Below are 40,922 nucleotides of genomic sequence, written 5' to 3'. Positions count from 1 at the left end.
CAGACGTCCGTACAGCCTTTTACACGACCAACGCCATTGAGAGCCTGAATTCCTCATATCGCCGTCTGAACAGCCAGCGAAGTGTTTTCCCCAGCCAGCAGGCATTGCTGAAGGCATTGTATCTGGCAACGTTTGAGGCTACCAAGAAATGGACTATGCCAATTCGGAACTGGGGTAAGGTAAGGGGCGAGTTGACCATTATGTACCCTGACAGATTACAACCGTAAAATACATAAATGCTAAAGTCATAGAAGACCTATTTACAGACTTTTATTCACACCCTCGGTATACAATAAAAACTGTCAGCTTATACCAAAACGCTCTTGTGCTTCGTCTGCCAGTTTGGCATAGAGTTCCATGGTTTCGCCATGATGCTCCTTGATGTACTGCAGGTTATCCGCCTTTTCTTCCTCCGGCCCGTCACAGTAGGCGTGGCCTGCCATTTCCAATGCTTTGGCGGCTTCGGAGAGTTTTATGCCGCCGATGGAGAGCGCCGTGGATTTGAGGGCGTGGACGTGGGTGGTATAGTCGGCGATGTTGTCGGCGGTCAGGTCTTTTTCCAGCAGTTTTGTGACAGCTTCGCGGCGGGCGACGAACATGCTCAGGAATTTTTTCTGCATCTCCTCGTCGTTGCCGCAGTACTGCATGGCGGTGGTCAGGTCAATTTGTTGGTCAGCGGGGGTGGTGGAGGGATTTTCGCCTGCTGCCTCGATTTTTTCGGGGGGCAGGTATTTTTGTACCATGTGCTCCAAGGTTTTGCCATCCACGGGTTTTGCTAGGTAGTCGTTAAAGCCTTTGGCCAGGAACATTTCTTTTACCCCTGCCACGGCATTGGCGGTCAGGGCGATAAAGGGCGTATGCTGGCAGGGACTGTCGGTCATGGTTTTGGCGCGTTGCAGGGTTTCGATGCCGTCCATTTCCGGCATCATATGGTCCAGGAACACGATGTCGTAGTGGTTTTGGGCAATCAGCTGCAGACATTCCTTGCCGGAAGTGGCTGTATGGATATGGACGCGGGTTTTCTCCAGCAGGCTTTCTACGACGGTGAGGTTCATGTCGTTGTCGTCAACCACCAGAATATGGGCCTGCGGGGCGGTGAAGCTTTCCTGATAGTGTTCTTCTTCCCGCAGCGCCGCTTCAATGCGGGTGTTGAAATCCCCGATGGGGTCATATTTTTCGACTTGCTGGGGAATGCGAATGGTGAAGGTGCTGCCTTCGCCGTAAATGCTGTCCACGCTGATACTGCCCTGCATCATTTCCGTCAGTTTCACGGTGATGGCCAGCCCCAGTCCGGTGCCTTCGATATTGCGGTTTTTCTCGATGTCCAGCCGCTGGAATTTGGCGAAGAGTTTTTCCTTGTCCTCCTCGCGGATGCCAATGCCCGTGTCCTGCGTGATGAATTCCAGTTCTAGCGTATCGTTTTCTGCTGTCCCCTGTGATTTGACGGTAAAGGTCACGGAGCCTTTGGGGGTGTATTTGACGGCGTTGTTGAGGATGTTTACGACCACCTGCCGCAGGCGTACTTCGTCGCCAATCAGGGCGTCGGGGATGTCCGGGGCAACGTTCATATGGAACGCCAGCCCCTTTTGCCCGGCTTTGTAGTGCACCATGTTGTAGACGTCGTTGAGTACGGAGCTAAGACTGTAGCTTACCGGCACAATTTCCATCTTGCCGGATTCGATTTTGGAAAAGTCCAGAATGTCGTTGATGATGGAGAGCAGAGTTTCTCCCGCACTTTTGATATTGAAGGCGTATTTTTTGAGCTTGCCGCTGGCCTCCCGCATAATCATCTCGTTCATGCCCAAGATGGCGTTGAGGGGCGTACGGATTTCGTGGCTCATATGGGCGAGAAAATCGCTCTTGGCCTGATTGGCGCGCAGGGCCTCGTCCCGGGCTTCCCGCAGGGCGGTGCTTTCCTCGGCGGCTACCTGATTAGTGAAGGCGTAGAGGATAAAGACGCAGAACAGCACGACCAAAAGGCCGAATACCCAGAGCACAATCAGATGGATATTGGTGATGCCGGTAATGACCGAGCGCCATTCCCGGTAGCCGATGGCGATGAAATTCGTATCGGGAATTGGGGAGGCATAGAGCACGTAATCTGCGTTGATTTTCGGGTCAAAGATGGCGGCTTCCTGGGCATTGTCCAATTTGGATAGCAGTTGGTCAAGGCCCAGGGGACTGTCCTTGTCTGCATCGTAGAAGGGACTGCTTGTGTAGTTTTCAAAGGGCACTACTACCTGCTGGGTGCGGGTGTCGTAGAGCAGGATGTTTTCCTCGTCCTTTTTGTCTGCAAACTGGAAGGGGGAGGATTTATCCCGGAGGGATGAGTCCGTGTGGAGTTTGCAGAGTACATAGCGAACGGTGGTTCCCTGATAGACCGGCACCATGACCACCAGTCCTACATCTTTGTAGTAGCGCCAGCTGGGTTCACCCTGCAGGGTGCGGGCGCATTGCAGTTTGGCCTCGGCAGGCAGGGCTACGCCCCAGATACTCTGGCCATTGATGTCCAACAGGCCGCCCAGTTGTCCCTTGTCGCTGATGGACTGGACGCCGTTGGCCGGGGTGATTTTTTCGGCGGCAATCAGGGTGGCGGTTTTGCTCAGCTCGGTGATTTTCGTCTGCAGCAGATTATGGTAGACGAAGGCGAGCATTTCCCCCTGATGGGTGCTGAATTTCTCCACTTCCCGGTTCAGGGAGTCGTTCATCTTGCTCTGCAGGGCAAAGCCTATCAGCAGCAGGATGGCGAAGAAAATCATAAAACGTCCCAGCAGGTGCAGGGTGAATGTGAGTATGCGTTTATCTTGTTTCAATGATTTCCACTCCCTTCACCAGCCAGTCCATTTTTTCCCGCAGGCTGTTGTTGGCGATGACTTCGCCCTCCTGACAGCGCACATGGCCGTCCCTGTCCACGATATTGCCGGAGAATACGGGATAGCCCTGCAAAAGTTCCTGCCGGGCCCGCAGTACCAGCGCTTCTTCACGGGGACTGAGATTCGGGGCCAGCCGCAGGGTAATCACATCATCCAGTATGCCCTGCCAGTAGACTTTGTTGGCAGTTTTATGGCCGTTGATGTGGAGCAGTTTGCCATAGACCTGCTGCCAGTTCGTTTCGATAGAGGCAAGGCAGTGCGGGGGTGTTTTCAGCCCCGCACCGTGGAAGTCGATGTAGTCGAGCCCCAAGGCGGCAGCTTCCTGCGCCGGATGCTGGGAGGCAGCAAAATAGGTAATCACATCGGCCCCTTCGTGTTTCAGGATATAGAGAGCCTTATTTTCCTTTTCGGGGGAAATCCACTGTCCCGTCCATTGGACGAGAATCCGGGCCTCCGGGCGCACCTTCAGCACGCCTAAGGCAAAGGCGTTGACATCCTGGCGGGTTTCCAGCGCAGGGAAGGGGGCCAGATAACCCACAATACCTGTCTGGCTGTGGAGTCCTGCGAGCATTCCCGCCAGATAGCGCACCTCGTAGTAGCGCATGGAGTAGTTGAACATGCGGTCGGAAATGGTCTCGCCTACGGAGTTGGCGTAGAATTCCACCTGCGGATAGCGGCGGGCAATGGCTTCCAGATTGTGCTGGTAGCCGGGGTTGGCCAGAAAGATTTTTTTGACCCCTTTGTTGACGAGGTTTTCCGTTACCCGGGCCAGGCTGTTGTCGTCGCTGTTCACATTGTCTTCGATATAGAGGTTAAAACTCCGCTCGTTGCAGGCCTTTTGCAGCCCCTGTGCCATTTCTCTTGGCCAGCCCGGTGCATCTTTGGGGCTGGCAAGAATCAGGCCCACCGCATCGCGCTTCTCCCAGATGGCCGAGCCAAAGTAGTTGATGGAGAGGAAGATGGCCAGACACAGCAGGAAGGCCTGCAGCAGGGCAAAGGCTACAAAGCGGCGTTTCAGCATATCGTGACTACTAAGCTTCATGGGGTTGCGCCTCCTCCCGCCGGTCTTCTTCCTGCGTCAGCAGGTTGAAAATGATGACAAAGGGGGTGTAGACCACGATATCAAGGCTCAGCCAAACGAGCTGCAGCACGGCACCCATCACATCACCGGTGGCCAGCCAGCCCTGCAGCAGTACGGGGGCGGTGGATTCCACCGTATAGCGGAACAGGGGGACAATGCCCCAGTGAATGGCCAGCCAGCCCACCAATACATTGAGCATGGGCGCCAATAGATATGGCACGAGGAACATGGGATTGAGGACGATGGGCAGGGCAAAGAGGAAGGGCTCGTTGATGGAGAGCAGCATGAGGGGGGAGCAGTAGGCTGACAGCCGCCGCAGTTTTCTGCGGGAGGCAAAGACCCAGACGGAAATGGCCAGCCCCAAGAGGGAGATGGAGGTGGCGTCGAAGAATTCGGCGGTAAAGATGAATTTGCCGCCAGTAAGCTCGTTGGCCGTTTGGGCCGGTACATAGAAGGCTTCGCTCCAGAAACAGGTGAGGCTGTTGCCGTTGAGGCCCAGCCACCAGAGCAGGCGGCGGATGAGTTCGTAGCCGATGGCCAGAGCGGGGCTTTGGGCGATGTTTTCATGGATAGCATTGGCCAGCAGGGTGGGCAGGGACAGCAGGGCGCTTTCGATGGATATCCAGCCCAAAGCAGTGAACAAAGAGGCCAGCAGAGTGAAGCTCAGAGGCAGCAGAAGTTTCAGGGATACGGCCATTTCATGGGGCAGTCCGGGTACTACCGACAGCTGCCAGAATTTCAGCTGGGAGAGGCGGCTGAACATGAGCGTGCTGAAGGTCGCGATGAGCAGCGCTAGAAAAAAGCCACGCACGGCAAAGTACAGGGCGAGTTCATGGGAACTGCCCGGAAAGGCGGTGATTAAAAAGAGATAGGCCGATACGGTGCAGATAAGGGCAAGGTATTTATTCCCCTGCCAAAGGTCTGCCAGCTTCACCGTCAGCACCATGGCAAAGAGCAGGGAGTTCAGGATATTGGTGACTTCCAGATACTCTTTGATTTGGTTCCCCAATGCAAAGAAGGCGGATTCACGGTAGGCCTGGTCATGGAGTCCGCCGGTTAGGATACTGCCCAGCCCCAGCCAGTCTTCGCCCAGCAGGGGGCCGTTGGGATTGCAGAGCAGATAGCCGGTCATATGGATGAGCGTCAGCAGGATAATGACCGGCATCATCAGGCAGAAGGATTCCCGAATGGCCTTGAGGTATGCAATTTTGCGCAGGCGGCGGCTCAGGGGGATGATGATACCGTCCAAAAGACCGCCCCGCTGGCTATAATCTTGCTCGTTATGACCGCCCATAATTTACTCCTTAGAGTCCCAAGTTATCCAATGCCTTAAAGATATCGTTGACCTCCGGATTTTTGATGGGCGGGAAAATCTGCTTTTCCACCCGGGTGATGAGGTCGGCGGGGATAAAGGGTTTTTTTACATAGTCTGCGATTTTGAGCTGGCTGGCCTTGACGATGGTTTCTCTGTCGGCAGCAGCGGTGAGGAAGATAACCTTCATATCGGCGTAGTCGGGATTTTTCCGAATGACCGAGAGCGTCTGCAGACCATCCATGCCGGGCATGGCGATGTCGAGCAGGATTAAGTCAATGGCCCCCTGCCGCTTTTGCAGGATGTTCAGGCAGTCAGAGCCGCTGGTGGTGGTCAGAATTTCGGCCCGCACCTTCATTTCCAAGATGCTTTTGGCCATGGCGATATTCATTTCATCATCATCAACGACTAAAATAACGGGTAATTTACTCATGGTTGTTCCTCCTCATTATTCCAATGGTTTATCCCCAAAACGGGCAGGGGTTCCTTTTTCTCGGGCTTCCTGACAAGCCTGGGCAGCTATTGCTTCGGCCTGGGAGAGATTTTTTTCGGTCATGGGGCAGCAGCCTGCCTGCCATGCGTAATTCTCCTGCAGGGCGTTCAGGTCCGTAACAAATTCGGCAGCAAAGTTTAGCATCTGCCTGTTGTTTTGGGCGATACAGAGGCAGATAAGCTCGCCGCTGACTGTTCCGGCCGCAACGGACAGTACCCACTCCTTAGCCGCTAAGAGCCGGGCCGCTTCCTGCAGGGGCGGGGCCAAAAGATGGCGGCTGGCAGAGGCGTCCTTGGGGGTTATGGCAAAGAGCGCCAGATAGCAGGCGGGCTTTGCAGGGCCTGTGGGGATTTTTGTCATCAATTCTTCAAGGTGCTGCTCCAGATAGAGCATATTGGGGAGCTGACTGAATTTATCCCTGCAGGCCAGCTGCTCCATGGCCGCCAGCTGCTGACGGTGGTTTCGGGAACGGTAGTAGATAATGCCCATGATGATGGCCATGATGAGAAAAATCAGCAGGGCTGCCTGTTGGGGATAATGGTACAGGAGATACTGGGGGCTGAAGTGCCGGATGTGTTCATGGGTTCCCTGATTCAGGGTCGTAGTCAGCAGTCCGGGCGGCAGATGATTGATTTCCTTGTTGAGAATCTGCCAAAGCCGGCGGTCGGCATTCTGGGCAACTCCGAGGCTGATGGTGCTGGCAAAGACCTGCTCCGTATCTGCTGACAGATTGTAGGCCGAGGAAGATTCCAGCAGGGAGGGAACAGTAGCCCGGGGAATGTAGGTGATATCTGCCAGACCGTTGCTGACAGCCTGACAGCATTCCGCTAAACTCTTGCAGTAGAGAATCCGCTCCTCGGGATAGCTGGCCTTGACGAAGGTGACGGTTTCAAACAGTCCGTCCACGGCGGCAACTTTGGGCGATTCCGGCAGAACGGCGCCGTGCTTGGTGATGGGCACAAAGCCGATATCGAGATAGGGCTGGGTCGGGATAAGACCCAGCTCATCCAGCCAGCTGAAATCGCAGGGCACATCCGCGACCATATCCACCGTGCCACGCTTAAGCAAGCGGTGGATTTCTGTCAGGGATTTTTCCTCTACCATTTCAATCTGAATGCCCAAATCCGCTGCCAGCTGGTCAAGCAGGGCTTTCGTGGCCCCCGTCCATGTTCCGTCAGCATCCTGATAGAAGTAGGGCTTGCTGCGCATCAGTACGGCAACTTTGAGGACTTTCTTATCCTGCAGGTAAGCCTGTTCCGCAGGGGACAGCACGAGGGGGAATCCCTTGGACCGCTCGTATTTATCGTTGAGACGGTTGCGGATATTGGGCTGGTTCAGGAGCAGATTGTCCTGAGCGGCATTGACTCGGGCAAAGAGTTCGCTCCGGTCCTGGCGGACCAGCAGGCGGTAACTCACCCGGTCAAAGAGTGCCAGCACCCGTTCGGCTTTCCCGGGGTGCAGCAGGGGCTGGACATAGCCATCAATGGCGTGGCTGGTAAAGGCATTTTTCATGGCTGCAGGTTCATTGAAGGTAACCAGCTCGTAGCTGAAGCCATGTTCTTGGGCTATACGGGTAAGGTTGGGGGTGGGATAATTGTAATCCAGTGTTCCCAGCCGCACATGACCGCCGGCGAAATCTTCCTGCACCACCAATTCCATGGGGAAGCGGGCGATAACATGGTCGGTGCGCCGGGCAAAGGGCAGGCTCTTGTAGTCGCCGGGCATGGCAGGCAGCAGGTCAATCTCGCCGCTGTTTAACTTGGTGCCGGCCTCCCACCAGTTTACGCAGGGGATATAGGTGAACTTTGCCCCCAGAAAGCCTGAAAGAAATTCCATATATTCATAGCCGTTGCCACGCAGATGCCCCGGGCGGTCTTCCTCGACAAAGCCCGTCCCCGGCACATAGCCTACCTTCAGTTCCTCAATGGCCGAGGCGCGGGCGGGCAGCAGTATGGTGCAAAGGATGAGCAGCAGGGCGCACAGCCGCCTGGCCCATGAATAAATCCTCATGTCCTCGCCTCCATAATATATGTGTCGCAATTATTCAACAATAAAAGCGACACAAAGCAAACAATATAATAAAGTTACTTTCGCCTTTGACATGTCATAATCCTGCCATAGGCAGCAAAAAAGGAGGGGCGACAAAGTGTGGATACATTTTGTCGCCCCTCCTGTATGGGCAGTTTCTTATTTTTTGGTAAAGGTAATATGTGCACCGACAGTCAGCACGGGCAGGGACGGACCCTTGACGATAATCTGGCCGGGCATGGAGCCTTCGGCGTTGAACACCAGCGTGCAATGACCTTCTTCGCGGAGGTTGTCATTAACGGCGTCACCGACTTTTTCGATGGTGTACTTGATGCCGCCCATCAGGAGCTTGTCGCCCTTCTTGATGTCTTCTTCCAGTTTGCCGGGGGTGTGTTCCAGCACCATATCCGAAAGGTTCGGGCGGATGCCCTCATCCAACAGGATCGCGCTGTTGTTATTGGTGAGAAAGGTCTTGGCCAGGTTGCCGATGGCCGTGATTGCTACGTCGTACTTAATGTCCATGCTGTTCATTCCTCCTACAGATACACATTGCCTTTAACTTGCTTTACATTCCATATTCATTATGAGTGTTAATCTTTATTATATCATATTTCCACGCGAATGTGCGGGGACATTTGTCTTATTGTTGATTTTTTTTTCGGAGACTAGGAATAATATGGCAAAAACTAAGTATTGGCGGTATAATTTGACTTAGATTGACTGAGAAAGGCGGAGTTTGCAGGTATGGAACGGGGCGAGCGGTTCTTTTGGAGCGTGATGGGGGCCTTGCTGATGTTTTTGACAGGGCTTATCATGTGGCAGGTAATGCAGACGGATTTTTCTCTGCGGCAGACGGAACATCGGCGTAAGTTTGGGGCGGTCTATATGACCCTCAACAATCCCTTCTATGAAATCGTGGATGAGGAAATCCGCATGGAAGTGGAGCGGCGGGGAGATGTGCTTATTTCCCGGGACCCTGCGCTGTCGGTGGAACGGCAGGAAGAAGCGGTGCGGGATCTTATCAACAGCGGGGTGGATGTCATCTTCATCAACCCTGTGGACTGGCAGCGCATTGCGCCAGCATTGCAGCTGGCCAAAGAGGCCAATGTGATGGTGATTGCCGTGGATACCAACGTGGAAGATGAGAATTATGTAGCCGCTACGGTGGTGTCGGATAATTATCTCGCAGGCCAGCAATGTGCCGAGCACTTGCTGGAACATGCCAGCGGGGGCAATATCGCCCTGCTGAAACATTCGGAAGCCCGTTCTTCTGTGGACAGAATTCAGGGATTTTTGGACAGGCTGGCAGGCAATCCCAATTTCAAAGTGGTGGCGCAGGCTGAGTGCCGGGGACAGCTGGAGCTGGCCATGCCTGCCATGCAGGAAATGTTGAAACGTCATCCGGAAATCGATGTGGTGATGGCGCTGAATGACCCCGCGGCCATGGGCGCCATGGCCGCCCTGCAAAACGTGGGCCGCTTGGACAAGGTGATGGTCTATGGTGTGGACGGTGTGCCGGAAACCAAGGAAATGATTTATCAAGGCCATATGATGGCGACGGCTGGGCAGTCGCCGCGCGCTTTGGGTCGTCATGCGGCGGAACAGGCCTACAAGCTGTTGGCAGGAGAAAAGGTGCCTAAGCTCATGCGCCTGCCCACAATGCTGCTTACCCGGGATAATCTGGGAACCGAAATGAGAGGATGGGATTAATGGCCGGGGAATATACATGGGAGGAACGGCGGCTTGAATGGCTCTATGGTTTGCTGGGGCTATACAATGGGCTGGTTGTTTTGCTGATGGCCGGGTTTATGAGCCTGACGCAGGAAAAAATCGTGAACAGCATGACGGCGCATGCTTTTTTGACCACTCTGCCCATTGTGCCGCTGCCAGCCTCGAAAGGTTTTCTGCTGTCGGTGGGTTCCTATGCCCTGCTGATTCTGCTGGGCAAGCTCTACCGTCACGGCGGCATGACTTCAGGCCAGCTCCATTTGATTTTTGCCGCGGAAATCGGCATCTGTATGCTCTTGATGAAAAGTCTGAATCTAGCTTATGACGGCATTGTGCTGTTGGCAGTGGCTGACCTGATGCACCGCTATCACGGGGAGAATCAGAGCTGGCTGCTCTTGGGCGCCATGCTCGGAATTTACTTCATGGCCAACTACAATATGGCCATCTTTCAACGCCATGTGGCACCTTTTGATGTCTACACGGCCTATTACCGGCCGGAGGTGCAGTCGGTGCTGCTGGCCATAAAGAACGGCTTTCAGTCGCTCAATATCGTACTGTTTGTGCTCTATCTGGTGCTTTTGGTACAGAGCAAGCACCATGAGAAGGAGCGCATTGCCAGCCTCAACAAGCAGTTGGAGGAAGCCAATGTGCGGCTGCGGGCGTATGCCTTGGAGGCAGAGCGCACAGCTGAGACGCGTGAGCGCAACCGTCTGGCCCGCGAGATTCATGATACGCTGGGCCACACCCTGACGGGCATTGTGGCCGGGCTGGATGCCTGCATTGTGTTGGTGGATGCCGTGCCGGCCGCTGCTAAGAAGCAGCTGGAAAAAATCCGGGAGACGGCCCGCCATGGCATTGTGGACGTGCGTCGCTCCGTGAAGAAATTGCGGCCGGATGATTTGGAAAAAATGCCGCTGCAGCAGGCGGTGAAGAAGGTTATCGCCGAGTTCTCGGCCTCATCCGGTGTGGAAATCCATCTGGTGGAGCTGGGCTGGCCGGAGAAGCTGCGGGAAGATGAGGAGGAAGTCATCTACCGCATTGTGCAGGAGGGCATCACCAATGCCCGCCGCCATGGCAAGGCTACGAAGGTCACCGTCACCTGCGGTACGGAACCGGGGCGGTTCTATATCATGATTGCCGACAATGGCAAAGGCTGCGACAAGCCGCAGCAGGGCTTTGGCCTGCGCCATATGGAGGAACGGCTGGAACTTCTGCATGGGCGGCTGCGGTATTGGAGTGACAAGGGCTTTACTTTGGAAGCCACCATACCCATGGGGAAGAATGTAATGGATAATAATGGGGAGGCAGATGTTTGATGATAAAGGTGATTATCGCCGATGACCAGGAACTCATACGGGAAAGCCTGAAAATCGTATTGGATCAGAATGAGGATATTGAAGTAACCGGCGTGGCAGAAAACGGTCAGATTTTGATGGATATGCTGACAAATAGCCAGCCAGATGTCATTCTGATGGATGTGCGCATGCCGGAACTGGATGGGGTGGAGGCCACCCGCGAGGTCAAACGGCTCTATCCGGCAGTCAAAATCATCATCCTCACCACCTTTGATGATGATGAGTACGTGTTTAACGCCTTGAAATATGGAGCCAGCGGCTACCTCTTAAAGGGTGTGTCCGTGCCTGAGCTCACCGGGGCCATTCGTACGGTCGTTTCCGGCGGGGCCATGATTAATCCGGGGATTGTGGCCAAGGTCGTGAAGTTCTTCAATCAGATGGCCCAGGGCAGCAGTGCCGTGGAAACCGGCCCCATTGGCGAAGGTCTCAGCCGCACGGAGCGCAATATCGCGCATCTGGTGGGCCATGGCCTCTCCAACAAGGAGATTGCGGAAAAACTGCGGCTTTCGGAAGGCACGGTGCGCAATGGTCTGTCCAGTACCCTGTCCAAGCTGGGGCTAAGGGACCGCACGCAGCTAGCCATTTGGGCGGTGCAGACAGGGCTCGCAGCTGCTGAGGTGGATGTATCGTGAAGCGCGGATTTGCCATTTACTTTGCCTGCCTGATGCTCTTGACCTGCTTTCTGGGCTGGTATTTGACCCGCCCAAAGGTGCTTACGGTGGGGCTATTTGCCGGCAGCAACTGGAATGTGCCGGAGGGCGATTCCTATGCGCTGATGGAAGAAGCCATCAAGCGGTTTGAAGCCGAGCATCCCGGCGTGAAGGTGAAATATGTCAGCGGCATCCGCAGAGAGGATTACTCCGAATGGCTGGCGGAACGCCTGCTCAAAGGTGAGGAGCCGGATATCTTCGTGGTGCCCGGAGCGGATTTTGACCTCTATGCTTCCATCGGTGCATTGGCGCCCCTTGACCGGTCAATGAATAAGGACACGGAATTTGACCCGTCCGTTTATTACCCCATGGCGTTGGAATATGGCCGCTGGAACGGTATCAGCTATGCTTTGCCGGTGGGGGCTGTGCCCACTTTGATGTTCGTCAACAAGACCCTGCTGGCGAAAGAGGGCATCCCCATCCCAGGAAATGACTGGACATGGCAGGATTTTTTGCGGATTTGCAAGGCTGTGACCAAGGATACTGATGGGGACGGACGGCTCGACCAGTTCGGTGTCTATGACTACACCTGGCGCAAGGCGGCGCTCACCAATGACGTGCAGATTTTTTCTGCGGATGGGCGCAATGCAAACTTCATGAGCAAGAACATGGAGGAAGTCCTGTATTTTATGGACGAATTGCATGCGGTCAGTCAGGGGCAGGAAGTTACCGCCAAGGACTTTGACATGGGCCGGGTGGCCTTCCGTCCCTTCACCTTTGCCGAGTACCGCACCTATAAGCCCTATCCCTGGCGCATAAAAAAATACAGTTCCTTCGAATGGGACTGTATCAAACTGCCGGCGGGGCCGTCCGGCCATAATTCTTCTATTATGCAGACCATGATTATGGCCATCAGTGCCCGCACCAGCGAGCCGCGCCTGTCGTGGGAACTGTTAAAGACCATCTGCTATGACCCCGCTATTCAGGAACTGATGTTGACGAAATCACAGGGATTGCCCGCCCGCCGGGATGTGGTGGAATCTCCCCAAGCGCAGCAGCTCTTTATGGCCGCTACGCCCGGCAGTGAGGAAATGAATCTGAAAATCGTGAGTCAGGTCATGGATGATTCCATGACGGAGCCAAAGTTCCCCCGTTACAAGGAAGCCATGAATCTGGCCGACCATAAGCTCTTGCATATCGTGCAGGAAAATATGTCCCTGAGCAGTGCGTTAAGTCAGGTACAGAAGGAGATAAATGCCTATTTGCAGCAGTAACGGGCAAATAAATAAGCCGCCATGAAAGGCGGCTTTTCTTATACGGCGATGGCGTATTGCAGAACCTCATCGCTGCCGGCAGATACTTCGCAGCCGGGACAGCAGGGCTTCAAATCCGATACTTTGTCGTAATTGACCACAAGGACAGGAGAAATCATGTTGATGGAGTGCTTTTCCAAAACATCCAAATCAACTTTGATGATAGGGGTGCCGGCGGTTACCCGGTCACCGGACTGTTTTAGGGCAGTGAGTCCTTCCCCATTCAGAATGATGCTGTCGAGACCCACATGGACGAGAATCTGAATACCCTCATCCGTGGTGATGGCAAAGGCGTGTTTGGTGTCAAAGAACAGGGAAATCACGCCGTCACAGGGAGCCAGCACGGTGTCGCTGGCCAGTTCAATTGCCAGACCGTCACCGGTGAGTTTTTCCGCAAATACCGGGTCGGGAACAGAGGCAAGTTCCAAAGTTTTACCGGAGAAGGGGGCTAAAAGACGCTGGCACGGTGTTTTAACTGCAGTCATAGTATCGATCCACCTTTCTTCTTAGTCTAAATCAAAAGACAATTGATTGTATTTGCGAATTTTCTAATAAATCTTTTATATTTACATTTTACTACGAAATCTTGGCAAGTCAAGTCCTAAAAGGACGCAGAATTGCTTAGATTTCGTGTAAGGGCGTGTGGACTCAAGGAAAATCCGTCAAGGCAGATTGGGGATGTTCTTGCTGATGGCTGTATGACGGATGATGTCCTGAACGCGCAAATCTATGGCCAGTTCCTGCTTGTGCAGGGTTTCGGCCGTGGCAAATTCAGCAGGACTGTCTTCCCGCAGGCCCTTGATGTAATGCTGCCAGGCCTTGATGCTGGTTTCTGTAGCCTGCTGACGCTGACGGGCCAGATACTGAGCACCGGCGGGGACTTCCACCGCATCCAGCTGGGCTTGCCGTTCCTGCAGGCCTGGAATGATATCGTCCTCAATCAGCGCGGCGATATTGTATTTCTGCTGTTTGGAGAGGTGGCCGTTTTTGCTGCTGTTCAGGCGTTTGAAGTGATTTTGGAACACTTCAAAATGCTCATTGCTTTCGGTGACAATGCTCTTGGTCGCGGCGATGTAGTCCGCAATATCCTTGTTCTGCAGTGGCGAAATCTTGTCGAGATAAGCCTTATAGTTCTTGATGTAGGATACCTGCCAGTGGCCGTCTTCCGCTTGCTCCATAGACAGTATCAGGGTAAAGGGGGTCTGGGTATAGTCCTCCTTGATTTCGACTTCTGCGGTGGCACTGCGGCCCATATGCTCCACCTTGCCAATCTTGACAAAAGTGGTATTGCGTATCTGGCTGCGTTCGATAAAGCGCTCAAAGTCGATACCGAGCTGGCGGCCTTTCAGGATATCCGTGCCATCCGGCAGATTCCAGCTGCCGCTGCTCACGCGGGTGAGGGCAGCATTTTCGAGTCCCGTGGCCAGCTGGGGCTTAATGATGATGTAGAATTTTTCAAACATGGAGCGCGATTTCGGAGTCAGTTCCGAGTCGTAGGCGAATAAATCTACGGTCAAATCGTCATAGGCCCGGGAGGCTAACAGTTCCGAATTCACATAACGCTGGAATTTCTCGCCATCCTGTTCCGTGATAGCTGTCTGAATCTGTTCCAAGGCATATTCAGGGGTGCGGATGTAGAAAAAGAAATACCAGACCATTGCGCCGGCTATAGCTGCCAGCAGCAAAAAGACCAAAGACAGCTGCCGCCGTTCCTGGGCGCGTCGTGCCCGCAGCCGCTGTTGCCAAGTATAATCGTCCATTCACATAATCTCCGTTTCTTTAAGTAACCTCATTATACTATAAGAAAATAGCACGAACAATAGCCGATATGTTAAGATAAGAAGGTAATTAAGCAATTTAAGGAGTAAAAGACGAAGCAATGAAATGGGTTAATCACGAAATCGTAACCGGGGTAATCGTATACGGAGCTACGGGAGATTTATTGTCCACGGCGTTTTCCATGGCGGGGGCTATTTTTCCCGACAAGGTGGAGGGGCGTCCGGGGGCCAATTATTGGAGCTGGCGCGCCCGGCACAGGGGCTGGTCCCACTGGCCGGTCATCTATATTGCCATCTTAGCTATCATGCAGCTGGGCTTTTTGCCCCAGGGGGCAGATGTCGAGAAGGGCGTGACGTTTATCGCTGTCGGAGCACTTCTGCATATCGCCGAAGATGCGCTCTGCGGCAAGGTGCCCTTTCTTTTTCCCTGGCAGAAGGTGGGCATCAAACTCTTCACGGTAGGTTCGGTAACGGAGTATCTTTTTTCCATGGCTGCGGTTATTGTCACCTATATCATTCACGCACAATTTATGATAAAATGATAGTAAATCAATAAAAATAATAGCGCGGGGTGATTATCATGGTACGTGGTGCAGCGGTTAAGGGCAGACCCAATAAAATCATGCGGCTGCTGGCGGAAAAATATCCCACCAAAGAAGCGGTGTATGAACAGCTGATTTACCTGCAGTCGAGGCTGTCGCTTCCCAAAGGCATCGAGCATTTTATGAGTGACTTGCATGGGGAGTATGCCTCTTTTTTCCATATCCTCAACAACTGTTCCGGGGTTATCCGGGAGAAGGTGGACTATGTCTTCGGTGAGCGGCTCAGCGAGGAGGAGAAGGCGGAGTTCTGCACCCTCATCTATTATCCCAAGGAAAAAATCGAGCAGATAAAGAACGACCATAAGAATACGCCGGAATGGTATCGGAAAAATCTTTCCCAGCTGTTGGAACTATCCAAGCTCATGAGCTATAAGTATCCGGCGTCCAAGGTCTACGGCTTTATTCCCAAGCGGTATGAGTCTGTGATTGTGGAGCTTATGAACACCCGGCCCGAGGCGGATAATGCCCAGTTTGTCTACCATAAGCGTCTCCTAAATACCATCGTGCAGATTGACAGCGGTGCGGATTTTATCGAGGCCTTTACCGTGCTGATTAAGCGGCTGGCCGTGGACAGGCTGCATATTGTCGGGGATTTCTTCGACCGCGGGAACCGTCCCGATGCCATTTTGAATCTTTTGATGAAACATCCGTCGGTGGATATTCAGTGGGGCAACCATGATGTGCTCTGGATGGGGGCGGCGCTGGGCAATGAAACCTGCATTGCGGCAGTGGTGCGCAACTCCCTGCGCTACAACAATACGGATGTGTTGGAGCGGGGCTACGGCATTAGCCTGCGGCCCTTGACCACCTTTGCTTCTCGCAGCTATCCCGATGCCAATCCCATCAAGGCCGCCGAAAAGGCCATCACCATGATGATGTTCAAGCTGGAAGGCCAGCTTATCCGCCGTCATCCGGAATATCAAATGGATAGCCGCCTGCTGCTCGATAAGATTGACTTCCGTTCCTCTCATGCGGTGCTCGGGGACGGCAAGCGCTACGAATTGGAAAGCGCTTACTTCCCCACCATTGATGAGAATGCCGCTGACCCGTATGAGTTGACGGAGAAGGAAGCGGCTATTATTGCTGACCTGAAATCCTACTTCGAGGAAAGCGCCGTGCTGCAGCGCCATGTGGAGTATCTCTATCAGAAGGGCAGTCTCTACACCCGCTATAATGGCAATCTGCTCTTCCATGGCTGTGTGCTGCTCAATGATGATGGCACCATGCGTTCCGTGTCTTATGGCGGACAGGAACTAAAGGGGCGGGCCTGGTTCGACTATTGCGACCGCATTGCCCGGGAGGCCTATCTGCATCATAAGCAGGATGCCGTGGACTTCATGTACTTCCTCTGGTGCGGGCGCCTGTCGCCCGTGTCGGGGCGGGAATTCAAGACCTTCGAGCGGGCCTTTATCGCCGACGAGAGTACCTGGAAGGAACCCTCTGACCCTTATTTCAAATACATCAATGATGAAAAGACCTGCGCCATGGTCTTAAAGGAATTCGGACTTGACCCGGCCAAGGGGCATATCATCAACGGTCATGTGCCCGTCAAGGTCAAAAAAGGTGAAACCCCTGTCAAAGCTGGCGGCAAAGCCATTATCATTGACGGAGGTTTCTGTAAGGCCTATCATAGCAAGACCGGGATTTCCGGTTATACCCTGATTTCCAATTCCCGCGGCCTGCGGCTGCTGCAGCATCAGAAAATTGCCGATGTCCGGGAGGCTTTGCGCGAGAATCAGGATATCGAATCTGTATCGGAAACCGTGGAACTGCAGACCTGCAGGACCACCTTGGGGGATACGGATGAGGGAAGGCTGATTCAGGATGAGATTACCGACCTCTATAATTTACTGCTGGCTTATCAAAATGGGTTGATTAAGCCGCAGGAATAATTGCATTTTCGTTTTGTGCATTACATCAGGTAATCCCCTGCGGCAAATGAGAGGTCTAGTTCATCGGCAATGGCCAGGATTTTAGCGGCATCGCTATTATCATCTTCATGATTATCCCAAACATCACCGACGATGGTGGGGACATCCTCGTATTCCTGCAGCAATTCCAGAAGTTTTTTTGCATTTTCGATGGCCATGATACTCATTCCTTCCCTGTGATGTCTATCTTAATCGGCAGCTGAAATTTTTCTGTTCTTTATATCCCTGAGAGGGCGAAAGTGTTAGAAATTTTTTTGCGGCTGGTCAAGGGAACCATGTCTCTATCTAAGGAATTTTGGCTATGCTAAAATAAATGGTAGATAAAATGACAGCTTGCAGAAGGAGGAACCGCTATGTGGTTATTGTTGGCGTTGTTATCGGCTGTGTTTGCTGCGTTGACGGCAATACTCGCCAAGGTCGGCATTGAAGGCGTGAATTCCCATCTGGCTACGGCCATTCGTACCGTGGTGGTATTGGCATTGGCTTGGGGCATGGTATTTCTGACCAATGCCCAAAGCGGCATTGCAGATATCAGCCGCAAGTGCTGGATTTTTCTGGTGCTGTCGGGCTTTGCCACAGGAGCTTCCTGGCTCTGCTATTTCAAAGCCCTGCAGCTAGGGGAAACATCTGCCGTGGTGGCCGTGGATAAATTGAGTGTCGTGCTGACGCTGATTCTGGCCATCCTGTTCCTGCATGAAGAATTCACCATGAAATCTGCTATCGGAGCAGTATTGATTACGGCGGGCACATGGATGATGATTAAGTGAATAACGAAAAGGCACCCCGGGCCAATGGCTCAAGGGTGCCTTTTCGTTATTTATGCAGTTATTCCATCAGAAAAACAAGTCGTAGACGAGTTTGCCAATCAGCACGGTGGTCATAATGATGAACAGCGGCCTTACATAGCCGACGCCCTTCTTGAGGGCCATGCTGGCTCCGCAGTAGGCTCCGGCAATCATGGCAAGGCCCATGGGAATGGCATGGGAAAAATCGATAAAGCCCAGATAGCCGAAGAAAAACACGGCGGAGAGGTTGCTGGCAAAGTTTAGTGTGCGGGCGTTGGCGGCGGCGCCTAAGAAATCAAAGCCCACCATCAGCAGGCCAAAGAGCATAAAGGAACCGGCACCGGGGCCGAAGAAGCCGTCGTAGAAGCCCAGAGAAAAGGCGACAAAGCCGGCCATCAGCAGCATTTTCGTGGACAGGCCGATGTATTTATTCTCCTTGCCCCAGTCTTTTTTGAAAATGCTGTAGAGGAGCACGGCGATAAGCATTACGACAATCAATGGGCGCAGGATGGCCGAAGGCAGCAGCTGGACGGCGAACACGCCTAAAGCCGAGCCGATAAAGGAAAGGGGAAAGAGGCGCTTCATGAGCCAGACATCCACTTTCCCCGAGCGTACGAAGGTGATGAAACTGGTCATAGAGCCCATGACCGCGGCGCATTTGTTGGTGCCCAGAGCCATCACCGGCGGCAGTCCTGTCCAAAGCAGGGCGGGCACGGAAATCAGCCCGCCGCCGCCAACTACCGAGTCAATAAAAGCGGCCATAAAGCCGAAAAATATCAGAAAACCTGTTGTACCAAGGTCTAAAAATTCCATAAAATCAATCCTCCTCAGGTAAGCATACTATGAATGAGGAGGATTTGACAATAGGCTTTTTAGTCGGCCACATTTTCCAAAATGCGGATTTCGTTGCGCATGATGTAGGCATTTTTTTCCGGCAGGCTGCCGTTTACCAGATAGTCGAACATCAGCTGCATGGCCCGGCGGCCCTGCTGATGCGGGTGCTGGTAGAGGGCGGCTTTGATTAGTCCCTTTTTCATCATGTCGATGGTGCTGGGAATGGTATCGAAGGCCACGATGGTGATGTCTTCGCGACCCACCGCCTGAATGGCACGGGCTGCGCCGTAGCCGCCGGAGGATACCACGAAGATGGCGTTGATTTCCGGATTGTCGGCAATCAGGCTGCGGGCGGCTTCGTAGGCTTGCAGGTCATCATCGGCGGTTTCTGCTACGCCCAGCAGGGTGAAATCGGGATGGTTGTGCATGACTTCCTGAAAGCCCTCCAGACGCTGATTGTGGCCCAGCATGTTGAGCGAGCCTAAGAGCACACCGGCCTTCAGCGTGGTGGGACAAATCATTTTGAGCAGAGCCCCGGCGGTGCGGCCGCCCTGCAAATAGTCGCTGCCCACATAGCAATGGCGGCGGCTGGATTCCACATCATTGTTGATGGTTACCACAAACATACCGTTGTCTACACATTCATTTATCTTATCAATCACCTGCTGGTCATTGACTGGGTTAATGATAAGGCCGCTGATTTTGTCCTTGAGCTCGTCGATAATGCGGCACTGTTCGGCGGCATCAAAGCCCTTCATGCTGCGCCAGATGACCTCCATGCCGTAGGAGGAAAAGCGTTCAGCGGCATGGTGCATGGTGGTGAGCATATCGTCAAAGAAGTGAACGCCTTCAGAGGCAATTAGCACGCCGACCACGGGGTGTTTTTTGCGGGCGGCCAGAGCCTTGCCCGCGGGATTGGGGCGGTAGTTGAGCTTCTTGGCCATTTCCACAATGAGTTTTTCTTTTTCCGGCTTCACGTTGCCGCGTTTGTTGAGCACGCGGTCTACTGTGCCTCTTGAGACGCCGCACAGTTCAGCGATTTGCTTTATCGTAACCATTGCCTTACCTTCCTTTGTCATTTCTGTTATCCTACAGTATAGTATATTCGGAAGGGAAGGGCAAATTCCTGCCGTGCTCGGGCAAAAAATAATGCTTATATAAAGCGAATTTCCGTATTACGTGCCGAAAGGCTGTCACAGCTGCGCTAAGACAGATGGCTAAAAATAATTTTTACCTTTTATACAGCTGGAAAAGCTAAAACTCGCGTTGCTCAAACAGTTAGCTTTTCCAGCTGATTTTAGTGGTAGATAAAAATTATTTTCTTTACGCCAACTGTCATACGCTTCGCTGTGACAGCCTTTCGGCACTAGTTGGTTATCCTTTTTTATTCGTTTCTTATTTAAGCGGTTTGGCCGTGATACTCTACGGTGCGGACTTCTTTCACCTTGTTCTGCGCATCAACCATGACAACCTTTGGCTTATGTGCCCGGCCTTCTTCTTCGGTGAACAGGGCGTAGGCCATGATGATGACGATATCGCCCGGCTGGGCGAGGCGGGCGGCGGCACCGTTTAGGCAGATGACGCCGGAGCCGCGGGGGCCGGGGATGGTGTAGGTTTCGAGTCTGGCGCCGTTATTGTTGTCTACGACCTGCACGCGTTCGTTGGGCAGGATGCCGGCTTTTTCCATGAGTTCTTCATCAATGGTGATGCTGCCCATGTAGGCCAGGTTGGCTTCGGTAACGGTGGCGCAGTGAATTTTTCCTTTGAGCATATTTAAGAGCATGGTTAATGGGTCCTTTCGTCAAGCGGAGAGAATTATGTTATCAATCAGGCGGGTTTGGCCGATTTTTACGGCGATGGCCAGCAGGGTGTCCTCATTTACTTCGGTCAGCGGTTTGAGCGAAGGGTAAGCGTAGGCCTTGACATAGTCAATGGAAGCCATGGGCTCCTTGTTGATTTCGTCTTTGACGATATTTTCCAGCGCCGCTACTTTGGTTTCGCCCTGAGCAAAGGCGGTTTTTGCTTCTTTCAGGCTGCGGGAGAGGACGAGGGCAGCTTCTTTTTCCTCAGCGGACAGATAGGTGTTGCGGGAGCTGCGGGCAAGGCCGGACTCTTCGCGGGCAATGGGCACCATGTTGATGTGCACGTTGATGTTGAGGTCCTCCACGAAGCGGCGGATAACCGTTACCTGCTGGGCATCTTTCTGGCCGAAGAAGGCTTCGTCTGCGCGGGCGAGGTTGATAAGTTTGGTGACAACCGTAGCGACGCCGCGGAAATGGCCGGGGCGCTGGGCGCCGCAGAGTTTGTGGGTGATATCGCCATCCACGTTAACATAGGTGCAGTAGCCTTCCGGATACATTTCGGAGGGTTCCGGATGAAAGACGGCGTCTACATTTACGCTTTCGAGTTTCTCGCAGTCAGCAGTAAACTGACGCGGGTAGGCATCATAGTCCTCGTTGGGCCCAAACTGCGTGGGATTGACAAAGACCGAAGCGATGACGATATCGCATTTTTCACGAGCCGCGCGCATAAGCGTCAGATGGCCTTCATGCAGGGCGCCCATGGTGGGAACAAGGCCGATGGTTTTGCCCTGAGCTTTGCAGTCAGCGGCGTATTTTTTTATGTCTTGGATGGTTGTTAAAATTTTCATAGCGGATTCTCCTTAATTGTTGTAAGCGGGGGCAGGTTCTTCATGGGCCTCGCGGTTGTCCTGGCGCACGCAGAAGTTGGCCACAAGGGAGCCGGAAACATTGTGCCAGACGCTGAAGATGGCACCGGGCAGAGCGGCGGCGGGATTAAAGTACATGACGGCAAGGCTTGCGGCCATGCCGGAGTTCTGCATGCCAACTTCAATGGCTACGGTACGCGCCTTGCGGGCATCCATATGCAAAAGTTTGGCGGCGGTAAAGCCAAGGGCTAGGCCAAAGGCGTTGTGCAGGATGACGATAGCAGCCATGGTAAGACCGACTGTTGCCAGCTTGCTGGCGGAGAGCGCCACCACACAGCCGACCAGCAGAACAATGCAGACTACCGAAACCAAAGGCATGGCGGGCATGATTTTTTTCGTCGTGTCAGCCATAAAGTGGTGTACCAACAGGCCGAGGATTACCGGAGCCAGTACCATCTGGGCAATGGAAATCATCATGGCCGTGAAGGAAATATCAATCCAGGCGCCGGCGAGGAAATAGGTCAGCGCCGGCGTTACGATGGGCGCCAAAAGCGTCGTGGTCATGGTCATGGATACGGAAAGTGCCACATCGCCTTTGGCCAGATAAGCGATAACATTGGAGGCCGTACCACCGGGGCAGGTGCCCACGAGGATAACGCCGATGGCCAGTTCCGGCGGCAGGGCAAAGACCTTGACCAAGGCCAGTGCCACCAGCGGCATAATGATAAACTGAGCACCTACGCCGATAGCGACTTCTTTGGGATGCTGAAGGACGCGCTTAAAGTCCTCGACTTTCAGCGTCATGCCCATGCCGAACATGACAACTCCCAGCATCCACGAAACATAAGGCCCTACCCAGGTCAGTGTTTCCGGCCGCCATGTGCCCAGAATACCAATGGCCACCACGAGCAGTGCCAGATTGTCCACAATTTTTTTGATGATTTTTTGCACAAAAAAACCTCCTCATAAAGTTGAATTTTTTTAGGCAAAAGAAAAAGGCTGTAAAGCAACGCGTTCCCAAGAGAACGGCAAAGATGCTTTCACAGCCTTGGTGTTTACTGATTGTACGGAAAATAACCTTAATAGAGCATATACCCCTAAAGCCGTCCCGGTTTCTGACAATCCGGGCAGTTTCTTTTATATGCTAAGATTAATTCTGTTCATAAAAGTATGACTCACAGCAATGATGTCATCTTTTGCCATGAGTCATATTTTAGCACTAATGCGTTGATTGGTAAAGGGGCGGTTTACTTGCTTCTTTTATTTCTGCTTACTCTTTTTGAATTCATCGAGAATCATGCGTTTGGCGATTTTGCCTGTGGAGGTGCGGGGCAGTTTTTCCATGAGGTGGAATTCGCGCGGAATCTTGTAGAGCGCGAGGTTGGCCTGCAGGAATTTCTTGAGTTCCCGCACGTTGATGTCCTGACCGTCATGGGTGCTGTAGAAGCAGGCACCGGCCTGGCCGCGCAGTTTGTCCTCGATGCCGATAACGGCAGCTTCAAAGATGCCGGGGAACTGGTAAACGAGTTCTTCGACTTCGCGGGGGTAGATGTTTTCGCCCATGCTGATAATCATGTCCTTGATACGGTCCACGATGTAGATATAGCCTTCTTCGTCACAGCGGGCCACGTCGCCGGTGTGGAACCAGCCGCCGCGCATGGCGTCCTGGGTCACATCCGGCAGGTTCCAGTAACCGAGCATGATGTTTTCGCCCTTGACGATGAGTTCGCCGGCTTCGCCCTGCGGAACTTCCTTGCCTTCGGCGTCAATCAGCTTCCACTGAATACCCGGCACAATCTTGCCGCAGGAGCCGACAATCGGTTTCTCCGGCGGGTTCATGGTGACAACCGGGCTGGTTTCGGACAGGCCGTAACCTTCGCAGATATCCACGCCGAATTTCTTGATGAAATCCTGCTGAATCTGCAGGGGCAGCGTCGTGCCGCCGCTGACCACAAGGCGCAGAGAAGCCATGTCCTCGGTGGTGGCCAGTTTCGTGAGCAGGCTGCAGATGGACGGCACAATGTATAGGTCGGTGACTTTTTCCTCGCGGATAACGCCAATGGTTTCCTTCGGGGTGAAGGAGTCGAGAATGACCACTTCGGCACCGCTGAAGAAAGAATAGAGCACGGAGCAGGTCCAGCCGAACGCATGGTACATGGGCAGTACGCAGAGTACGTTGTGCTCGGCCTTACAGCCCATGCCGTTGTCCCGCATCTGTTCGCAGTTGGCTACGAGGTTACGATGGGACAGCACAGCTCCCTTGGGGTTGCCCGTGGTGCCGGAGGTGTAGATGGTGGCACAGGGCTTATGCTCGTCAAAGTCAGCCCGCAGAGCCGGAGCTTCACCGATTTTGGGGTCGGCCTTGCTCATGGTCTTGATGTCGTACTGGGTAACCTTGAGGTCACAGCGCAGAGCTGCCAGCGCATCCACGAGGTTCAACGGCTGGTAGGTCAGCATGGTGCGGATGCCGGAATCCTTGATGATGTAGGCAATTTCGCGGTTGCTGAGCTGGAAGTTGATGGGCACGGAAATAGCACCCAGAGAAGCCGTTGCCATATAGGCAAAGACAAAATCCGCGCTGTTGCGGGAGAAGATACCCACGCGGTCCCCTTCGCGGACACCGACGGCATAGAGCCGGTTGCGGAAGTTGGTCACTGCGGTCTGTAATTCTTTATAAGTGAAGCGGCGCTTATGGTCTACGATGGCCATGGCGTCAGGTTTGCCTTGCAAAATGAGTTCATGTACAAACATGATATTCCCTCTTTCTTTTCTATAAACTATGTTGACTAGCTCATACAAGATAAATTTTATACCAGGTCATAAAAAAAGTAAAGGGTTTTATTTGACGCTTATTTATTGGCTAAGCGGTAAATTTCGACAGCTGTCTGCTTGTCGATGGGGTGGAAGTTTGCCACCACTTTAGTGCCGCCAGCGGTGCAGGAATCGGCCAAAGCTTCCAGCACATCCTCACTTTGCACGTCGATGCCCAACTCGGTGAAATTGGTGGGCATATCGATTTCTTTGAAGTACGCTACGGTCTTATCAATGCCTGCTTTGGCCCGTTCTTCTTCCGTACCTTCGGTTATGCCCCAGACTCTTTCGGCGAATTTGGCAAAGCGGGGAATGTCATCCCGGTAGACGTAATTGGCCCAGGCCCCCCAGACGGCGGTCAGGCTGGCTCCATGAGTTACGTCAAAGCGGCCGGACAGTTCATGGCCCAGCTTATGGCAGGCAAAGTCCTTGCAGCGGCCCAGTTCCGTAAGTCCACAATGGGAGATGGTGCCTGCATACATGATTTCGCTCATGGCATCGTAGTCGGTCTGGTCCTTGATGGCCCGGCGGGTGGCTTCGATGACCGTAATCATCAGGGCTTCGGCAATCCGGTCGGTCAGGGTGTTTTCTTCCTTGACGCTCGTGAAGTAGCGTTCTAATGTATGCATGAGAATATCGGAAGTGCCGCAGATAAGCTGTTTTTTCGGAATGGTATAAGTGAGTTCCGGATTCATAAAGGCCAGCGCAGGACGGTTGAACGGTGTGTTGAGTCCGGCCTTTTTGCCCGATTCCTCGTTGGTGATAACTGCCGAGTCACTGGTTTCGCTGCCAGCGGCGGACAGGGTCAGCACTGCACCTACAGGCAGGCTCTTTTCCAGTTTTACGCTGCCGTTCCAGAAACTCCAGACGTCGATTTCCGGATTAGCGGTACCATGGGCGGTGGCTTTGGCGGAGTCAATAACACTGCCGCCGCCGACTGCCAGAATGAAATCAGCTTTGAAGGCAATGGCTTCCTTGACGGCTTCCCGCACCCAGCTCAGCCGGGGATTGGGCTGAACACCGCCCTTGGACTGGGTAAACAGGCCCGCCTCCTGCAGGGATTTTTCAATTCTGCCCAGCAGGCCGCTTTTGACCACGCTGCCACCGCCATAGACGATGAATACCCGATGGGCATTATAGGCGGTGAGTTTTTCGGCAGCCTTATTTTCGGCGCCACGGCCAAAGACGATTTCGGTGGGAACTTTGAAGTTAAAGGATTGCATAAGAATACCTCCGTAAAGAATTGTTCGCTATCATATTGTATATTAGTGATAAACGGGAAAAATCCTGCAAGGATTCCAAATAGACACAAAGAACCGGACGCATGAGCAGTACGTCCGGTTCTTTGCTGTGTATTATATTTTAGGAGAGCTTTAACGAAAGCCTGAATATAATATAGCACAAATGAGAATGAAAATCAATAACTTATTTTATTTTTTTGCGTTTTTATCCAGTTGGGCAAAGAATTGTTCCATAGGAACGGGGTGCGCGAACAGGTATCCCTGGCCTACATGGCAGCCGGTAGCTTTCAGCAGGCGTTCCTGTGCGTCGGTTTCGATGCCTTCCACCAATACCCGCATGTTGAGGCTGCGGCCCATCTGGATGACCTGCTTCAATATGGTCAGGCTGCGCTCGCTGTTTTCAGCGGAGAGCAGCATACTGCGGTCAATCTTCATGATATCCATGGGCAGGTTCCGCAGCATGGCAATGGAGGAGTAGCCCGTGCAGAAGTCATCCATGGACAGGGAAAAACCCATGCTCTTGAGACGCCGGGTAATCTGCAGGGCGCTTTCATTTTCTTTCTTGGTGGTAAAGTCAATGAAGGAGGTTTCCGTAAGCTCCAGTTCCACAAGCTTGCGGGGCAATTTATAGCGGTCGGCAATAGTCTGCATGCTGGACAGGTAGCCCCGTTCGGAGATATGAAGGCCTGACTGATTGACCGAGATAGGCACCACGGGCAGTTTGTTCTTGAGCCGCTCGGAAAGTATCTTGCAGACTTCTTCGAGCACAAAGTAATCCAGCTTGAGCACAAAGCCGTTGCGCTCAAAGAGATTGATGAAGTGGTTGGGCATCAAAAAGCCCAGTTCCGGACTCTGCCAGCGTATCAGGGCTTCGGCACCACAGATTTCGCGGGTGGCGAGGTCATACTTCGCCTGCAGGTGAATCTGGAATTCGCCTTCGGCCAGGCCTTTTTCCATATAGAGTTCTATCTGCTGGTGATGGAGGAGTTCGTCATGCATGACGGAATTGAAGATACCAATGGTCTGGTTCGTTCCCATGATTTCGTTGCGGGCCATCATGGCGTTGTCCATCAGCAGACTGGCATCAATATCTTCTTGGCGAGGCACCGGGCAGAGACCGATATAGTAAGTGAAACTGGTGGGAATGCCGTTAATTACGACAGTGCGGGCATTCTTCTCCACTTGTTCTGCCGCTTGCCGCAGCGTCAGGCCGGTAGGTTTTCGGCAGAGCATATAGACATGGGTGATTTCCGCGGACAGGCCATAGCGCAGAATCCAGGGCAGCTTGCGGGTTACGGTTTGCATGCTGGCTTTGATGGATTCAGCAAAGAGCTTGGAACCGTAAACTTCCTTGAGGAAGGCCATACGCTGGGCTGAGATTATCAGGACAAAAAGCTCGCCTTTTTTCCTGGCTTCGTCGTAATGGGCAATGGCATGGGGCAGTTCATTGGTGAACCAGTGGATATTGTACATGCCTACAGAATTTACCAGATTGGCCTGCTGCCAGAGTTCCTGGGTGTAATTGTGCCGCAAGCGCAGGAAGATGAGCAGGCCGATGATGATTAGAAGCAGAATCCCTACCGCAAATCCCAGCGTCAGGAAGGGATTGCGGTAGATAATGGATTGCAGGGTGTCCTGGGCCTGCACCTGATAAACTTCACGGTTGATGATGCTGGTAATGTCCCGCGGATTGATATGGGTGACTTCCTTGTTGAGAATGCGGATAAGAATAGGGTCTGCCGTATCCCGTATCGCCATGGAAACCTGATGGGAGAACATCACATTGCCGTTGGTGTAGAGGTTGTAGTAATTTCCCCGGAAAATATCGCTTTGGGCGGTGATGGATTTGACGAAGGTTATGTCGGCTTCGCCTCGGTTCACCGCGGCCATGCAGTCGGCTACGTCAACGTAGTAGCGCAGTTGTTCTGTTGGGAACATCCTTTCGATGAACTGGTGCGTGTAGAAATGGGTTCGGGCGCAGGCCACCACCGGTGCTGCCGGCAGTGGTCTGTCCTTGCGCATGACGGAGACATAATTAAGCGTCAGATAAGGGAAGGTCAAATCAGCGTTATGGGCTTTGGCCCAGTTGTAGTCGGTGTAAAAATCCATCACCATGTCGATATCCCCGTTGGTGAGGTGTTCCATCATGGTTTGCTGGCTTTCTTCGGGGATGACTTCCAGCTTGATATTCAGGTCGGATTCCACCCGCTTGATGACATCCGCAATAACCCCGCGTGGTTTGCCGTTTTCCCAATAGGCATAGGGGGCCTGCCGGGGGGAAATCATGGTGCGGATAACGGGATGCGTGGTGAGATAGGCCTGTTCTTCGGGGGTGAGATTCAGTTTGAGGCCTGTGGAATGGTATTTTTCCAGCAGGTCGTGGCGGAAGAAGGGGTTGACCTCGGCGATGGTCTTCACGGCAGCAGAAATCTGAGGCGCCATTTCAGCCCGGTTTTCATCCAGTAACAGCCAGCCTAGGGATTCTCCCAAAGGCACAGAAATAGTGCCAGCGGGCAAATTTACGGGGATGGGTTCAGTGCTTCGGTTGGTCATTGGGCCATCGGGCAGGATAATCATATCAATGCTGCCTGATTTCAGCCGCAGGAGATTTTCTTCCATTGTACCGCTGGTATAGGCAGTGCGTCGGTTCAGATAGGTGGACAGTGCCTCGATGAATTCGTAGGCCGTGCCTTGATAGAGCAGCCGCTTGTCCTGCCAGATGCAGCCTTCGGTATCCGTGAAGCCTATCCGCAGAGCCGGGCGCAAAAATTCCGCGCTAAAGCCGCTGGCGGGGAAATATGCCAGCCACAGCATCAGCAGTAATAATATCCGTATCAGAAAACGCATGGGAAATCCACCTCCCTGGTGAATTATGCGAGACTATTCATACAGTTTCTATTCGTGATTGGCTGGTAAATTCCTTCTTGCGATAATAACTCTCAATTATATGCAATATTTATGAGAACTGGTGAAATCTATTGACTTTTCTTTTGCGACATCCTAAAATAAGAATCAATCCTGACAATTTTACTAAGGATTAAATAAACGAAGTTTTTACAGTGTTCCCACTGTTGTTTTAGAAGGAGAGTTTAGTAATGGCAGAGCAGCTTTTGGAAATCAAGGATCTCCATGCCGGTGTAGAGGATAAGGAAATCCTGAAGGGCCTTTCCCTGTCCGTGGGCAAGGGGGAAGTGCATGTTATCTTAGGGCCGAATGGTTCCGGCAAGTCTACGCTGATGAACATCATCATGGGCCATCCCAAGTATACGGTAACCAGCGGTTCCATGACATTTGAGGGCGAGGATATGACGGAGATGAAGACCTTCGAGCGCAGCCGCAAAGGCCTGTTCCTGTCCTTCCAGACCCCGGAGGAAATCCCTGGTATCACCGTAGAGAATATGCTCCGTACGGCCAAGCAGGCCATCACGGGGGAAAAGGTAAAACTCCTGCCCTTCCGCAAGGAACTCAAGGCCACCATGCAGGAACTCAAGATGGACCCGGAATATGCTCAGCGCTATTTGAATGTTGGTTTCTCCGGCGGTGAGAAGAAGCGTACGGAAATCCTGCAGCTTCTGATGCTCAATCCGAAATTGGCGCTGCTCGATGAAACGGATTCCGGCCTCGATGTCGATGCCGTGCAGATTGTGTCCGAAGGTGTGGCCAAGTTCCATAACGAGGAAAATTCCTGCCTGATTATCACTCATAACACGCGCATTCTCGAACACCTTAAGGTGGATAAGGTACACGTGCTGATGAACGGCCAGATTGTGGAAGAAGGCGGCCCGGAACTCATTGAGGACATCAACAGCCGCGGCTTTGCCCATATCCGTGAAGAACAGGAAGGTTGAGCGCTATGGCTGAGAAGAAGAAAACCTATGTAGAGGATATCGAGCGCACCCTCTACGATATCAAAAACGAAGACCATTCGGTCTATAAATCTCATAGCGGCCTGACGCCGGAAATCGTGCGGGATATCTCCAAGCGCAAGAATGACCCGGAATGGATGACCGAGTTCCGCTTAAAATCCCTGGAAGTTTATAATTCGCTGGAACTGCCCACCTGGGGGCCGTCCCTCGAAGAATTAAATATGGACGATATCGTGACCTATGTGCAGCCCGATGCCAAGATGACCGGCAGCTGGGAAGAAGTGCCGGAGGATATCAAGGATACGTTCGACCGGCTCGGCATTCCCGAAGCGGAAAAGACCTCTTTGGGCGGCGTTGGTGCGCAGTATGACTCGGAAGTGGTTTACCACTCCATTCAGGAAGACATGGTCAAGCAGGGCGTTATCTATACCGATATGGAAACGGCGCTTGTAGAGCACGGGGATATCGTCAAGGAATACTTTATGACTCTCGTACCGCCCAAGGACCATAAATTTGCAGCCCTGCATGGCGCCGTTTGGTCCGGTGGATCCTTCGTCTATGTGCCGGAAGGTGTCCATGTGGAAATGCCCTTGCAGAGTTATTTCCGTTTGAATGCTGCCGGTGCTGGTCAGTTTGAGCATACACTCATTATTGTAGAGAAAAATGCCAGTCTGCACTTTATCGAAGGCTGCTCGGCACCGAAACATAATGTGACCAACCTCCATGCCGGCTGCGTGGAACTTTTCGTCAAGGAAGGCGCGCGCCTGCGGTATTCCACGATTGAAAACTGGTCGCGCAATATGATGAACCTCAACACCAAGCGCGCCTTGGTGGAAAAGGACGGCATTATCGAATGGGTGTCCGGTTCCTTTGGTTCCCATATTTCCTGCCTCTACCCTTGCAGTGTGCTGCATGGCGAAAATGCCCGCTGTGAGTTTACGGGCGTAACCTTTGCCTCCAAGGGGCAGAACCTCGATACGGGTGCCAGCGTTATCCATGCGGCACCGCATACCTCGGCCAACATCAACACCCGTACGATTTCCAAGGCGGGCGGCATGGCGACCTACCGCAGTGCCGTCAAGGTGACGAAGAACGCGCCTTACGCCAAGTGCTCCGTGAACTGCGAATCCCTGATGCTCGATAACTTGAGCCGCAGTGATACGCTGCCGGTCATGGATATCGAAGGGGATGAGGCCGATATCGGGCATGAAGCCAAGATTGGCCGCATCAGCGATGAGGCCATCTTCTATCTGACCAGCCGCGGCATTGACGAAGAAGAAGCCCGTGCCATGATTGTGCGTGGCTTTGTCGAGCCGATTGCCAAGGAACTGCCGCTCGAATATGCACTCGAAATGAACAATCTCGTCAACATCGAGCTTGAAGGTACTATGGGGTAAGGGATTAAGGAGGAAAAGACAATGTTAAATGAAGAAATTTTTTCCGCCATTCCCATGCGTACCTGGCGGTGGCTGAAGGTCAATGAAGTTCCCGTTCCGGCAGGGCTTAGCGAAAATGTCCAGACGGAAAAAATCCTCGTGGAAACCGGCGAAAGCAAGAGCATCGTGCTCGACAGGCGTGAGGGCGGTGCGCTGGAAGTACAGGCTCATATCGCCGACGGCGGGGAACTGAATCTGATTTATGCTCAGCTGGTGGACGAGAACGAAGCTGCCACGAGCCGCATCAAGGTCTATGTGGGCAAGGGCGCAAAGTTTAATTATACGACCGTGGAAGCCGGTGCCAAACATACGGCGGCAGAACTTACGGTGGACATGGCCGGTGACGACAGTTTCGCTGATGTCTGGGGGCTGTACTTCGGTGACGGCGGGCGCAAGATTGACCTCAACTACATCATCCGTCAGCAGGGCAAGCGTACAGACGGCAATATGCAGGTGCGCGGGGCACTGCTCGGCGGTGCGGAAAAGACCTTCCGCGGCACGTTGGATTTCCTCGAAGGTTCCAAAGGCTCGGTGGGGCGTGAGGATGAGGAAGTTATGGTCCTGTCCGACCATGTGCAGAACCGCAGCGTGCCCATCATGCTGTCCCATGAAGACGATGTGGACGGCCATCATGCGGTAAGCATCGGCAAGATGGACGAAGAGAAGCTCTTTTACCTGATGAGCCGTGGCCTCGATTTGGCTGAAGCGCAGAAACTCGTGGTGGAAGCAAACTTCCAGCCAGTTCTTGACCGCATTGACAACGATGAATTAAAGGCAGAAATTGACGCTTACCTGCAAAGGAGGCTTTCTAATGGCTGATGCACAGGAATTTTTGAAGGATTTTCCCTTATTGAATCATAAAATCAATGGCCGCAAGGTGGCGTATCTTGACAATGGCGCCACCACCCAAAAGCCGGAACAGATGATTCAGGCTATCTGCGGCTACTATGGCGGCTGCAATGCCAACCCGCATCGCGGCGCCTATGCCCTGTCCATTAAGGCTACGGACATTTACGAGGGCGCGCGAAAACGCACGGCGGAATTTATCAAAGCCAAGCGCCCGCAGGAAATCATCTTTACGAAAAACGCTACGGAAGCGCTGAATCTTGTCGCTTACAGCTATGGCCTGCACAATGTCAACGCCGGGGATGAAATCGTGATTTCGATTTCCGAACATCACAGCAACTGCGTGCCCTGGCAGATGGTGGCCAAGGCCAAGGGCGCAACGCTCAAATACATCTATCTCGAAAAAGACGGCAACTTGTCCGCAGAGGATATCGAAACGAAGATTACGGAACGCACGAAAATCGTCGCCGTAACGCAGGTGTCCAATGTGCTAGGGCTCAAAAACGATGTCAAGGCGATTGTCAAAAAAGCCCATAGTGTCGGGGCTGTCTGCGTGGTGGACGGCTCGCAGAGTGTAGCCCATATGGCTGTCGATGTGTCCGATTTGGACTGCGATTTCTTCGCTTTCTCCGGCCATAAGATGCTCTCACCGATGGGTATTGGCGTGCTCTATGGCAAATATGCGCTGCTCGATGCGATGGAACCCTTCCTGCGCGGCGGCGATATGATTGAGTATGTGGAAGAACAGGACTCCACCTGGGCTGAAGTGCCCGCCAAATTTGAGGCTGGTACGCAGAACGTCGGCGGCGCGGCAGGTCTGGTCGCGGCGATTGATTATCTCGAAAAAATTGGCTTTGACCGCATTGAGGCCATCGAGGCGGATTTACTGAACTATGCCCTGCCTAAGCTCAGGGAACTGCCGTTTATTGAGCTATACGGCTGTGACACGACGCAGGACAACAAGACGGGCATTATCGCCTTCAATGTCAAGGATGTGCACCCGCATGATGTGGCCTCCATTCTCGACAATGACGGCGTAGCCGTGCGGGCGGGCCATCACTGCGCTCAGCCCCTGCACCGTTATCTCGGGCAGAATGCGACCTGCCGGGCCAGCTTCTACCTGTATAACACGCGGGAAGACATTGACCGCTGGATTGAATCGTTAAAGAAAGTAAGAGGTGTACTTGGTTATGGCGCTTGATGATGTGTATACGGAAGTTTTAGGAGAACATAGCCGCAACCCCGACCATAAGCATAAACTTTCCTGTGCCACCTGTCAGATGAAGGGCAAGAACCCCAGCTGCGGTGATGAAATCACCATTGAACTGCAGGTGGAAGGCGGCGTTGTAAAAGAAGCTGCCTTTACCGGCGTGGGCTGCGCCATTTCCCAGGCCAGCACCGATATCATGGCCGAGCTTATCCGCGGCAAGCGTGTTGAAGATGCCCGCCGCCTTGCCAATAAATTCATCTCCATGATTAAAGGCGAACTGGTGGATGAGGATGAACTCGAAGAACTCGACGAAGCCCTGGCGCTCAAAAACGTGGCCCATATGCCCGCACGGGTAAAATGTGCCGTGTTGGCATGGCATACGCTTGACGATGCGCTCAAAGACCAGAAATAAGCATATAGGGAAAATAAATGCAAGTTATCCACAAAATCTTGGGGATATCCACGGCAATTCTGTGGATAACTCCGAGGTTTTGTGGATTTTCTGCATCCATGGTATAATTTCCTGTGGATAAATGTGAAAAAGGAAAGGTGTTTATAATGGCAATAAAAGAAATCAAACCCGATGATTTTAATGAGAGCGTATTTAAGGTAATTGGCAAGGACTGGCTGCTGATTGCAGGAGAAGCAGAGGGCAAAAGCAATGCCATGACAGCTTCCTGGGGCGGCATGGGCATTATGTGGGGCAAGCCGGTGGCTTATATCTTCATCCGCCCGTCCCGCTATACGAAGGAATTTGTGGATAAGTCCGAAGGGCTGACACTGTCCGTATTCGGTGAGGACCGCCGCAAGATGATGAATTACTTCGGTACGGTATCTGGCCGGGACGAGGATAAAATCGCCAAGAGCGGGCTGACCGTAAAACATGACAATGGACGTACCTACTTTGATGAGGCCCGTGTGACCATGCTCTGCCGCAAGCTCTATGCACAGGAACTCAAGCAGGAATGTTTTATCGACAAGGCTGCAGATGAACGCTGGTATCAGAATGACTATCATACCATGTACATCGTCGAAATCGAAAAGATTCTGGTGCAGGAGTAAGATATGAGCGGGGACAGGGAACAACTGATTCCGGTGCTGAAAAAATCTTCTTTGGCAGCGGGCATGAGTGATGAAGAAGTGGCGGAACTGTTGGCTTCTGCTCAGGTGCATCTGCGGGAATATCCCAAGGGACAGATTGTCTTTCACGAGGGCGATATGCCCAAATCCCTTTATATCCTGTTGGCGGGTGAGGTGCATATACTCAAGGACACTTTCTCCGGACGGCGCATCTTCCTGTCGGAAATCAACGAGCCGGGGGATATGTTTGGGGAAGTCTACGAGGTGCTGAAGCAGCCCTACGATATGTATGTGGAAACCGTCACGCCTGTACGCCTGCTGGAAATATCCAGTGACTTATTCACCTTGGAAGCAGGCGGCAAGCTCAGCCGCAGTGCGCTGAAAATCCAGCGCAACCTCATGCGCATCTTTGCCCGTAAGGCATACTTCATGCACAACAAGATAAAGGTGCTGGCCAGCGGCAGCTTGCGGGAGAAAATCATCCGCTTCCTGTTCATTGAATTGCAGGGCAAGCGGGAATTGGAACTTACTGGCAGCCGCGAATTTATGGCTGCCTATCTGGCGGTGACAAGACCTTCCCTGTCGCGGGAACTCTCCGCCATGCAGAGAGAGGGAATTATCGCGGTGGATGGGAAATGCGTCAAAGTGCTGGATATGGAGCGGTTTGAGGAATACTTATAAATTCGACAAGCCCTGCCAAAAGTGTTACAATGGGGGCTGCTGAGGGGAGGGCGTAATGGATAAGATTACAATAATTGTTCCTTGTTATAATGAACAGGAAGTAATAGAGAAGTTCTATACGGAAGTGTCCCAGGTTTTGCATGAGGTTCCGGGATGTGAATTTACATATTTATTTGTCAATGATGGCAGCAGGGATAATACTTTGACCATGTTGCAGGACTTGTCCAGCCGTGAAGAAGCGGTGAATTATCTGAGCTTGTCCCGGAACTTTGGCAAGGAGGCAGCCATGATGGCCGGCCTTGACCATGCTGAAGGGGATGCGGTCATCATCATGGATGCGGACTTGCAGCATCCGCCGGAGCTGATTCCGGAGATGATTGACTGGTGGCACAAGGGCTATGATGATGTCTGCGCCAAGCGCACGGACCGGGATGATGAAACCTGGTTCAAGCGCAATATGGCGAATCTGTTTTACCGTGCCCTGCAGGCGGTTTCCCGTTTCCGGGTACAGCGAGATGTAGGCGATTTTCGCCTGCTCGACAAGCGTTGTGTGGCGGCTTTGCGGCTGATGCGGGAGAATCAGCGCTTCACCAAGGGCATGTTTACCTGGGTGGGCTATCGGAAAAAAGAGATTCCCTTTCATGTGGGGAAACGGGCTGCAGGCACGACGACATGGAGCTATTGGGCGTTGTATAATCTGGCGGTGGAGGGCATTACCTCTTTTACCACAGCTCCTTTGCGTTTGACTACAATTTTGGGGCTGGGCGTATCGGGACTCGCGATGATTTTTATGTGTTGGGTGCTTTTTAATGCCCTTTGTTATGGTGACCCCGTAGCCGGGTATCCTACGATGATGACGGTTATCCTTTTTTTGGGCGGCGTCCAGCTATTGTCCTTGGGGATTATCGGTGAGTATCTGGGCCGTGTGTTTACGGAGAGTAAGGGCAGACCGGTCTATTTAATCGATGAGCACAACGGGAAAAAGATGATTTATGGCAGCCGGGCTGAATGGCTGCCACATGAACGTGATTGATGACAGGGGAGTGTGAGGATTTGTCGCAGAGTCAAAACCATTTAGGCAGGAATTTATTGGTGCTTGCCGGGATTTTTCTGCTGATGCTGGTGCTGAACCATTTGATGCCATTGCATCGTGATGATTACGATTATTCACTGATATGGATGACCACGGAGCATATAACTTCGGCGCAGGACACGGTATATTCGGCTTATCGCCATTATCTTTTGCATGGCGGGCGCATGTTTACGGTCTTATGTTTGAATTTCTTCCTTTGGTTAGGGAAGTTTGCCTTTGATATAGCCAATGCCCTGATGTTTACGGCACTGGTGGTGCTGCTCTATTTTCATGCCCGCCGTTCGGTGGAATGGCGGCAGGAGCCGCTTATCTTAGCCGTTACGGGGCTGTTTGCCTGGCTGTCTTTCCCTCATTTTGGAGAGGTGGCTGTCTGGAAAAGCGGTTCCACGGTTTACCTCTGGTCGGCCGTGCCTGTGGCCTTGTTTCTTTTGCCGTACAATATTACACTGGCCAAAGGGCAGGCGTCTTTGCGCAGTTGGGCGATACTTCCCATGTTCCTGTTGGGCATTATCGCCGGCTGGTCGGTGGAAAATCTGGCGGTGACCGTTGTAGGCCTGACCTTTGGTATCAGCTGGTATCTGCGCCGTCAGGGAAAAATGGCAGGCTGGATGCCTGCCGGTGCTTTTGGTTCCCTGCTGGGGCTTATCGGCCTTGTGGGGGCACCGGGCAATTTCGTTCGTTATGATGACCAGGGCGCAGGCAAAGGGATTTTTGCCCATATCGGCAATCAGTTTGCGGGCAATGGGGAAATGCTTCTCTATATCCTGCCATTGGTTCTGCTGCTGCTTTGTGCCTGGCGCATCTACAAGCTGGAGCTTGCTGAAAAGAAGGGCTTGGCGATAGACCGTGCACCTTTGCAGTTCGGCTGGCGGCAGTGGGCCTTGTTGGGCGTTATCCTTCTGTTAGTGGTGTCCTATTTTAATGGCAGCTTTGTGGCTTGGACGGTGCGGGATATTCTCTATGCGGTAGTGATGGTTCCTCTGGGATTGACCAAGCCGAAGACCATTGACCATTTCGATAACCTGTTCAAAGGTTTTGATGAGATGGCTATTTACTGGCTGACGATTTTCTTCGTTTATGCATTGGTCAAGAAACAACTGGGGCTGACCTCGCCGGTCATCAAGATGCTGGCGCAGAAGGTCAGCGCGCGGGAAGTATGGCAGGCATTTCCGGCTGTGCGCTATGCAGGCTATATGCTGGCTCTGGCGCTTATCAACAACTTTGTGATGATTGCGGCGCCGACATTCCCGGCCCGTGCCACGTTCAGTTCCGTGGCGATGATTATCATCGCGGCGGTAGCTGTTCTGCGGGAACCGCTGATTCGCGGCTACTTTGCTGCTCATGGGCATAAGGTGTTGATGGCAGGTGCGTGGGGATTGGCTCTCTTTACCTTGTCGGCTTCCATGCTGGTGACTTATACCATGCAACAGGAAAATGATGCCCGCATTGCCATTGTGCAGGAAGCTGCGGCTAAGGGCGAACCTATCGCCTATATGGAACCTATTGCCATGAAGAACCGTGCCCTGCGCCATGTGTTCTTCGTCGATTTTGACAATGGCGTGACCAAGGATGGCCTTTGCAAGTATTATGGCATTAAGGACATCAAGGTCAATACCGATAAAGAAAAACATCGTTAAAATTAAACATACCAAAAAGGACATGCTGTGGGGGCATGTCCTTTTTAGTAGAGAATTAGAGAATTTAGGAATCGAATGTATGTGTAATCCTTCGTGGGGAAGAATTAGCTAAGGGGATGCCAATCAGGTGTTCTTGGCAATAACGGCACCAACTACTGCGCCCAAAATAGCGGCGGTGTTGCGCTCACCCTCGGAATATTTCTTGGGGTGTTCGTTGTGGTGTCTGTGTGCAAGTTCCTGCACTTCGTAGTTGTGTCCATGATGAAAGGGACTTGCTTCTGCAGCGCTTACCGTAAGTCCGCCAATCCCCAGGCTCATAACTCCGGCAAGGGCGATAGCAGTCATTTTAACATTCTTGGTGTTAAGCATCTTGTATCTCTCCTTTGCTGTCAAACTAAGTTTTGTTAACTCCTGACTACATTGGTCATTATAGAAGGCGAACATTAAAATACAAGAAGAAGGGGATTAAATTTCCATTAAAAATTTTTCATTGTCAACTTTTTCGGGTAATTTTTTGCCCTGCAAGGCATGGTTTTTAGTGTTATAATTAGAAGGTATGTTTTATTTTTGGAGGACGGAAATGTTAGCGGCAGAAGAATATAAGGATATAGAGGAAAAAATTCAGCGGGGAGAGCGGCTCACCCGTGAGGACGGCCTGCGCCTGTTCCATTGTCACGACCTGGCCTGGCTGGGGGCTATGGCGGACATGGTACGGAAGCGGAAATGCGGGGATATCGTCTACTATAACGTAAACTGTCACGTAAATCTGACCAATATCTGTACATCCCATTGCAAGTTCTGCGCTTTTGGCCGGGACTGCAACGAAAAGGGCGCCTATGAAATGACAAAGGAGCAGGCTTTGGCTCTGGTGGCAGATGCTATGCAGGACCCGAACCTTGCCGGGCTCCATGTGGTCAGCGGGCTGCATCCTACCTGGACTTTCGAGCATTATCTGGGAATTGTCAAAGCCATCCATGAAGCCTATCCGCAACTTTATATGAAGGGGTTTACCGGCGTGGAAATCACCCACTTTGCAGAAATCTCCGGACTGTCGGTGAAAGAAGTGCTGATTCGCCTGCGCGACGAAGGCGGCCTGCAGGCTATTGCGGGTGGTGGTGCAGAAATCCTCTCCGACCGGGTGCGGGATGAACTTTGCCCGAATAAAGCCACGGCGGATGAGTGGCTTGAAGTGGCTCGCACAGCGCACAAGTTGGGCATTAAGTCCAATGCCAGCATGCTCTATGGTCATATTGAAACCTTGGAGGAACGTGTGGACCATCTGCTGCGCCTGCGGGATTTGCAGGACGAAACCGGCGGCTTCCAGACCTTTATCTGCTTCCCGTTCCTGCCGAAGAATACGGAGCTTGGGGAAAGCATCAAGCAGACCAGCGTCTGGGATGATTTGCGTACCATGGCGATTTCCCGCCTGATGCTCGATAATTTCACGAACATCAAGGCCTATTGGGTCATGCTCACGGTGCCCGTGGCACAGGTGGCCTTGGGCTTTGGGGCCAACGATATCGATGGCACGGTGCACAAGGAAACGATTCTCCATGATGCCGGGGCCACCAGTCCCACGGCGCTTTCGGAGGATAATATCATCTGCATTATTCGGGAGGCCGGACGGATTCCGGCGGCCTGCGACTGCAATTTCAACATCCTGCGGACGTTTGATTAAGGAGGAGCTATGGACAACATGCAACGCGCACGGGCAAAGGCGGAAGCTGGGGAACGGCTGACTCTGGCAGATGCGTTGGCCCTCTACGAAGACAATGACCTGCTCTTTCTGGCTAAATGCGCCCGCCGCATGAAGGAAGTCAAAAGCGGCAAAAAGGTCTTTTATACCGTAAACCGTCATATTAATCTGACCAATATCTGCAGTGCCAACTGCCCGCTCTGTGCCTTTCAGGTAAAGGATGGGGACAAGCGCGGCTTTGTACTGGAAACAGATGATGTGGCCAAGATTCTGGACAGTGCCAAAGAACTCAAAAATCTTTCGGAAATTCATATCGTCAGCGCCCTGCATCCCGATAAGGATTTTGACTACTACAAGAATATCGTAAGGCAAGTGCGGGCGGCACTGCCAGAAGCGGATGTCAAGGCGTTCACGCCCGTGGAAATCGTAAACTTTGCCAAAATCAGCGGCAAGAGCATTTTAGAAGTGCTGACCGAGCTTAAAGAGGCAGGCCTGGACAGCCTGCCTGGCGGCGGGGCGGAAATTCTTTCGGACAGGGTGCGGGAGATTATCTGCCCGAAGAAAGCCACCACGAATGAATGGCTGGAAGTTATGCGCACGGCGCATAAGCTCGGCATTCGCACCAATGCGTCCATCATGTATGGTCATGTGGAAACCATTGAGGAACGTCTGCAGCATTTGATTACCTTGCGGGATTTGCAGGATGAGACGCATGGTTTTCAGGCCTTTATGCTGTTCCCCTTCCATCCGGAGCATACGGAACTGGGCGAGGAGCGCAGCCTCAAGCGCGTGGGTTCCTGGGAAGATATGAAGATGCTGGCGCTGTCCCGCCTGATTCTCGATAACTTCGACCATATCAAGGCTTTCTGGATTATGCTGACCATGCCGATTGCGCAATTGGCCTTGGGCTTTGGAGCGGATGATTTGGACGGCACCATTGGTGAGGAAAAAATCATTCATGCCGCCGGCGCTAAGACTAACACGGGCATCACCCGCACGGATTTGGAGAAATTTATCCGTGAGACGGGCTATGAACCAGTACAGCGGGATACTTTTTATCGGGAGGTGCAGGAATGATGCGGCTTAGTGAAGAAAAAGGTATTGACCTGCTGAAAAATGGCGACCCCATTGAACTTGGCATACAGGCGGATAATGCACGAAGAAAGCTCTTTGATGATACGGTGACCTTTATTGTGGACAGGAACATCAACTATACCAACGTCTGCAAGAATGAGTGCAGATTCTGCGCCTTCTTCCGCCGCAAGGAGTCCAAGGACGCCTATCTGCTGAGCAATGAGGAGATTCTGGCCAAAGTTGCGGAAACTGTAGCGGCAGGTGGTACGCAGGTCATGATTCAGGGCGGGCTTTATCCGGACTTAGGTCTTGATTATTACGAAACGATGCTGCGCAGTATCAAGGAGAAATTCCCTCAGATTACGATTCATTCCTTTACGGCCACGGAAATCCAGTATTTTGCCCAACAGGCAGGACTTTCGATTCTCGATACGCTGAAGCGTCTGCAGGAAGCGGGGCTGGACAGCCTGCCCGGCGGCGGTGCGGAAATCCTTGTGGACGAAGTGCGCAAGCGAGTCAGCCCCAAGAAAATCATGACCGAGGACTGGATGCATGTCATGGAATGCGCCCATAGCATTGGCATGGAGAGTACAGCCACCATGGTTATCGGCTTTGGCGAAACCATGGCACAGCGCATTGAACATATGGAAAAAATCCGCCGCCTGCAGGATAAGACCGGTGGTTTCCGCGCCTTTATCACCTGGACCTTCCAGCCCGGTAATACGGAACTGGGCGGCGAAAAGACCAGCGGCTGGGATTATATGAAGACTTTGGCCGTGACCCGCCTCTATATGGACAATATCAAACATATCCAGGGCTC

The 40,922-nt window shown here is 52.7% G+C and carries 38 protein-coding genes (1 of these 38 running past the window's edge); 20 read left to right on the top strand and 18 right to left on the bottom strand.

The features are described from left to right. Positions 1 to 227: transposase (locus T320_RS14205; RefSeq protein ID WP_197019389.1), on the top strand; the 227-nt coding region annotated here is incomplete at its 5' end. Positions 228 to 302: 75 nt separating this feature from the next. Here T320_RS14205 and T320_RS13935 read toward each other — a convergent pair. The 6 genes from T320_RS13935 to T320_RS06420 all read right to left on the bottom strand — a co-directional run bounded on the left by T320_RS13935 (position 303) and on the right by T320_RS06420 (position 8,309). Then, positions 303 to 2,813: an ATP-binding protein gene (locus T320_RS13935; protein ID WP_051608630.1), complete on the bottom strand. Its 2,511-nt coding sequence runs from the start codon at positions 2,811 to 2,813 to the stop codon at positions 303 to 305. Then, on the bottom strand, positions 2,800 to 3,915 hold the full coding sequence (locus tag T320_RS06440; RefSeq protein WP_037354110.1) for a BMP family ABC transporter substrate-binding protein: 1,116 nt from the start codon (positions 3,913 to 3,915) through the stop codon (positions 2,800 to 2,802). The genes T320_RS13935 and T320_RS06440 overlap by 14 nt, the downstream gene beginning before the upstream one ends. Continuing rightward, positions 3,905 to 5,248: a PTS transporter subunit EIIC gene (locus tag T320_RS06435; protein ID WP_037354107.1), complete on the bottom strand. Its 1,344-nt coding sequence runs from the start codon at positions 5,246 to 5,248 to the stop codon at positions 3,905 to 3,907. Before T320_RS06435 ends, T320_RS06440 begins: the two co-directional genes overlap by 11 nt. 10 nt (positions 5,249 to 5,258) lie before the next feature. Next, positions 5,259 to 5,699, bottom strand: coding sequence for a response regulator (locus T320_RS06430; protein WP_026759682.1), 441 nt, complete (start codon positions 5,697 to 5,699; stop codon positions 5,259 to 5,261). Positions 5,700 to 5,714: 15 nt separating this feature from the next. Further along, the gene (locus T320_RS06425; RefSeq protein WP_037354102.1) at positions 5,715 to 7,769 is read right to left on the bottom strand and encodes a transporter substrate-binding domain-containing protein; all 2,055 of its coding nucleotides are present in this window, start codon (positions 7,767 to 7,769) and stop codon (positions 5,715 to 5,717) included. Between the two features lie 177 nt (positions 7,770 to 7,946). After that, positions 7,947 to 8,309, bottom strand: coding sequence for a PTS glucitol/sorbitol transporter subunit IIA (locus T320_RS06420; protein WP_081824782.1), 363 nt, complete (start codon positions 8,307 to 8,309; stop codon positions 7,947 to 7,949). Between the two features lie 222 nt (positions 8,310 to 8,531). Between T320_RS06420 and T320_RS06415 the strand changes: the two genes are divergently transcribed. The 4 genes from T320_RS06415 to T320_RS06400 are packed head-to-tail and all read left to right on the top strand — an operon-like array spanning position 8,532 to position 12,794. Continuing rightward, a complete protein-coding gene (locus T320_RS06415) occupies positions 8,532 to 9,497 on the top strand; it encodes a sugar ABC transporter substrate-binding protein (RefSeq protein WP_037354094.1) in 966 nt (321 codons plus the stop codon). After that, complete coding sequence (locus tag T320_RS06410) at positions 9,497 to 10,831, top strand: sensor histidine kinase (RefSeq protein ID WP_037354092.1); 1,335 nt, start codon at positions 9,497 to 9,499, stop codon at positions 10,829 to 10,831. The genes T320_RS06415 and T320_RS06410 overlap by 1 nt, the downstream gene beginning before the upstream one ends. Further along, on the top strand, positions 10,831 to 11,502 hold the full coding sequence (locus tag T320_RS06405; RefSeq protein ID WP_026759687.1) for a response regulator transcription factor: 672 nt from the start codon (positions 10,831 to 10,833) through the stop codon (positions 11,500 to 11,502). The genes T320_RS06410 and T320_RS06405 overlap by 1 nt, the downstream gene beginning before the upstream one ends. Then, on the top strand, positions 11,499 to 12,794 hold the full coding sequence (locus T320_RS06400; protein ID WP_051608629.1) for an ABC transporter substrate-binding protein: 1,296 nt from the start codon (positions 11,499 to 11,501) through the stop codon (positions 12,792 to 12,794). The genes T320_RS06405 and T320_RS06400 overlap by 4 nt, the downstream gene beginning before the upstream one ends. A 38-nt stretch (positions 12,795 to 12,832) precedes the next feature. Here T320_RS06400 and T320_RS06395 read toward each other — a convergent pair whose 3' ends face one another. Continuing rightward, the gene (locus tag T320_RS06395; protein ID WP_026759689.1) at positions 12,833 to 13,318 is read right to left on the bottom strand and encodes a PTS sugar transporter subunit IIA; all 486 of its coding nucleotides are present in this window, start codon (positions 13,316 to 13,318) and stop codon (positions 12,833 to 12,835) included. Positions 13,319 to 13,495: 177 nt separating this feature from the next. Continuing rightward, positions 13,496 to 14,593, bottom strand: coding sequence for a hypothetical protein (locus tag T320_RS06390; protein WP_026759690.1), 1,098 nt, complete (start codon positions 14,591 to 14,593; stop codon positions 13,496 to 13,498). A gap of 119 nt (positions 14,594 to 14,712) precedes the next feature. Here T320_RS06390 and T320_RS06385 point away from each other — a divergent pair, with 119 nt between their 5' ends. Further along, positions 14,713 to 15,153 carry a metal-dependent hydrolase gene (locus T320_RS06385; protein WP_026759691.1) on the top strand — a complete coding sequence of 147 codons (441 nt, stop codon included), beginning with the start codon at positions 14,713 to 14,715 and terminating at the stop codon, positions 15,151 to 15,153. A gap of 38 nt (positions 15,154 to 15,191) precedes the next feature. Continuing rightward, positions 15,192 to 17,105 (top strand): fructose-bisphosphatase class III, encoded by a 1,914-nt coding sequence (locus T320_RS06380; RefSeq protein WP_037354090.1) that lies wholly within the window; start codon positions 15,192 to 15,194, stop codon positions 17,103 to 17,105. Between the two features lie 20 nt (positions 17,106 to 17,125). Here the strand turns inward: T320_RS06380 and T320_RS14590 are convergent, their stop codons facing one another. Then, positions 17,126 to 17,302 (bottom strand): hypothetical protein, encoded by a 177-nt coding sequence (locus T320_RS14590; RefSeq protein ID WP_155266689.1) that lies wholly within the window; start codon positions 17,300 to 17,302, stop codon positions 17,126 to 17,128. Between the two features lie 195 nt (positions 17,303 to 17,497). Here T320_RS14590 and T320_RS06375 point away from each other — a divergent pair, with 195 nt between their 5' ends. Further along, a complete protein-coding gene (locus T320_RS06375) occupies positions 17,498 to 17,911 on the top strand; it encodes an EamA family transporter (RefSeq protein ID WP_037354088.1) in 414 nt (137 codons plus the stop codon). A 66-nt stretch (positions 17,912 to 17,977) separates the two neighbouring features. Here T320_RS06375 and T320_RS06370 read toward each other — a convergent pair whose 3' ends face one another. The 8 genes from T320_RS06370 to T320_RS06335 form a co-directional block, all read right to left on the bottom strand. Next, positions 17,978 to 18,742: a TSUP family transporter gene (locus tag T320_RS06370; RefSeq protein ID WP_037354086.1), complete on the bottom strand. Its 765-nt coding sequence runs from the start codon at positions 18,740 to 18,742 to the stop codon at positions 17,978 to 17,980. Between the two features lie 59 nt (positions 18,743 to 18,801). Beyond that, positions 18,802 to 19,821: a LacI family DNA-binding transcriptional regulator gene (locus tag T320_RS06365; RefSeq protein ID WP_026759695.1), complete on the bottom strand. Its 1,020-nt coding sequence runs from the start codon at positions 19,819 to 19,821 to the stop codon at positions 18,802 to 18,804. A 341-nt stretch (positions 19,822 to 20,162) separates the two neighbouring features. After that, positions 20,163 to 20,546 (bottom strand): aspartate 1-decarboxylase, encoded by a 384-nt coding sequence (panD, locus tag T320_RS06360; RefSeq protein WP_037354084.1) that lies wholly within the window; start codon positions 20,544 to 20,546, stop codon positions 20,163 to 20,165. A gap of 18 nt (positions 20,547 to 20,564) precedes the next feature. Then, a complete protein-coding gene (gene panC, locus T320_RS06355) occupies positions 20,565 to 21,413 on the bottom strand; it encodes a pantoate--beta-alanine ligase (RefSeq protein ID WP_037354082.1) in 849 nt (282 codons plus the stop codon). A 12-nt stretch (positions 21,414 to 21,425) separates the two neighbouring features. Then, on the bottom strand, positions 21,426 to 22,382 hold the full coding sequence (locus T320_RS06350; protein WP_037354079.1) for a bile acid:sodium symporter family protein: 957 nt from the start codon (positions 22,380 to 22,382) through the stop codon (positions 21,426 to 21,428). Positions 22,383 to 22,691: 309 nt separating this feature from the next. Next, positions 22,692 to 24,182 (bottom strand): class I adenylate-forming enzyme family protein, encoded by a 1,491-nt coding sequence (locus T320_RS06345; protein ID WP_037354077.1) that lies wholly within the window; start codon positions 24,180 to 24,182, stop codon positions 22,692 to 22,694. 98 nt (positions 24,183 to 24,280) lie between these two features. Then, a complete protein-coding gene (locus tag T320_RS06340; protein WP_037354075.1) occupies positions 24,281 to 25,465 on the bottom strand; it encodes an iron-containing alcohol dehydrogenase in 1,185 nt (394 codons plus the stop codon). A 207-nt stretch (positions 25,466 to 25,672) separates the two neighbouring features. Beyond that, a complete protein-coding gene (locus tag T320_RS06335) occupies positions 25,673 to 28,330 on the bottom strand; it encodes an EAL domain-containing protein (RefSeq protein ID WP_037354072.1) in 2,658 nt (885 codons plus the stop codon). 248 nt (positions 28,331 to 28,578) lie between these two features. Here T320_RS06335 and sufC point away from each other — a divergent pair, with 248 nt between their 5' ends. From sufC to T320_RS06290, 9 genes are all read left to right on the top strand, one after another. Further along, positions 28,579 to 29,331 carry a Fe-S cluster assembly ATPase SufC gene (sufC, locus tag T320_RS06330; RefSeq protein ID WP_037354068.1) on the top strand — a complete coding sequence of 251 codons (753 nt, stop codon included), beginning with the start codon at positions 28,579 to 28,581 and terminating at the stop codon, positions 29,329 to 29,331. A gap of 5 nt (positions 29,332 to 29,336) precedes the next feature. Further along, entirely contained in the window at positions 29,337 to 30,746 is a 1,410-nt protein-coding gene (gene sufB, locus T320_RS06325) for a Fe-S cluster assembly protein SufB (RefSeq protein WP_037354066.1), read from the top strand. A 21-nt stretch (positions 30,747 to 30,767) separates the two neighbouring features. Further along, positions 30,768 to 31,604 (top strand): SufB/SufD family protein, encoded by an 837-nt coding sequence (locus T320_RS06320; RefSeq protein ID WP_037354063.1) that lies wholly within the window; start codon positions 30,768 to 30,770, stop codon positions 31,602 to 31,604. Then, positions 31,597 to 32,832: a cysteine desulfurase gene (locus tag T320_RS06315; RefSeq protein WP_037354062.1), complete on the top strand. Its 1,236-nt coding sequence runs from the start codon at positions 31,597 to 31,599 to the stop codon at positions 32,830 to 32,832. The genes T320_RS06320 and T320_RS06315 overlap by 8 nt, the downstream gene beginning before the upstream one ends. Next, a complete protein-coding gene (gene sufU / locus T320_RS06310; RefSeq protein ID WP_026759706.1) occupies positions 32,822 to 33,253 on the top strand; it encodes a Fe-S cluster assembly sulfur transfer protein SufU in 432 nt (143 codons plus the stop codon). Before T320_RS06315 ends, sufU begins: the two co-directional genes overlap by 11 nt. A gap of 146 nt (positions 33,254 to 33,399) precedes the next feature. Next, a complete protein-coding gene (locus T320_RS14585; protein ID WP_037354060.1) occupies positions 33,400 to 33,903 on the top strand; it encodes a flavin reductase family protein in 504 nt (167 codons plus the stop codon). Positions 33,904 to 33,906: 3 nt separating this feature from the next. Further along, positions 33,907 to 34,602, top strand: a complete 696-nt coding sequence (locus tag T320_RS14580) for a Crp/Fnr family transcriptional regulator (protein WP_037354058.1) — start codon at positions 33,907 to 33,909, stop codon at positions 34,600 to 34,602. A gap of 55 nt (positions 34,603 to 34,657) precedes the next feature. Next, the gene (locus T320_RS06295; protein ID WP_037354055.1) at positions 34,658 to 35,635 is read left to right on the top strand and encodes a glycosyltransferase family 2 protein; all 978 of its coding nucleotides are present in this window, start codon (positions 34,658 to 34,660) and stop codon (positions 35,633 to 35,635) included. A gap of 20 nt (positions 35,636 to 35,655) precedes the next feature. Beyond that, complete coding sequence (locus T320_RS06290) at positions 35,656 to 37,332, top strand: DUF3329 domain-containing protein (RefSeq protein ID WP_037354052.1); 1,677 nt, start codon at positions 35,656 to 35,658, stop codon at positions 37,330 to 37,332. A 123-nt stretch (positions 37,333 to 37,455) separates the two neighbouring features. Here T320_RS06290 and T320_RS06285 read toward each other — a convergent pair whose 3' ends face one another. Then, on the bottom strand, positions 37,456 to 37,701 hold the full coding sequence (locus tag T320_RS06285; RefSeq protein ID WP_037354049.1) for a hypothetical protein: 246 nt from the start codon (positions 37,699 to 37,701) through the stop codon (positions 37,456 to 37,458). Between the two features lie 211 nt (positions 37,702 to 37,912). On the opposite strand from T320_RS06285, the gene mqnE (T320_RS06280) reads away from it, so the two are divergent. The 3 genes in view from mqnE (T320_RS06280) to mqnC are tightly spaced (at most 9 nt apart) and all read left to right on the top strand, a layout consistent with a single transcriptional unit that may run on beyond the window. Next, positions 37,913 to 39,010: an aminofutalosine synthase MqnE gene (gene mqnE, locus T320_RS06280; RefSeq protein ID WP_037354047.1), complete on the top strand. Its 1,098-nt coding sequence runs from the start codon at positions 37,913 to 37,915 to the stop codon at positions 39,008 to 39,010. Positions 39,011 to 39,019: 9 nt separating this feature from the next. Then, positions 39,020 to 40,105, top strand: coding sequence for an aminofutalosine synthase MqnE (gene mqnE / locus T320_RS06275; RefSeq protein ID WP_037354044.1), 1,086 nt, complete (start codon positions 39,020 to 39,022; stop codon positions 40,103 to 40,105). Further along, positions 40,105 to 40,922 carry the 5' portion of a cyclic dehypoxanthinyl futalosine synthase gene (gene mqnC, locus T320_RS06270; protein ID WP_037354146.1) on the top strand. Its footprint extends 208 nt past the window's final position, so 818 of the gene's 1,026 nt are visible here — the first part of the coding sequence; its start codon is at positions 40,105 to 40,107; its stop codon lies beyond the right edge, outside the window. The genes mqnE (T320_RS06275) and mqnC overlap by 1 nt, the downstream gene beginning before the upstream one ends.

Source organism: Selenomonas sp. FC4001, assembly GCF_000701565.1.
Lineage (GTDB): Bacteria > Bacillota > Negativicutes > Selenomonadales > Selenomonadaceae > Selenomonas_A > Selenomonas_A ruminantium_B.
Note: the sequence above shows the minus strand (reverse complement) of the source record. Positions and strands in the feature narration are given on the sequence as shown.

Bases quoted from the DNA above. Each gene is read 5' to 3' on its own strand.
- mqnE (WP_037354044.1), top strand. From the start codon at position 39,020: ATGGACAACATGCAACGCGCACGGGCAAAGGCGGAAGCTGGGGAACGG.
- T320_RS06420 (WP_081824782.1), bottom strand. From the start codon at position 8,309: ATGGACATTAAGTACGACGTAGCAATCACGGCCATCGGCAACCTGGCC.
- T320_RS06340 (WP_037354075.1), bottom strand. From the start codon at position 25,465: ATGCAATCCTTTAACTTCAAAGTTCCCACCGAAATCGTCTTTGGCCGT.
- T320_RS06385 (WP_026759691.1), top strand. From the start codon at position 14,713: ATGAAATGGGTTAATCACGAAATCGTAACCGGGGTAATCGTATACGGA.
- T320_RS06435 (WP_037354107.1), bottom strand. From the start codon at position 5,248: ATGGGCGGTCATAACGAGCAAGATTATAGCCAGCGGGGCGGTCTTTTG.
- T320_RS06395 (WP_026759689.1), bottom strand. From the start codon at position 13,318: ATGACTGCAGTTAAAACACCGTGCCAGCGTCTTTTAGCCCCCTTCTCC.
- T320_RS06365 (WP_026759695.1), bottom strand. From the start codon at position 19,821: ATGGTTACGATAAAGCAAATCGCTGAACTGTGCGGCGTCTCAAGAGGC.
- T320_RS06335 (WP_037354072.1), bottom strand. From the start codon at position 28,330: ATGCGTTTTCTGATACGGATATTATTACTGCTGATGCTGTGGCTGGCA.
- T320_RS14580 (WP_037354058.1), top strand. From the start codon at position 33,907: ATGAGCGGGGACAGGGAACAACTGATTCCGGTGCTGAAAAAATCTTCT.
- sufB (WP_037354066.1), top strand. From the start codon at position 29,337: ATGGCTGAGAAGAAGAAAACCTATGTAGAGGATATCGAGCGCACCCTC.
- T320_RS06380 (WP_037354090.1), top strand. From the start codon at position 15,192: ATGGTACGTGGTGCAGCGGTTAAGGGCAGACCCAATAAAATCATGCGG.
- T320_RS14590 (WP_155266689.1), bottom strand. From the start codon at position 17,302: ATGGCCATCGAAAATGCAAAAAAACTTCTGGAATTGCTGCAGGAATAC.
- T320_RS06295 (WP_037354055.1), top strand. From the start codon at position 34,658: ATGGATAAGATTACAATAATTGTTCCTTGTTATAATGAACAGGAAGTA.
- T320_RS06425 (WP_037354102.1), bottom strand. From the start codon at position 7,769: ATGAGGATTTATTCATGGGCCAGGCGGCTGTGCGCCCTGCTGCTCATC.
- mqnE (WP_037354047.1), top strand. From the start codon at position 37,913: ATGTTAGCGGCAGAAGAATATAAGGATATAGAGGAAAAAATTCAGCGG.
- T320_RS06345 (WP_037354077.1), bottom strand. From the start codon at position 24,182: ATGTTTGTACATGAACTCATTTTGCAAGGCAAACCTGACGCCATGGCC.
- T320_RS06375 (WP_037354088.1), top strand. From the start codon at position 17,498: ATGTGGTTATTGTTGGCGTTGTTATCGGCTGTGTTTGCTGCGTTGACG.
- T320_RS14585 (WP_037354060.1), top strand. From the start codon at position 33,400: ATGGCAATAAAAGAAATCAAACCCGATGATTTTAATGAGAGCGTATTT.
- sufU (WP_026759706.1), top strand. From the start codon at position 32,822: ATGGCGCTTGATGATGTGTATACGGAAGTTTTAGGAGAACATAGCCGC.
- panC (WP_037354082.1), bottom strand. From the start codon at position 21,413: ATGAAAATTTTAACAACCATCCAAGACATAAAAAAATACGCCGCTGAC.
- T320_RS06410 (WP_037354092.1), top strand. From the start codon at position 9,497: ATGGCCGGGGAATATACATGGGAGGAACGGCGGCTTGAATGGCTCTAT.
- panD (WP_037354084.1), bottom strand. From the start codon at position 20,546: ATGCTCTTAAATATGCTCAAAGGAAAAATTCACTGCGCCACCGTTACC.
- T320_RS06415 (WP_037354094.1), top strand. From the start codon at position 8,532: ATGGAACGGGGCGAGCGGTTCTTTTGGAGCGTGATGGGGGCCTTGCTG.
- T320_RS06370 (WP_037354086.1), bottom strand. From the start codon at position 18,742: ATGGAATTTTTAGACCTTGGTACAACAGGTTTTCTGATATTTTTCGGC.
- sufC (WP_037354068.1), top strand. From the start codon at position 28,579: ATGGCAGAGCAGCTTTTGGAAATCAAGGATCTCCATGCCGGTGTAGAG.
- T320_RS06320 (WP_037354063.1), top strand. From the start codon at position 30,768: ATGTTAAATGAAGAAATTTTTTCCGCCATTCCCATGCGTACCTGGCGG.
- T320_RS06390 (WP_026759690.1), bottom strand. From the start codon at position 14,593: ATGGACGATTATACTTGGCAACAGCGGCTGCGGGCACGACGCGCCCAG.
- T320_RS06405 (WP_026759687.1), top strand. From the start codon at position 10,831: ATGATAAAGGTGATTATCGCCGATGACCAGGAACTCATACGGGAAAGC.
- T320_RS06315 (WP_037354062.1), top strand. From the start codon at position 31,597: ATGGCTGATGCACAGGAATTTTTGAAGGATTTTCCCTTATTGAATCAT.
- T320_RS06440 (WP_037354110.1), bottom strand. From the start codon at position 3,915: ATGAAGCTTAGTAGTCACGATATGCTGAAACGCCGCTTTGTAGCCTTT.
- T320_RS06430 (WP_026759682.1), bottom strand. From the start codon at position 5,699: ATGAGTAAATTACCCGTTATTTTAGTCGTTGATGATGATGAAATGAAT.
- T320_RS06285 (WP_037354049.1), bottom strand. From the start codon at position 37,701: ATGCTTAACACCAAGAATGTTAAAATGACTGCTATCGCCCTTGCCGGA.